Raw genomic sequence first — 57,671 nt, 5'->3', positions numbered from 1 at the left:
CGATTCCTGAAAGATAAATCCAATCTCAAGTAACCGCATCCGTCGTCTTTGTTTGTCCGACGTGTCCTGCAGAAGCCGGTCATCGAACTGAATCAGCCCCCCGGACGGTGTCTGCAACAGGCCAAGCAACTGGAGTAACGTACTTTTCCCACTGCCGCTTGGTCCGACGAGAGCGATCAACTCTCCTTCTTTTGCTTCGAACGAAATGTGTTCCAGCACTTTCATGGCGCCATACGTTTGCTCGACATCTGTCAGCTTAATCATCCCGTCATTCCTCCCATCACATCCGCCGGTTCCAGTTTTTTCAACGCCCGTAACGGAATCAATCCACCGAGTAACGCCGTCACGATGATCAACCCGCCGTACAGCAGACTGGTCGTCCATTCAAAGCGGAACGGCAGATCGTCCGGTAAAAATTGTCCAATCGTCCATGTTGCCAGCAGACTGACTGAAAACGAGACGACTGTCAGCAAAAATACTTGCAGGACAAGTCCTTGTCCAATCGTCCGTGTTCGAATGCCAATCGCTTTTAAGATGCCGAGTTGTTTCATTTTTTGCATCGTCAGGATGTAGAAAAAGGCAGTCAGAATCAACGACCCGATGACGATCAGAGCGAGACGCATCATCTGGAATGAATTTTGTTCCGCCGCGTAACCCGGTACTTGTTCGACGATTTGTTGTTTCGTATACGTCGCAAGCGTTGTTTCAATCGGTTCCCCGCTGATAAATGCCGAGACATAACGTGAGTCCATCTTTTTTTGCCAGTCGTCCCATGTCGAAAGTGTCATCCAGACGACCGGTGCATGACTGTAGCGTCCATCCTTGACCGTTCCGACAATTTCAAACGTCTGTTTCGTCCGGAAGTCCGTAAACGAATCCCCGACTTTCGTCCCGTTCTGTTTCGCATACTGTGTGTCGACCAGGACTTGTCCGTCTTTTAGCTCCGCCAATTGACGCGGTCCGTAACGCGTATCACCCGGCGAAGCGAACACCGTCACATCCTCTTTGGTTCCATTCTGCTTTTCGAGCACCATGTTTTGTACACCTAATGCTTCCGTCGCCGCCGGTTGATCCGTCCGGTCTAAAAACGATCGTGTCAGCTGACCTTCTGCATCTTTGCTTAAGGCAACCTGCTCAATCGGCAAGTTACGGACGACTGCTCCATTGTCATATGCCAGTCCGTCTGCGAGTCCGGAAATCATCAAAATCAACAAGACGATCAATGTCGTCACGACTGCCATCAAGAAGAAGCGTTGTCGCATCCGAATCAATTCACGCCATCCCATCTTCATCTTTCATCCCTCCTGTTTGTACGTTACAGGTTTGATTGTAGCGGGCGAAGATGAACGGAATATGAACGACTCCGTCTTACTTTAAAAAAGTCAGGACCATCGTCGTGCCCGTACCGGGAATCGACTCGATCCGAATCTGTCCTTCCAACTGATCCATCGTCTCCTTGACGATCGCGAGTCCAAGACCGGTCCCGCTTGTCCCGCGCGAGGCATCCCCTTGATAAAAACGTTCGAAGGCATGAGCGATGACTTGCTCCGTCATACCAGGACCCTGATCCTTGATCCGAACGGTGACGGAATCAGCTGCGGTATCGACTTGAATCGTAATCAAATCACCTTCTGCCGAGACATGTAAGGCATTTCGAATCAGGTTTTGAAAAATCTGTTCCAGTGCCAACTCGTCCGCCAGAATCACCGGATCGTCCGAGGCTTCCAGTGCGACGGCGACTCCGCGTTCATCCAACTGATAACTCAGTGTCTCAAGAGTCGTCTGAATCGACTGGACGAGCGGAATCGGCTGGCGTCGAAGCGGCCGTCCTTCGTCAAGACGGGCCAAGGTCAACAATTGACGCGTCAACTCGGCCATCCGCTTCGCTTCCTGTCCGATCGTCCGTAACTTCAGACGCTCTTCCGTTTCAGCAGCCCGTTCGAGCTGCTCCGCGTATCCCCGGATCGTTGTCAGCGGTGACTGGAATTCATGTGAGACATTGGCAACAAATGCTTTTCGTTCCGCGTCCGATTTCGCGACGGCTTGCGCCATCTCGTCGAACCGGCGTGACAGTTCCCCGATTTCGTCCTGTCCGGTTGTCGCGACCGAGATGGAATAATCGCCTGCCGTCATCCGTTCCGTCGCCGTCGTCAAACGTTTAATCGGACGGACGAGATAACGGATCGAAAAAACAAGCAGCAGAAAACTCAGCAGGACAAGTAAAGCCAAGAATGCTCCGACGAACAGATGCAGCTCACGAATCTGCCGGCTTAAGTCCGGACGAATGAAGACAGCGTCGGTTCCGGTGGCCGTTTGCAGAGACGTTCCGTACGTATTGATGACTTCGTTATCGAACAATCCGAGCAGGAACAGATGAAACGGATAGTCCCGCATACCCTGATAGACCTTCCCGTCCTGCACGGCTTGAAGGACTTCGGGTGCGATGGTTTCATCCCGAAAGGTATTCCCGAACCGTTTGACCTGTCCGGATTCCGAAACGACATAAAGCTGAAAACCGGTCGCACTGAGCATCTCGTAAAATGAATCGACCCGCCGGTCCCCGTGCCGCTCGTAATAGGCAACAGATGTCTCGACCGCCTCTTCGACCTTTTGACTGTAGGACGCTTGCCAAACCGTGTAATACAGGACGTTACTGATCAACAGGGCGATCAACGCGGACACGAGCAGGACCAGGCAGACAAGACCGACGATTTTGACATATAACGACTTCATGATTTTACCTCCAACCGGTATCCGAGACCACGGACGGTCTCGATCGTGATCGCCTCCGTCTGGTGTAACCGGGTTCGCAACCGTTTGATATGGACGTCGACCGTACGATCGTCACCCATGAAGTCGCGTCCCCAGACGTGTTCAATCAGTTCTTCGCGGCTGAAGACCCGTCCCGGGAAGCTCGCCAGTTGATGTAACAATTCAAACTCACGGCGGGGAATCGTCAACCGTGTCGTTCCAATCGTCAGCTGTTGGCTCCGTTTATCGATCGTGACGTCACCGAACTGTATCGCCGGTACAGCGGCTTTTTGATAGCGCCGGGCGATTGCGTGCAGCCGGAAAACCAATTCTTCCGGATCAAACGGTTTTGTGATGTAATCGTCGGCTCCTGCTGAAAAACCATCACGCTTATCGGTCAGTTCCCCGAGTGCCGTCAGCATCAGAATCGGAATTTCCTGATTCGCCCGCAACAAGGTACATAACTCAAAACCGGTTCGTCCCGGCACCATCACATCAAGCACGGCCGCCTCAAACAGTTGCCCGTCTATCCAAGCGGCCGCTTCGTTCCCGTCAGCCGTCGCTGTAACCCGGTGCCCGTCCGCTTCGAGTGTCTCGCGAATCAACCGCTGGATATGCAAATCATCTTCGACGACTAAAATCTTCATTTCCTCTCACATCCTTTTTGTTCTGCCTACAGGTCATCAAAAAACCACCCCGCGCTTCTCATCAATCGAAAAGGTCGAGGTGGTGCTCGTACGGGTAACTCTTAACCGCGTTCCGGGTAAAGCGGGAAACGGCCTGTCAAAGCCAACACTTGCTTGTGGGCACTTGTCAGTGTTTCTTGATCTTCCGGATTTTTCAGAACAAGTTCGATCAGTTCCGCGATTTGTTTCATTTCTGCTTCTTTGAAACCGCGTGATGTCATCGCCGCTGTTCCGATCCGGATTCCACTCGTGACGAACGGGCTTGCCGGGTCAAATGGAATCGTGTTTTTGTTGACCGTGATACCGGCTTCGTCCAGTGCATGCTCTGCCAGCTTCCCTGTGATGCCGAGCGGTTGCAGGTCGACGAGCAACAAGTGGTTATCGGTACCGCCAGAGACGATCCGCAGTCCGCGTGCCGTCAATTCTTCACCGAGGACTTTCGCATTGGCTACGACTTGCTCGATGTAATCCTTGAATTCAGGTGCCAATGCTTCCGCAAAGGCAACGGCTTTCGCTGCGATGACGTGCATGAGCGGTCCGCCTTGAATACCCGGGAAAATCGATTTATCGATTGCTTTGGCATGCTCTTCCTTACAAAGAATCATTCCACCGCGCGGTCCGCGAAGCGTCTTGTGCGTCGTCGTCGTGACGAAGTGTGCATGTTCAACCGGGTTCGGATGCAGACCTGCTGCGACGAGTCCCGCGATGTGCGCCATATCGACCATCAGGTAGGCACCGACACTGTCCGCGATTTCACGGAATCGTTTAAAGTCAATCACGCGCGGATAAGCCGATGCTCCCGCAACGATCAGTTTTGGTTTGTGTTCTTCCGCAAGCTTCGCGACGACATCGTAATCGATCATCTCTGTTTCTGGATCGACGCCGTACTCGACGAAGTTGTATTGAACACCGGAGAAATTCACAGGACTGCCGTGTGTCAAGTGACCACCATGGGAAAGGTTCATCCCGAGGACCGTGTCGCCTTGATTGAGAATCGTGAAGTAGACTGCCATGTTGGCTTGGGCACCTGAGTGCGGCTGAACATTAACGTGTTCTGCTCCAAAGATGGCCTTCGCACGGTCACGTGCCAAGTTTTCCGCTAAATCGACGAACTCACAACCGCCGTAATAACGACGACCCGGGTAACCTTCTGCGTATTTGTTCGTCAGCACGCTGCCTTGAGCTTCCATGACCGCTTGTGAGACAAAGTTTTCTGACGCAATCAACTCGATATTATCGCGTTGACGTCCTAGTTCCTTGCGCATAGCCGAAAAGAGTTCCTCATCTTGCTGTTTCAGATACGTTAGTGGTGTTTGTTCCATCTGAATTCCCCCATTCATTTCGATAAACCTATCTTAACACGAATAATCTCTTGCGGGCACCCTCTAAAAATCCATTAAAAAAGCAAGGGGAGTGCAACCCCTTGCGCAAATCATTCGTATTTAGCGCGAGCGCCACCGATCAGTTTCGGTCGCGTCACGGCAGCCGTCACATGTGCCTCACCGATTTCGCGGTGCGGCAGACGGACGGGAATCGCAACATGTTTCAAGTGCATCCCGATGAACGTATCGCCGATATCGATGCCGGCGTCGGCCTGGATCGCTTCGACGACGACTGGTGCCGAAAACCGCTGATACGCGACGCTCGCCATCGAACCGCCGGCTTCTGGAACCGGAACGACCGTCACGGCTTCAAGACCGAGCCGTTCAACGATTTGCCGTTCCAACGTCAAAGCACGGTTGATGTGCTCACAGCCTTGAAACGCCAGATCGACCTGATGCGAACGACGGAACGTATCAAAGACATCGAATAACGCTTCTGCGACTTCGGGTGAACCCGCTTTGCCGATTTGTTTCCCGATGACTTCACTTGTCGAACAGCCGATGACAAGCAACTTTCCTTTCAACGGAAAACGTTCATTCAGTTCCGTCAATGAGGCTTCGAGATCCTGTTTGATTTGTTCCAAATCCATTTACTTCACCTCATAATCTGAGATTTTGCAGACACGGTTTTCGTGACGTCCGCCTTCGAATTCCGTCTCAAGCCAGATTTTCGCGATGTCACGCGCAAGTCCCGGTCCGATGACACGTTCGCCCATCGTCAGGATATTCGAGTTGTTATGCTGACGTGTCGCTTTTGCGCTGAACGTATCATGGACGAGTGCTGCGCGGATACCTTTGACTTTGTTCGCAGCGATGCCGATTCCGATTCCGGTTCCGCAAATTAAAATCCCGCGGTCGAATTCACCGTTCGCGACTGCTTCCGCGACCGGAATCGCAACGTCCGGATAATCGATTGATTCGGATGAATACGTGCCGAAGTCCGTATAATCAATTCCGAGCTCCTGTAAGAGTTCATTCAGTTCTGCTTTTAACTTAAAACCACCATGGTCTGCTCCAATTGCTACTTTCATCGTTACTATTCCCCCGTTTGTTTAGGTTGTTTTTTCGGAAGTTTCCGGTTGTCCGGTGCTTTTCTTCCGTTTCCGTTCTGCGTCAATTTTAACACAAGACGGTTGACGAGGGGTTCGAGTTCATTTCGGACCTGGCGATATACGTTCATCGATCCGCCGTATGGATCGTTGATATCCCGTTCAAGGCCGGTCACATACTCGTACAGCGTAAACGTCCGGTCTTTCAGTTCCGGGTACCGTTCGCCGACTTCCTGTTTATGACTGCGTGTCATCGTCAAGATGATATCCGACCAACGCCCGAGGACGTCGTCAAAGACTTGCGTATAGTGCTCGAGTTCGATTCCGCGCTCCCGTAAGACCTGTAAGGCGTTTTCGGAAGCATCAAACCCTTGCATCGAACGCAGACCGGCAGAGCGGACATCGAATTCTTGATCGGCCACTTTTGAGCGTAATAATGCCATCGCCATCGGGCTGCGGCATGTGTTTCCTGTACAGATAAACAATACACGACGTGTGCTCATCTCAGTATCCTCCTTCTTTACGGGCGAATGATCCGACCACCTGCTGCCTTGTGGAGCCGATTCCGGACTGCTAGCCCAACCCCTTCTTCTGATAGGTCCCGTACAAAAATCTGATCTACTGTCGTCTGATCAAATCGCCGTAAACAATCGTAAAGACGTTGCGCAGCTGTTTCCATCGTTGTTCCGAGGAAACAACGGACATCGGCTTCGATGTCTTCTCCGTCAAAGAGAATGACGCCTGTCTTTTGTCCATTTTGGCGTGCTTCATCGATGAGTTGCTGCAGGAATGAGAGGTCACCCGCGACAACGGATAAAGTGGCTTCCGGTGCATAGTGCGTGTACTTCATCCCTGGTGCCTTCGGTGTCTGATCCTTCATCGATAAGGCAGGATCAAGTGCCGTGTCCCCGATGACCGATTCGATCTGTTCCCGCGTCACGCCACCCGGCCGTAAAATCACCGGTGGATTCGTGGTGCAGTCGATGACCGTCGATTCCACACCGATTCCGGTCTCCCCGCCATCGACGATTGCGGCGATGCGGCCCGAGAGGTCATGTGCGACGTGCGCAGATGACGTCGGTGAGGGTTTTCCGGAACGGTTGGCACTTGGTGCTGCCAGACCCAGTCCGGTCGCTTCAATCAACTGAAGCGCCAGCGGATGGTCCGGCATCCGTAATCCGATCGTATCCAGTCCTGCGGTGACGAGTGAGGATGCACGCCCGTTTGATTCTAAAATGATCGTCAAGGCACCCGGCCAAAACGTATCCATCAATTGCGCCGCGACATCCGGAATATGAGTGACGAACTGCTTTGCCTGTTCGACGGATGCGACATGGACAATCAACGGATTGTCGGAAGGTCGACCCTTCGCGGCGAAAATTCGCCGAACGGCCGTTTCGCTCGTCGCATCTCCCGCAAGACCATAGACGGTCTCCGTCGGAATCGCGACGACCTCACCTTCCTGTAATAGTCGTACCGCTTCATTTAATGTCTCCTGCTGAATCATTTCCGTCTTCACTCTGGACAATCCTTTCGTTCCGCATACACGATACGGTCTTTACCGTTTATATCTTTTAAAATACCCGTTTCTACAGTTGGATAACGTTTTTTTAACATCATTTGCACTTCTTGTCCCTGATTGTGTCCGATTTCGAACGCAATCAAACGAAAATCATCGCGCAGCACCCGACTGCTGTCTTCAATCAGGCGGCGGTAGAACACAAGTCCGTCTTTTCCGCCAAATAAAGCAAGGTGCGGTTCATGATCAAACACGACATCACTGAGCAATTCATCTTCTTCAATATAAGGGGGATTCGAGACCAGCACCCGGACCGAATGGTCAGCAAGCGGTGCCAGTAAATCACCTTCCAAAAAGGTGACCTCTCCTCCAAGCGTCTGTTGATTTTCCTTTGCCACCGCAATGGCTTCCGGTGAAATATCGACCGTCGTGACCGGTTGTCCGAGTTCAAGCGCAAGCGTCAGACAAATCGCGCCGCTGCCGGTTCCGATATCGACGATTTCCCCCGGCTGGAACGTTTCACCCTGCAGGCGTCCCGTCACGAATTCAATCAATTCCTCCGTCTCCGGTCGCGGAATGAGAACAGCCGGTGATACACGGAAATCCCGTCCATAAAACGGTTGGTATCCGATCAAATGCTGGACCGGGATACCATTTAAATGCGCCAATAAATATTCACTGAACAACAGGTCCTGTTCTGGCTCGAGTTCGTCCGACAAACGGATTAATAATCCGGTCCGGTCGACCTGTAAAACGTGCATAAGTAACCATTCGGCACTCGAGGCCTCGCGTCCTGCCGTCACGAGCATCGTTTGTGCTTGATTGAGACGTTTTGCGATCCGCATCAGTTCGCCGCCTCCGATGCCCGAGCCTGATACTCCATCACAAGGGTATCGATGACTTCATCCATCTCGCCCTGGAGAATCCGGTCGAGTTTTTGAATCGTCAGACCGATCCGGTGATCGGTGACACGGTTTTGAGCGAAGTTATACGTCCGGATCCGTTCTGAGCGGTCACCCGTTCCGACCGCCGATTTCCGTTTTTCATCGTACTCGGCCTGTTGCTCGCGTTGAATCTTATCGTAAACACGGGCCCGCAAGACCTTCATCGCTTTTTCTTTATTTTTGATCTGTGACTTCTCATCCTGACAGCTAGCAACGATGCCGGTCGGGACGTGTGTCACGCGAACTGCCGACTGGGTCGTATTGACCGACTGGCCGCCCGGACCGCTCGACGTGAACGTATCGACGCGGACATCCTTGTCATGAATTTCGACTTCGACATCTTCCGCTTCCGGCAAGACGGCGACGGTCGCCGTTGACGTATGAATCCGTCCGCCTGACTCCGTTGACGGAACACGCTGGACCCGGTGGGCGCCGTTTTCGTACTTCAGCTTCGAGTATGCGCCCGTTCCTTTGACGATGAAGATGATTTCCTTGTAGCCGCCGAGCTCCGTATAACTGGCATCGATGATCTCAATCTTCCAGTTCTGTTTTTCGGCAAACTTCGAGTACATCTTAAAGAGATCACCGGCAAACAATGCCGCTTCATCGCCGCCTGCAGCACCGCGTATTTCGACGATGACGTTTTTATCGTCGTTCGGGTCTTTCGGCAGGAGCAACGCTTTCAGCTTCGTCTCGAGTTCCTTGATCTCCGGTTCGAGCACGGCGACTTCTTCTTTGGCCAGATCGCGCATCTCCGGATCGGTCAGCATCTGACGCGCTTCCTGGTACGCCTCCATCTTGTCGCGGTACACGCGGTACACTTCGACAGTCGGAGCCAGTTGGGATTGCTCCTTCGACACCTCACGCAATTGATTCGTATCTTTAATGATGGCGGGATCCGCCAACAGGTCATTTAATTTTTCATAGCGGTCCTCTAACGCACTTAATCGCTCTAACATTCTCGGTCATCCTTCCTGATGATTCTTCTGTCGTCAGTATAGCAAATATTTAAAGACGCGTTACGTTGAAGAAACATTTCTTCCTTTTAGAAGTGTTCCCCGCAGTTCCCCGCCTATTGACGAACTGGATGGAATTTCCTATAATCAGTGTACTAATTGAATTAATACACTTAAGGAGGTAATCGAATGTTTACGGTTGATCCCAAAAGTTCGTTGCCGATTTATGAGCAGCTGGTCGCCCAAATCATCCGTGCGATTGCCCGTGGATTGCTTCGGTCCGGCGAACAGATGCCGTCCGTCCGCGAACTGGCGAGCACGTTACTCGTCAATCCGAATACCGTTTCCCGTGCCTATCAGGAACTCGAAAGTCAAAACTTCATCGTCACGATGCGCGGCAAAGGGTCGTTCATTTCCGATCTGCCGATCGAACGGGTCAAACAGGCGGCGATTCAGCCGCATGTGCAGACACTGTGCGCTGTAGCCGATGAATTATCGATATCCAATGCAGATCTGTATCAACTACTTATTCAAACAAGGGAGGATTCATCATGTTGACCGTGTCTCACCTGACCAAACAGATTGATTCCAAAATGATTTATGAAAATGCCTCGTTCACGTTACCGGCCGGAACGATCACGGCACTGATCGGACGAAACGGTGCCGGGAAGACGACATTAATGAAGACACTCGTCGGAGCACTTGAGCCGTCGCGCGGAAAAGTCGAATGGAACCAGCAGTCGATCCATCACGTTCCGGCAGCACGGCAACATCTGTTTTTAGTCCCGGATTCGCTTGGGGTCTACCGCCAGATGACACTCGGAGAACTGATCGGCTTTTACAATGCCTTTTATCCGAATTTTGAACGGACCTTCATCGAAAACTACTGCCGGTCATTGAACCTCGATCGCGGACGGCGTGTCACTTCGCTCTCAAAAGGTCAAGCCCAACTGTTTTTACTTCAGCTGGCGTTCGCGACGAATGCACCGGTCCTGCTGCTTGATGAACCGACGGATGGACTCGACCGGATCAATAAACGGAATTACTTAAAACAGCTCGTGACCTTGCTTGCCGAACGTCAAACCGCCGTTCTGATTGCGTCACATCAGTTGGAAGAACTTGATTCACTGGCCGACCGGATCATGACGATCGAACAACATCTCGTCAAAGAACCGCAAACACTCGAAGATGCGAAATCGAGCATGCAGAAATGGCAACTCGCCTATGAGACCGTTCCGGAATTCCAGCACCACGACGTCCACGTCCTGTCCCAAACCGGACGGGTCGTCACGCTGATTGTCCGTTCGGAAGCCGGTGCCGCTTATGTCGACAAGACGAATCCGTTACTGAAGGATGCATTACCTGTCCAACTCGAAGATTACTTTTTAGGAACGTTCGGAGGCGATCAACATGTATAAACAACTGATCCGTTATCACATCAAACAGGGCATCTGGCCGCTCGCCTCGCTGTTCCTGCTCGCTGTCTTCAGTTACGGCTTCGGCAGTTACACGGTCATCGATAACTTCGGTACATACGGCGGAGCAGAGTCCGAAATCATCCAATCCGTTCTCGTCAGTCCGAGTTTTGCCGGGTTCGGCGCGATTTTAATCGCTGTTTTCGCCATCCTGCTCCTCGGTAAAGAAAGGGGCAGCGGCCGCAGTTTAATGCTCCATGCACTGCCGGTCAATAAAAAAACGCTCTACTGGATCAAGTGGAGTCTCGGTGTCGCAGTCCTGCTGATTCTTCCAATCATCGGTTTCTTCTTCAGCTGGCTGATTTTACAAGGACTCGGCGGAATCAATCCTTTTGACTATGTCAGCTTGTCCGACCTGGCACTCGACTTCGTTTCCTATTTCCTGTTCGACCTCGTCGTCTTCAGCGTCTTTTTACTCGCGGGAGCGATTGCCGGTGATATCATCGGGCAGTTGCTGCTCGGTCTGTTCTTCTTGTTTTTAAACTACCTGACCTTTTTTGCGGTCGTTGCCATCACGACGCTTGGTTTCGGCCTCGCGGAAGAGCAGGATTCGTCATTCGATTTCCTGACGACGATAGCTTCTCCGTTCACCTTGTTGTTCCAGGAAGAACAGTTAACCAGTGCCCTCATATTCAACTTCGTCTTGCTTGTCGTCGTGGTCAGCTTCGGCAGTCTGCTTTATGTGAAAAGCGAAAACGAACGTCTTGGCCGTTTCACGGTTTTCCCGAAGATTCATCCGTTATTGATCATCGTGTTTTCTGTCTATACGACTGTTTTACTCGCTGCCATCATCGGTATCATCTCGTCTGAAAATCAATTTCTCTACTGGCTCGCCGTCGCGATTCTCGCTTGGCCGGCTTTCAGTTCGTATCGCCGGATGATTGGGTGGAAACGTTGATTCCATGCTACACTATCCCCAATACTTCGGAATAAAGGACGGAATCAATGATGCCAAAATATCTTCAGATTTATCAACAATTGGTCGACCGGATTCAGAACGGGACGTTACCGGCTGAAACAAAACTCCCTTCTGAAACGGAACTGATGCAGGAATTCGGTGCCAGTCGCGGGACGGTCCGAAAAGCGATCGATGCCTTGCAGGACAAAGGCTTCGTCCGCAAACACCAGGGTAAAGGCGTCTTCGTGCTGAGCCAGGACGCGATTGCCTTCCAATTCAACGGCATCGTCAGCTTTTCGGAAGCTCATCGGCAAATGGGGGAACACGACGTCAAGACGGATGTCATCTCCTGTGACCTGATCGAAGCAACCGAAGAACTTGCCCATTTATTCCATATCGCACCCGGTACCTCACTCACACAGGTCAAACGGGTCCGGACGATTGACGGCGAACGGGTCATCTTTGATATCAACCTGTTCGTGACGTCCCTCGTCCCCGGTCTGACAAAAGACATTGCCGGTGCGTCGATCTACCAATACATCGAACAGACACTCGGACGGCAGATCAGTTATGCCAAACGAAAAATCGAGGCGCAACCGGCGACGGCAGAAGATCAACAGTATCTCGATTTAGAAGGCACCTCTCACGTCATCGTCATTACGAATGACACGTATTTTTATGAGGGACAGCATTTCGAACGGACGCAGTCGCGTCATCGGCTGGATAAGTTTCAATTCACGGATATCGCACGTCGTTAAGCAAAAAAATGCATACGCTTTTAAACAGAAGCATGGGAGGACGGATTTAGATCCCGTTCTCCCTTTTTTTCAAAAGGAATCGTTCACTCTTCCATTTGAATGTTATATTATAAAAAAAGAAACCAATTTTTAGGTTTTTCCATATATTTTTTAACTGGGGGTTTTGCCTGTGCCATTTAAGAAAGGACTACATACTTTACTAAAACGCGGGCAGGATGTCTCCGTCATCGACGAACATTTCATGGAAAACCATCCAGATGCGATCTTCACCCTTGACCCGACCGGACGTGTGACACGTCTGAACGATAAAACCTCTTCCCTGCTCGGATATACAGGACAGGATTTAATGAACCATTTCAGTTTTTTTGTTCATCCGGAGGATCAGGAAACGACGCTGCAACATTTCCAAAAAGTCATGTCCGGGAGCAGCGAGACTTACGCGATCCGCGTCCGCCACGTCAACGGACAGTATCTTGAGATGCAGATTGTCAACATCCCGATTTTTTCAAACAACTTGATTGTCGGGGCTTACGGAATCATCCGTGATTTGACGACAAGTCGTATCATGAAACAGCAGATGGATGCGGTTCAGTTCGATCAACAATTGGTCGAGACGCTTCCCGGTATCGCCATTGCCGCTTTTAACGAAGACGGCTGTTTGTTACGTGCGTCCGATTCATTCGCCGAACTGTTTGGTGTTTCGCCGGACCAGATTAAGACGCTTTCCAAACAGGAACTGTTTCAACGGATTGATCCCGCTCATCAGCAGGAGTTTCGGGAATTTCTTGATTTGCTGAAAGCCAACCGTCTTCTGCCTTCGCTCGATATCGAAACCCGTGTCATTCATCCGCAGCACGGATTTCAGGATGTCTTTTGCCGGTGCGCCTTCCGTCAGACCGGTGCGGACGAACAGGCGGAGCTGACGTGCGTCATCTACAATTTGTCCGAGCATAAATCGCTTGATAAACAACTTCATGACGAAAAGGAAAAGCTACTGACGTTCCAACAAGTCTCGACCAGTGCCATCTACCGTTACGATTTTACGGAAAAAACAATCATTTTCCATACACGAGGCTTCGAGAAGATTTTTTCCGGCATCCTTCACCACTATGAAGGCACGGAAGGAATCTGGGAAACGGATTTGATTTTGGAAGAAGACCGTTCGAAAGTCGAAGCGAGTCATCAGCGTATCCTCGCCAACCATGAAATCGAACTCTCGTACCGGATCCAATATGAAGGAACATTGTACTGGGTGTTAGAAAACCGGACGCCGATCTGCAACACACACGGTATCGTCTCCGCCTTTCAAAGTGTCATTCAGGACATCACCCAGTTAAAGCAGCAGGAAGAGAAAATTTTTCAGCTAGCCATGCATGACCGCGTGACGGGTCTGCCGAACCGGACGCTCGTCCTCGAGAAAATCGGCCAATGGATCAAGACATATCCGACGTTCAGTGTCCTGACGGTCAGCTACAATACCCTCCAGGACATCAATCATGATTTCGGTTATGCGATCGGCGATAAATGGCTGTCGAAAACGGCGACCCAGTTGTTGCACCAACTGCCCGGCGCTTCTTACTTCGGTCACCTGTACGGAGACGAATACATCGTCCTGTTCCCGAACGTCGTCTCGGAATGTTCGATCAACAAAATTTGTGAACAATTGATTGAACTGTCCAAACAAAAAATCGTCATCGATTCCTACGAATGGTATCCGGCCATCGGCATTGGCGTCAGCCGGTTCCCGGAAGATGCGGATTCGGCGGAAGACCTTGTCAAAGCAGCAAGCATCGCTCTCGGCCGAGCCCGTGTGAATGAATACAGCGTCTATTCCTCGACGTTCAATATCGAGACTTACCGGCGTCATCAGCTTCAAAAAAGTATCCGGACAGCTATCCGCCGGAATGAACTGTTCCTCGAGTACCAGCCGAAGGTTAACGCCTGGTCCGGAACGATCGTCGGAGCCGAGGCATTGATCCGCTGGCAACATCCGGACTGGGGCCGGATTCCGCCAAACGATTTCATCCCGTTGTCCGAGGAAAGCGAGATGCATATCCTGATCGCCGACTGGGTGCTCGAAGAAACATGCCGGAACATCAACCAATGGATTCTTGCCGACTTACCGATCGTTCCGGTCTCAATCAATGTTTCTCCCAAACGTCTGATTCACGGAAACTTTGCCGAGACCTGCCAGGAGACACTCCAACGCTTCGGTGTTTCCCCAAGCATGCTTGAAATCGAGATTCTCGAGACCGATGTCCTGTTTGATAACAGTAAAATTCAACAGTCGCTTCAGATGCTCAGCCAAATGGGGATCAAGATCGCCCTCGATGACTTCGGAAAAGGATACTCGTCGATTTCTTATCTGCAACAGTATCCAATCGACACGATTAAGATTGACCGGCAGTTCGCGACGACGTTGGTCCAAGATAAAAAAAACGCAATCCGTCGTCCGGAGTGTCCTCTTCATGGCCAAGGAATTCGGAATGGATGTCGTCGCAGAAGGCGTCGAGACGATGGGACAACTTCACTTCCTACGGGGACTCGAATGTACGACTATTCAAGGCTACCTGTTCAGTAAACCCCTGCCAAAAGCAGATTTCGAACAGGCGATGCGTAGGCGGCAAATTGCAGCGACGGAAGCGATGACTTCTCCGATCAGCACCCGGACAATCGATGCTTCGATTACGATTCAACGGTTGAACGGACAGGATATCCACGTTGGTCGGACAAACATTGCAGTCTCCAAAGGCACGATGCATAGTGTCTCCTTCTATTCGTCTCTCCATCTGCCGGTTCATGAAGGAATTGAACTGGTGTTGATTCTAAATCAGCAGTCGATTCCCGTTCGACCGCTTCAGGCGATCGAACTGGACAACGGGCTGATCGAGTATGAATGCCAATACCTGGATGTGAAGCAGTCCCATTTCGTCTTTGAGGCGCTTCAATCTTGCTAAAGACACCGTTGCCGACAATCTTACTGTTAAGCTGCAAAATCATATGATTAAAAAGGACCGGCTTTTGAGTCGGTCTTTTTTAATGGAATTAAACCGCCCTCGAACTTATCTATATAAGTTGTTGACTTAACTTATATAGATAAGTTAAGATGAGTGTGCGCATATAAGAAAACGTTTTCATTTCAAAAGAAGTCTTCAGTTCAATCCAAAAGGAGAATGTGAGATGAAACCCAACTACCGGCAAATTGCAGAACAAATCATCGAACGAATCGGTGGCAAAGACAACGTCGAGCAGGCAGCCCACTGTGTCACCCGCCTTCGTTTAACACTGAAAGATCAAAGTCTCGTCGAGCAGGAAGCATTGCTTGAAGTCCCGCTCGTCAAAGGCGCTTTCCTGAATGCGGGTGTCTATCAAATCGTAATCGGCGCAGGTGACGTCGACCGTGTGTACGCTGAATTCATTCAATTGACCGGCTTACAGGCAACGACGATCGCCGACGTTAAATCGTCCGGCGCCTCCAAGATGAATCCGTTCCAAAAATTGATTAAAGTCTTTTCCGATGTCTTCATGCCAATCATCCCGGCCATCATCGTCGCCGGACTGTTAATGGGAATCAACAATCTGTTCGGCATCGAGTTTGGCGGCAAGACGATGATCGAACGGTATCCGAACCTGCAGGGCTTATGGGATCTCATCAACATGATGGCGAACACAGCCTTCGTCTTCCTGCCGGCCCTGGTCGGCTGGTCCGCTACGAAACGCTTTGGCGGCAGTGAGATCCTCGGGATTGTCATGGGACTGATGCTCGTCCATCCGGATCTTCTCAATGCCTGGAATTATGGGCAGAGTGCTCTGAAAGGGGATATTCCGACATTCAATATCCTCGGCTTATTTGAAATCGAAAAAGTCGGTTATCAAGGACAGATTTTACCGGTCCTCGCTGCCGCTTACGTCTTAAGTACAATCGAACGTTGGTTGAAAAATCGGGTTCCAAATGCGATTCAACTCCTTGTCGTTCCGATTACGACGATTACGTTAACAGGGTTTCTTGCCCTTGCCGTCATCGGTCCGGTCACGCGCCAAATCGGGGACTGGATTACGATCGGCGTCGTTAATACATTTGAAGCTGTTCCATTGCTCGGCGCTTTATTGTTTGGTGCGCTTTACGCCCCACTCGTCATTACGGGGATGCACCATATGTTCATCGCGGTCGATCTACAATTGATCGGTCAAAGCGGGACGACATTCATCTGGCCGATGATTGCCATCTCGAATATCGCCCAAGGATCAGCGACACTTGCGATGTTGTTCCTTGCGAAAAACGTCAATGATAAAAACATGGCATCGACTTCGGCCATCTCGGCTTACTTCGGTATCACCGAACCTGCCATGTTCGGGGTCAATCTCCGGTTCAAGTATCCGTTTTACGCGGCACTTGTCGGATCAGCGATCGCGTCTTCCTTCATTGCGGTCAGCGGTGTACTCGCACCGGCCATCGGTGTCGGTGGTCTTCCGGCGTTCATCTCGATTGTTCCGGGATCGATTCTGTCGTTCATCATCGGAATGGTTATCGCGATCATCGTTCCGATCGTCTGTACGTTCCTGTTCCATTATGTCTCGACCAAACGTGCCCGCAAAGCGGCACTCAAAGAGGCAGCTTAAGTTTTAGAAAGGTGTGACCTGATATGACTCTTACGACAACCGACTGGCGTAAATCCGCCGTCTACCAAATCTATCCGAAAAGTTTTTACAGCCCGGAAGGCAAAGCGACCGGTACTTTACGCGGCGTGACCGCAAAACTCGATTACTTGGCAGAGCTCGGCGTCGATTATCTTTGGCTGACACCGGTCTACGCGTCACCACAGCGCGACAACGGCTATGACGTCAGTGACTATTATGCGATTGATCCGTCTTACGGCACGATGGCAGACTTTGATCAATTGATTGCGGAAGCCGGTAAACGCCAGTTATCCGTCATGATGGATATCGTCGTCAATCACTGCTCAACCGATCACGAGTGGTTCCGGCAAGGACGAAATCCGGACAGCCCCTACCATGACTACTTCATCTGGCGGGACGAACCGACGGATTGGGTATCGAAATTCGGCGGACCGGCCTGGTCGTTTGACGAGGTGGCCGGCAAGTATTACCTGCATCTGTTCGACGAAACACAGGCCGATCTCAACTGGGAAAACCCGGCACTCCGGGAAGCTGTCTATCAGATGATGTGCTTCTGGCGTGATAAAGGTGTCCGCGGTTTCCGGCTCGATGTCATCAACTTGATTTCAAAAGACGACAGTTTCGCCAATGACCCGATCGGCGACGGACGGAAACACTACACGGACGGTCCACGTGTCCATGACTATCTGCAGGAGATGAATCAACGCGTCTTTGCCGGTCACGACTTGATGACGGTCGGTGAGATGTCGTCAACGACACTCGATCATTGCCTCCGTTACTCGAATCTGAACGAGCAGGAACTGAAAATGACGTTCAACTTCCACCACTTGAAAGTTGATTATCCGAACGGAGAGAAATGGACGGCAGCCCCGTTCGATTTCCTCGAGCTGAAACGGATTCTCTCCGACTGGCAGGTCGGGATGCAGGGAAATGCCTGGAATGCGATTTTCTGGTGTAACCATGACCAGCCCCGTGTCGTCAGCCGGTTCGGTGACGATACGGTTTACCGGATCGAAAGTGCGAAGATGCTCGCGACGACGCTGCATGGTTTACAAGGCACACCGTACATCTATCAGGGCGAGGAAATCGGAACACCGAATCCGGACTTCACGGATCTGACCGACTACCGGGATGTCGAGACACTGAACGCGTATACCGAAAAAGCGTCACTCGGTGAAACAGAAGCTGATATTTTGGCAGCCATCCGTCAGAAATCCCGCGATAATGCCCGGACACCGATGCAGTGGGATGCTTCACCACACGCCGGTTTCTCGACGGCGACACCGTGGATTCCGGTTCCTGAAAACCATACCTCGATCAATGTCGAAGCGGCCCTCGCCGACCCGGACTCGGTCTTCTATCATTACAAGCAGCTGATTCACCTGCGCAAACAATATGACGTCTTGACGAACGGAAGTTACCGGCTTCTGACACCTGACGATCTCTCACTTTGGGCGTACGAACGGACGACCGACGACGAACAAGTTCTCGTCCTGTCTAACTTTTACGGCACGGACCGTCCGTTCACGTTACCGGACGAGTGGCTCGATCATCAGGTATTGATTCAGAACTATCCGGATGTTTCAGAGAAATCCGGACAGCTTATCTTACGACCATACGAATCCGTCATGCTGTACCGGACGCTTTGAACATACAAAACCCCGCACTCTCCAACTGAGAATGCGGGGTTTTGTTTACCTCTCTAGGATACGCGTCGGTTAGCTTGCTCCCGTTTCAGCTGTTCCCGGAACAGCCTTGTTTCCGCAATGACGACACCGGACAGACCAATCAAGCCAATCAAGTTCGGAATCGCCATCAATCCGTTGAAGACGTCGGAAATCGCCCAAACCATGTTCAAGTTGGTCGTCATCGCCCCCAGTCCCGCGACGAGAACAAACAGAACCCGGTACGGTAAAATCGACTTTTGACCAAACAGGTAATAAATCGATTTTTCTCCGTAGTAGGACCATCCGAGGACCGTCGAGAAGGCGAACATGACAAGACCAATCGTCACGATATACTTTCCGGCTGGTCCAAGGAACACTTCAAAACTGGCGGTCGTCAATTCGACCCCTTCGAGCTTTTTATCAAGTTGACCACCCATGACGAGCGTCAATCCGGTCATCGAACAGACGACAAGTGTATCAAGGAAAACCTGTGTCATCGAGACGAGTGCCTGCCGTCCCGGAAAATCCGTTTTTGCAGCAGCGGCGGCAATCGGTGCAGAACCGAGACCTGCTTCATTCGAGAAGACTCCGCGGGCGACCCCGTAACGAATCGCGGCACCAATGGCACCACCCGTAATTGCTTCGTTCGAGAACGTACTGCTGAAGATCGTCGCGAGCGCACCCGGAATCAGATCAAAGTTCATGACCATGATGAGGAGTCCGCTTCCGACGTAAAAGAAAATCATGAACGGTACAAAGTAACTGACGACTCTCCCGATTGATTTGACCCCACCGAGAATGACGACCCCCGTCGCCACCATCAGGACAATCCCCGTTACATACAACGGCACGTCGAACGTCGATTTCATTGCGAGTGCAACAGAATTCGTCTGCACACCGTTTCCGATTCCGAAAGCGGCGAGCGATGCAAACGCAGCAAACAACACACCGAGCCATTTTTGTTTTAATCCCCGCTCGAGATAGTACATCGGCCCCCCGGCCATCTGTCCCTTCTCATCGACAACACGGTACTTGACGGCGAGAATCGCCTCGGCATACTTCGTCGCCATTCCGAACAACCCGGACAACCACATCCAGACGATCGCGCCCGGTCCCCCGAGGACGACGGCTGTCGCAACTCCGACGATATTCCCCGTACCGACCGTCGCTGCCAATGCCGTCATTAAAGCTTGGAAATGACTGATGTCTCCTTCCGACGTATCATCCTAGTGCTTCGAGAATGCCAGTTTCAAGGCATACGGAAGTTTGGTGATCTGAATGAATCCAAGTCGTATCGTCAAGTAAATCCCCGTACCGACCAAAAAGATAAGCAGCGGCGGTCCCCATATGAAATCCGATACCATGCCAATCCAATCACTGAACGATGTACCCATTCTGTTTCCCCTCCTTCAATTCGATATGTACTTTTCTATCTTTTCAGAATTTACAGATTATTGTCAATGATTAATTTTTTATGCAGACTATTGTCCATATTACATTATTGTATTTTTTACTGCTTAGTAAAAAGCAATCATCTATCCGGAGTATCCGGGAGACGATTGCTTCTTTAGGTAAATCAGCTTTTTTATTGATTACCGTTCGGCAATTCCTGTGCGTCTTTTGCTTCTGCCGGCAACTCAATCGATTTAATTTCATTGAATTTCGAGAACGTTGACTCGTTTTTCATCGTAAATTCCGATTGTCCATCCACTTCGAACGCCATTTCCATATCCAGTGTTTTCGGGTAATACGTTTTGGCGTCATATGTCATCGAGTATTCCATCTTTTTATAATCGATTTGATCGATGACATCTTTCATCGGAGCAAGTTGTCCGGTTTGTTCAAGAGAATCTTTCATGAACGCTTTTAACTTGTCTCCTTTTAAATCGACGTCGATCTGATATACGTTCCCTTCTCTTTTAACCGTCCAGTTGTCTTTATACTTCTTGAGCAACTGTAGATTTTGTTCAGTTGAAGCATTTGACTTCATGCTTTCCATCATATCGCCAAGCTCCGAGATATCCTGGACGAACCATTGGTTATTTTGCGACATATACAATTTATCATCAATGATATAGTTCTCCACCCGAATGTCTTTTCCATCCTGTGGATTTTTCATATTAACGATTTGATGCATCGTCAGCGGTTTTTGAATAATATCGACCGCCACCTTTTGATTCACCGACATCTCTCCCGCGTCCGATGTCATGTCACCTTCCATATGAAACGATTTGATTTCTTCTTGCGCAGCCGTTGCTTTCTTCAGCAACTCCGTATTCGAAAGCTGTTTCGATCCGTTCTCACCTGTCCCATCTTCTACGGTCTCGTTATTACACCCTGCCAGTCCAATTGTCGCCGTGAGGAGACCGACTGTCACCCACCTTGTCTTCTTCATCGTCATTCCTCCTTGAAATTGATTATCTTTATTTACGACTTATCACTGGAAAATGTTTCAAAACCATTTCTTATCCTATTACCGTTCTGACTGTTTTTTACTCATCGAACTTCCTGGCCGACGTAAAGTCTTCTGTTTGATTCTTAACAAAACTTTACATCCTTCAAACGTTCGTTTTACACTCTACCGCTAAAGTTAGTCCTGTAGATCTGATCCGATACTAAACTATTTATTTATTTTCCTGAAGGAGGAACAATCCATGAAGTTAAAACGAATCATTCCCATTCTTGCCTTGTCGACCCTTTCCTTAAGTACGATGGTCTCGATGAACGACGCCGAAGCAAAAACGAAACATGCAAAATCACCGGAAATCCGTAATGTCATCTTCCTGATTGGGGACGGAATGGGTGTTTCCTATACCTCGGCCCACCGTTACTTAAAGAACGATCCTTCGACGCCACTGGCAGAAAAAACGGCATTTGATCAATATCTCGTCGGACAACAGATGACCTATCCGGAAGACCCGGAGCAAAACATTACGGATTCCGCATCCGCTGCGACGGCAATGTCGTCCGGTGTCAAAACATATAATGCCGCGATTGCCGTCGACAATGATAAATCAGAAGTCAAGACGGTCCTCGAAGCAGCGAAAGAACGCGGAAAATCGACGGGACTTGTCGCGACATCCGAAATCACGCACGCGACACCGGCTTCATTCGGTGCGCACGATGAGAACCGGAAAAACATGAATGCGATTGCGGACGACTACTTCAAGGAGCGGGTCAACGGCAAACATAAGATCGACGTCCTGCTCGGCGGCGGGAAATCAAACTTCGTCCGTCCGGATACCGATTTGACGAAAGCGTTTAAGAAAGACGGCTACAGCTACGTCACGAATCTCGATCAAATGCAGGCGGATAAAAACAAGCAGGTTCTTGGTCTGTTCGCGGACGGCGGACTGCCGAAACGCATCGACCGCGAGAATACCGTACCGTCCCTCGAGCAGATGACGAACTCTGCCATCAAACGCCTCGATTCCAACAAAAAAGGCTTTTTCCTGATGGTCGAAGGCAGTCAGATTGACTGGGCCGGTCATGACAATGACATCGTCGGAGCGATGAGCGAGATGGAAGACTTCGAACGTGCCTTCAAAGCGGCAATCGCCTTTGCCAAAAAAGACAAGCACACGCTTGTCGTGGCGACAGCCGACCATTCAACCGGCGGTTACTCGATTGGAGCGGACGGTATCTATAACTGGTTCGCCGAGCCGATCAAGGCGGCGAAGAAGACACCGGACTTCATGGCAGCAAAAATCATCGAAGGTGCCGATGTCAAAAAAACGTTGACGACCTATATCGATCAAAAGAAACTTGCCTTGACGGAAGACGAAATCGAGTCCATTACACGTGCTGCGGAATCGAAGAAACTGCTTGATGTCGACAATGCGATCGAAGCCATCTTCAACGAACGGTCGCATACCGGCTGGACGACAGGCGGACATACCGGTGAAGATGTTCCCGTCTATGCGTTTGGTCCCGCGAAGGAACGGTTTGCCGGTCAAGTCGATAATACGGATCATGCCAAAATCATCTTCGATTTACTGAAGTCGAAGAAATAAGGAGACTTTCCATGAAACAGATACTTGCTGCCTTGATGCTCGGGACGATTCTTTCGGGTTGCGCCACTACGCCAGACACCATCCAAGAGAAGTCATCAGAAAAGTCGAGCCCGAAACAGGAGACACCGGTATCGATCGAGAAGTCTGCCGCATATGTCCCGAACCCGCAACTGCCAGATGACCGTAAACTGACGAAAGTCGATGCATCGGTTACCGACGCTAAAGGCGAATTGACGTTAACACAGTTTGTCCGCCCAGGCATTACACGCACGATCGGACCGATCACGATGAAAGTCGAAGAAGTGAAAGTGTTCCATGCCCGGCCGAGTTACGGGATGATTGATTTCTTCCACGGCTTCACCCATGACGAATCCTTTGATCTCGTCAAGACGCGTGTGACGATCACGAACGGAGGCGACGAGCCGGTTACGTTTAACCCGGTCGCTCACTTTAAGCTCGATGCGACAACCGAGAAGACACTGCAGGACGATGTCTACCTCGAGTCGCTTGCTGCGACATACGCTCCCGGCGAGACACGACGCGGAAACTTCGGCTTCATAATCGAACAACCGCTCACATCAGTCGAGTTGTTGACGAGTGATGTCCTCAGCGCGAAACGTGATGTGCTTAGAAAAGGTTCATCCCTTACATTGCGCTTATAATGCTAAAAGACCAAAAGACGATCCCTTCCTGTTTTACCGGAAAGGATCGTCTTCTTTTTTAGTAAAGAGCCGGGATTTGTTCTGCCGGCATCGGCCGGCCAAAGTAATACCCTTGCATCCGCGAGCATTCCAACCGGTTCAGGACGTTGACCTGTTCAAGTGTCTCGACCCCTTCCGCGATGACTTCAAGATGAAGCGACTTCGCTAAGTGAATGATGGACGAAATCATCGAGTAACCGGTCGTTGCCGGCTGGATTTTTTCGACGAACTCACGCGGAATCTTTAATGTGTCGATCGGGAAATCCGCCAACCGCGATAAGGACGAGTAACCGGTTCCGAAATCATCAATCGAAATCGTGAAGCCGAGGTCCTTCAGACGATTCATCGTCAAGACGGTCTCTTCGATGTCTTCAACGGCTGAGACTTCCGTGATTTCAAGATCAATCCGGGTCGGATCGACTTTTGTTTCTTCGACCAGCCGAATCAACGTCAGGACGAACGTCGGATGATGAAACTGTTGCATCGAAACATTGAGTCCGACTTTTAAGTTCAGACCGTCATCCTGCCACTGTTTTGCCTGTAAAAATCCTTCGCGCAAGACCCATTCCCCGAGCCGGATAATCATCCCGGCTTCTTCCGCCATCGGAATAAAATCGTTGGGTGTAATCATTCCCAGTTCCGGATGATTCCAGCGGATCAGTCCTTCAACGCCGACCATCTTGTACGTGACCGTATCGACTTGCGGCTGATAATGTAAAATCAACTGATTGGTTTCGATGGCAATCGGCAGCTCCGACTCGAGTCGCAAGCGGTAGGACGCTTTTTCGGCAATATCTTCAAAGAAAATGATTGATTTACCGCCACCCGATTTTGCCTGATACATCGCGAGGTCGGCCTGCTTCAACAACGTTACGACATGTTTTCCCGCTGTCCGCCGGCAACTGACCGCTCCAATACTTGGATTGGAAATCAATTCGATTCCTTCGATCGCATACGTTCGTTTTAAATCATCCAGCAGACGGGCCGTACGGCATCTCGCCTGATCATCCGACGTGACATTCCGCAGGATGACAGTAAACTCGTCTCCTCCTTGCCGGGCAACGAGATCGTCCGGTTCGACGGCTTCTTGGAGGCGTTTTGCCACTTGAATCAGTAACTGATCCCCGACATGGTGACCAAACGAATCATTGACGAGTTTAAAGTCGTCGAGATCAATGAAACAGAGGACGATCGTCTCATCGGCTTGTTCCGTTTCGATTAAATGGTGTAACACTTCTTCAAAGTACGTCCGGTTGATGGCACCGGTCAAATGATCATAATAGGCAAGCCGGCGAATCTTTAATTCATTTTCCCTAATTGTCGTGATATCCTGACCAATCCCGTACATTCCGACGAACCGGTCCCGGACGCGAATCGGAATGTTGGTTACGTTCAGCAACACATCCGGACCGCCGGATTTTTGGAAAACAGTTTCAAATTGCTGTGCTGTCGCCTTGTCTGTCGACGTCTGTTGCCATGTCGTGAACTGACGATACGTTTTACCGACTAACTCTTCCGCATGCTGCTCCGTTAATTTTTCAAAAGACGGATTCGCGCTCTCAATCCGTCCTTTCAGATCAAGGGAATAGACGGCATCCGGATGGTACGTGAACAACGACTTGTAGCGTTCTTCACTGACTTCCAGCTCATCCGCCTTTTCATGAATTTCCTGAATCAGTTCCTGGTGACTTAAAATCATCAGAATCTGGCGGACTAAAATCAGAAGAATCGTGACAGCACAACCAATCATCAACCCGTTTAAGGCTTCGTCCCGACGCGCATAGAAAGCCATCGTCAAAAACAGCAGAATGACCAGTAAATACGGTAAAAATAACTTTCCGACCTGCACTTTTATCCGTTGTTTCGACTGTCTGTCTTCTTTTGAATCTACCGGACTAACGATATGCCCCGAGACACCGACCATCAGTAATCCAAGGATGAATAACGGGTCAATCAATCGGATCGCATTGTCTCCACTGACGGTCGTCATATAGACAAATAACGTGTCCGCTCCAACCTGAAGTAACAGTCCGGCAAATAGAAACTGAAACAAGCGCCGCCGTTCGTACCACTCTTTTTTCTCGAACAGATAATAAATACTGATCATACAAAATAACAAAACGATGTCGCACAACGGATAAGCAAAGGCTAACATCACCTCGGCGTTCGATGCGAACGGTGTATCAAACAACGGCCGGATCAGGAAATACCAACTATAGGTGACCGCTACCGTCATGACGATGGCAATATCAAAAATAAAGCTGAGCAACCGATTTTTCGTAACGTGCCGATGAATCAAATGGACGAATGCCACTAAGAAAAAGACCGACTGGAGGACATAGAAAATATCCGATACTCCAGGAAACGGAACTTCAACCTGCAAAATATTTTCGTAATACAGCCAAATCGCTTCTGCAATCAGATAACTACCGGTCCCAAGAGCCAGATATAGAAAAAATCGATCCTCTTTCTGCGGTTCCTGTTGCGCACGCACCAGCATAAACGTCGCAAAGAAACTTCCTATAATGCCGAATAAATTGCTTCCCCAAGTCGTAATATCCGACTGCTCGGTAAAGGAGACAATCCAAATATAATAAGCGACCGTGAACAAGATAATCGCCGGGAGATAATACCTTTTTTCAGAACGGTGCATCGTTCTCCCCTCCTTCACGAAATAGTCATCTTCTTTTGATTATGGATGATGTCATCGAAGTCCTGCGTGCTCAAGAAAAAAGAGACCTGTTCCGTGAAGAAACAGGTCTCAAGACTCAGTTATCTCATTAAATGGTGCGTAGTAAGTTGGCCATTTCAATCGCAGAAACCGCCGCTTCATATCCTTTGTTACCGGCTTTCGTTCCCGCCCGTTCGACAGCCTGCTCGATTGAGTCCGTCGTCAGAACACCAAAGATAATCGGAACGCCCGTTTCACGTGAGGCACCGGCGACTCCTTTTGCGACTTCGTTGCAGACATAGTCATAGTGCGACGTGGCTCCGCGGATGACGGCTCCTAGCGTGATGACAGCGTCATAGTTCCCGCTTTTCGCAAGCTTTTCCGCGACGAGTGGAATCTCGAACGCTCCCGGTACCCAAGCTGTATCGACAGCATCCGCCGCGACGCCGTGGCGACGAAACGCATCGTTTGCTCCGCCAACGAGTTTCGATGTAATCAATTCATTAAATCGCGCTGCGACGATCGCGACGCGCAGTCCTTCACCTGTTAAAAATCCTTCGAATACCATATTAGTTTCCTCCTTGGATGTCGAGCAGATGCCCGAGTTTCGTTTGTTTCGTCTGCAAATACTGTTTGTTCTCCGGAATCGGTGCGATTTCAAGCGGAACCCGTTCAAGCACGGTGATCCCTTCGTTTTCCAACGCCTGCTGTTTTTCGGGGTTATTTGTCATCAGACGGATTTTCGTGACGCCTAAATCGTGCAACATAGCGGCGGCAACAGAATAATCGCGTAAGTCCGTCGCATAGCCGAGCGCATGATTCGCTTCGACCGTATCGAGCCCCTGTTCCTGCAACTCATAGGCTTTCAGTTTTGCCATCAAACCGATGCCGCGTCCTTCCTGTCGCAGGTAAAGAACGGCTCCGCCTTCCTGACCAATCCGTTCCAGTGCCGCGTCGAGTTGCGGACCGCAATCACACCGTTTTGAACCGAACACATCTCCCGTCAGACACTCGGAATGCAGCCGGACGAGCATCCCGTCTTCCGGCTCTCCCGACAGGACGGTCACATGCTCTTTTTGGTCGGGCGTCGTATAACCGAGCATCCGGAATGCGCCATGCGCCGCCGGAAGCAGGACGTCCGCTTCCCGTCGGACCGGACGTTCAAGATAGGCAACAAGCGCATCAATCGTAATCATCTTCAATCCGTGGACTTCTTTATACGTCAGCAAATCATCCACGCGGGCCATCGTTCCATCCTCGAGAATAATTTCGCAAATGACGGCTGCTTCAGCACTTCCCGCAAGACGTGCCAGATCGACACCGGCTTCCGTATGACCGCGTCGTTCGCGAACGCCGCCCTCTTTTGCAATCAAAGGGAAGATATGACCGGGACGCTTGAACTGTTCAGGTCCGTCCGTCAGCATCCCTTGAATCGTCAAGGCACGTTCCGCGGCACTGATGCCGGTCTTCGCGTCTTCATGATCAATGCTGATCGTAAATGCCGTCCCGTGCGGATCGGTATTGACATCCGTCATCGGGTTCAGCTCGAGCCGGGCTGCGAGTTGCGGACTGACTGGGACACAGACAAGTCCTTTCCCGTGCGTGATCATAAAGTTGATCTGTTCCGGTGTCGCATGTTCCGCGAGGAGGATCAGATCCCCTTCATTTTCCCGATTTTCATCATCACATACGATGATCGGACGTCCGTGTTTTAAGTCTTCCACCGCTTCTTCTACAAGATCAAATCCGTTCATCCTGCTCCGCCTCCTAAAAATGCCGACCAATCCGTCTTCTGTTCCTGTTGCGTAAAGTGATACAGATGTTTTGCCATTAAATCACACTCGATATTGACGAGCGATCCGCTTTGCAACCGGTCGAACGTCGTCACCTGCCGCGAATGTGGAATCAACGAGATTGTCAGACTGTTTGTCTCGATGTGCTGAATCGTCAGGCTCGTTCCGTTGATCGCAATCGAACCTTTCGGAATACAATACTTACGCCAGTCACCGGTCTCAAACCGGTATTCCATCGCTTCACCGTCCGGACGCCGACTTAAGAACCGGGCCGTTCCGTCGATATGTCCACTGACGAAATGACCGCCAAATCGTCCGTCTGCCGGCATCGCCCGTTCGAGTTGAACCGGTGTGCCGACCCGTAAGGTCTGAAGAGACGTCGCCCGAATCGTTTCGTGTACGGCGTCCGCCGTAAAGCCTGTCGCCGTCATCGCCGTGACCGTCAAACAAATCCCGTCAACCGCGATACTGTCACCGATTTTTGTTCCTTCGAGTACATGCCGCGCTTCAATTTCAAGCGCCAGACCATTCGGGCGCGGAACTTTTCGTTTGAGCGTTCCGACTTCTTCAATCAATCCTGTGAACATGGTCCGTCTCCTTTCCGCGCGTAGCGCAGGTGGACATCCTGTCCGATTGGTGCGACAGCCGTTAAGTCAAACCGGTCTTCGATTTCGACAGCACTTGCTAATCCCGGCATTCCCTTTAAAACGGACGGCGCTTGATAAATCTCAAGACGGTCGACAAGGTCGGCCTCTAAAAACGCCGACTGAATCGTCGGTCCGCCTTCGATTAATACACTGCGGATGCCTTGTGCATACAGCGTCTCTAAAATCTGCTCCGGCGTCGCATACGTGCCGACGAGAACCGTGACGTTCGATTGGCTCGAGACACGCGGTTGTTCTGTCAGCCAGTATGTCGCATTCAGGCCGTCGCGGAAAACTTGGGCCGTTTCCGGCAAACGTCCGCGCCGGTCGACGACGACCCGGATTGGTTCCGGTCCGGCTTCCGTCCGTAATGTCAACGCGGGATCATCGACCAATACCGTCTCACTTCCGACGAGAATGGCATCGTGTGTCGCCCGCAGCCCGCGTCCGGCTTCTCGTGCTGCAACTGACGTGATAAAGCGTTGTTGCCCCGTCGTGACGATCCCGTTTAAACTTTGTGCGACTTTAACGGTGACGTTTGGACGGTGACGTTTGAGACTTTGCCAAAACGGTGTATAAAAGCGAACGGCTTCGTCTTCGAGCAGTCCGACTTCGACCGTCAGTCCCGCGTCGCGCAGGCGCTTGATGCCTTGTCCGGCGACGATCGCGTGACGATCTTCGGTCGCGACGAACACCCGCTTGATGCCGGCAGCTAAAATCGCTTCCGTACAGGGGGGTGTCTTTCCATGATGGTTACACGGCTCGAGCGTCACATAGAGATCGGCACCACGCGCTGCCTCTCCTGCCATGTTTAACGCTTCGACTTCCGCATGCGGTCCGCCCGCAAACCGATGGGCGCCGAAGCCCAGCACTTTTCCATGTTTCGTAATGACACAACCGACACTCGGGTTCGGACTTGTTTGTCCGTCTAACATCCGTGCCAGTTGCATCGCCTGATGCATTCGATTATTCATAATTTCGCTCCTTTCAAAAGAAAAAACGCCGCTGCAGATGCAGGGCGTCATGATTGAAGGGTCATGAAAGAAACGTCTTGTTTTCTGTTAAAAAGCATACAGAAATAGACCTTTTTCCGAATAGATTTTTTCAGAAAATGGTTTCAAGCACATTTTTTCGTTCTTCTCCCATCCGGACTTTACCGTCGGCCCTGGAATCACACCAAGTCAGCCATAGTGCGTACACTATGGGTCGCGGGCTCGTCGATTTAACATCGCATCACCGCCGGTTGGGATTTTCACCCTACCCCGAAGAACTGGTTATTCAGTTGTACAGGTCAAGACTAGCACAGGTTATTTTAAAATACAAAAAAGAATTTGTATTCTTTTTCGCGAGGCCGGAAAAAAAGTATGGATTCCCCGACCGGTCATCATGAAAAGATCCGGTGGGGAAATCCATACTTCTATCTGTTCCGGTTACGTCAAATATCCGTTTTTCCGGTCGTGAAACTCCTGTTTGACCGTGCCGAGCAACGAATCATCCGTCAGCAGACGTAATCCGGTCCGCGCCAGAATTTTAGCTCCCGTAATCAAGGCTTCATCGCCCTGTTCCGATTTTGCCGCCTCCCGGAAACTTTCGGTATGTGCCACTAAATCATCGGCTCCGATTTTGATGTACGGATGGATCGTCGGCAGGACTTGACTGATATTTCCGGCATCGGTCGAGCCGAGTCCCGGTCGTTCATCCGTCTTGACATCTTCTCCAAGCGCCGTCGCTTCTTCTCGGAAAATCTCGTCAAACGTCCGGTTGAACAGGAGGTTATCGACCTCATTTTGGAAAGCAATGACCTCAAGCGTTGCTCCGGTCGCCAGAGCCGCTCCTTCAGCAACCGCTTTGACTTTAGCGGTCACTGCATTCAGCCGTTCGCGTGTCGTCGCCCGGATAAAGAAGCGGGCCTTCGCATACTCGGGAATGATGTTCGGCGCATCTCCGCCATCTGTAATGATGCCGTGAATCCGGATATCACTCGGCAACTGTTGCCGTAACGCGTTGATCCCGTTAAACAATTGAATGACGGCGTCAAGCGCATTGATCCCTTCTTCCGGTGAAGCTGCCGCATGAGCCGGTTTGCCGGTGAAGGCAAAATCGAGCGGATCGACGGCAAGCGACGAACCGGTGATCCGGGTCTGTCCGGACGGATGAACCATTAAAGCCGCGTCAATCCCTGTCAGCAGATCATGTTTGACGAAACTACCTTTCGCACTGCCGTTTGGTCCGCCTTCTTCCGCCGGTGTCCCGAGGACGACGACACTGCCGCCGACTTCATCGATGACCTTGCTGAGCGCGATTGCCGCCGCGACACTCGTCGTACCGATGATATTGTGCCCGCACGCATGACCAATCCCCGGTAACGCGTCATATTCAGCGAGAAAAGCGATGGTCGCTCCCGGTTTATCCGAGACTTTCCGGGCGAGGAATGCCGTCTCATGTCCCGCGACACCAAGTTCGACTGTAAAGCCTTCCGCCGTCAGCCGTTCCGCATGATGGCGTGACGCAAAATATTCTTCATTGCCAATCTCGGGTGTCGCATGAATCCGGTGGCTTGTCTCAAGGTAAGACTCGCGTTTTTGCTCAATATCCTGTTCAATCGTTTGTGTCAGGTTTTCCCGTATCGTCTGAATCGTCATTTCGGTCACGCTCCTTTTGGTTTTTGGTTATTCTCCGATATCGCTGAGAGGGACGAACGTTGGAATCGTGCTGCCTTTGTACTCTTTTTTGATGAAGGCGGCGACGTCATCCTGCTGGTACAGCGAGGCGATTTTCTTGAGTGTCTTTTTATCTTTGTCTTCCGTCCGGGTCGCGATGATGTTGATGTATGGTTTTGCCGTCTCATTTTCATGGAGAATCGAGTCCTTGATCGGATTAAAGCCGGCATCGACGGCGATTCCGTTATTGATGATTGAGGCCGAGACATCCGGCAGAACGCGTGGTGTCTGACCGGCCACGACCGGGACAATCTTCAGTTTTTTCGGATTCTCGACGATTTTATCGACGGAGCCGTTGCCGTCAAAGTCGTCCGGCAATTTAATCAAGCCGGCTTCCTGCAACAGCAACAATGCCCGACCCATATTTGTCGCTTCGTTCGGAACGGCAATCTTTCCGCCGACCGGAATGTCTTTGACGTCCTTGACCTTATCCGAATAAATGCCCATCGGCGCGATGACCGTCGTCGCAATCGGTGACAGTTTTAACTTATGTTCTTTTTTGAAGGCGTTAAAGTAAGAGACGGTCTGGAAGGAGTTCGCATCAATCTCTCCTTCCGCCAGGGCAAGGTTCGGTTGGACGTAGTCGGAGAACTTGACGAGTTCAATCGTGATGCCCTCTTTCTTCGCTTTTTTTGCGACGTATTCCCAGACTTGTGTATCAGAACCGCTGACTCCGAGCTTGACCGTCTTTTGATCTTCTTCTCCGGAAGCGGCACATCCCGCAAACAATACCGTCGTCAATGCTGCACCAATCGCTAAACCTTTTTTCATCATCCATCTCTCCCTTTTTTCTCTCTTTTTTTAGTGTCTCCGAATTTTTCGTGCCAACAGATTACCTGTCGTCTGTAACCCTTGAACCAAGATCACGAGAATTCCGACCGTGATGATCATAACCGTCGTATCAAACCGTTGGTAACCGTAAGTAATCGCCAAGTCACCGAGTCCGCCGCCACCGATCGCCCCGGCCATTGCTGATGCGCCGATTAAACCAATCGTCGCAATCGTCAGGTTCAGAACAAGCGAGCTAAGCGCTTCCGGCAACAGAAAACGGAAAATCGTCTGCAACGGTGTCGCCCCCATCGCTTCCGCTGCCTCAAGGACACCGGTATCGACTTCAAGCAACGAACTTTCGATCAGGCGGGCAATGTACGGTGCCGCGTAAAAGACGAGCGGAACGATTGCCGCCTGTGTTCCGATTGACGATCCGACAATTAAACGGGTCAGCGGAATGATTGCCACGAGCAGAATGATGAACGGAACGGACCGGAAGATATTGACGATGCCGCTTAGGACATTGAAGAACGGAATTTGTTCGAGCAACGCTCCTTTGCGTGTCACGACAAGCAGAATCCCGAGCGGTAAACCAATCAATGTCGAAAAGAGTAATGACAGTCCAACCATCGTCAACGTCTGCAGAAAAGCAGTCCAGATGTCCGTGTAATTAACTAGCATCTGCGAGCACCTCCTCGACGATGACATCCGACTGATCGATATATTGTAATGCCCGCTTGATCTCCGTCGCGTCGCCAATCAGTTCAACAAGCAGACTGCCGAACGGGATGTTTTGCAGTTCCGTAATGCTGCCATGCAGGATATTGAGATCGACATCAAACCGTTTTGCGACCTGCGATAAGAGCGGTTGTCCCGTCCCTGCTCCAAGGAAGTTGATTTTGTAGATGTGATGGCCGGCATCCCGTTGGTCAATGACTTTTTGAACCGAGGCCGGAATCTCATCCTGCATGACGGAGCGGACGAAGTTTTTAGCCGTCGCCGTCTGCGGGTTTGAAAAGACATCGAACACGGTTCCTGATTCAATCAGCTGACCGGCTTCAATGACCGCGACCCGGTCACAGATTTCACGGATGACACCCATCTCATGGGTAATCAATAAAATCGTGATGCCGTATTCCTGATTGATTTGTTTCAATAGACGCAATATGTGTTGGGTCGTTTGCGGATCAAGAGCGGAAGTTGCTTCGTCACACAACAGGACCGACGGCTGGGTGGCGAGTGCCCGGGCGATGCCGACCCGTTGTTTTTGTCCGCCCGATAACTGATCCGGATAATGATCGGCTTTATCGGCCAAGTCAACGAATTCAAGCAGTTCCGTGACCCGCCGCTCGACCTCGTCTTTTTTGACACCTTTTAAGACAAGCGGTTTGGCGACGTTCGCAAACACTGTATTCGAATCCAGCAGGTTGAAGTGCTGAAAGATCATCCCGATGTGTTGCTTCGCTTCCCGTAACTGCTTCGCCGACAGTGTCGTCAAATCTTGTCCATCGACCGTCACACTGCCGGATGTCGGCCGTTCGAGCAGGTTGACACAACGTAATAAGGAACTTTTTCCGGCTCCGCTGAAACCGATGACGCCGAAGATTTCGCCTTTTCGGATTTCGAGATTCACTCCGTTCAGCGCAGCGATCGATTGATCATTTGTTTCATAGATTTTTTTTACATTTTTGAATGTAATCACCACTTTTTCCCCCTTCAAAATACAAAAAAGGTCTCTTCTTAAGAAACAAGAAGAGACCTGGATCCGCACAATGGCAGAATCCACTCGACTCATCTCTCAGACAATTGTCTGATGGAATTGGCACAGTGCTCATAATGAGTCTGTTGCCGAGGTTTCGTAGGGCCAGTCCCTCCACCTCTCTGGATAAGTGTTGCGGTATGAAATTCGTATGTGTGTTATTGCTGGTTGAACTTATGTCGTAAAACTAATTTTTACACTACAGAAAGATCTTTTAAAGGTCAACCATATTTTCAAAAATAAACCATATGACCCATATCGATCAGTATCCCGGGACAGGGCGGATTACCGAAAGCTTTTTAACGCCCTATAAAGAGAGTTTGACAATTCATTTCCGTCAATGCTATCATCTTCTCAATGATTAATCCGACAATTCCTATACGATATATCAAGAGTGGACGAGAGACCTGGCTCTAGGACTCCACGGCAACCTGCCGATCGGCAAGGTGCTCCGACCAGCAAAGCAGCTGCTTTGGATGATACACACGAGAAACTCGTTTGCGTCCAAAGCCAAACGGGTTTTTATTTTTGAAATGGAGGACGAGATGATGAGTATGATTTATCCTGTTATACCGGGTGCTGAAGCCTTTTCCCTAGGACGCGGATCCGTCGGCATTTTGCTCTGTCACGGTTTTAATGCAACGCCACAAAGTGTTCGGGCTGTAGGAGAACAGTTCGCCGCACACGGTTTTTCCGTCTATGCGCCCCGCCTGCACGGGCACGGGACGGATCTGCGGGAATTCGAAACAACGACGGCCGAGGACTGGAAGCAGAGCGTCCGTGATGGCTTTGAACAATTGGCCGGACAGTGCGAATTCGTCTTCATCGTTGGTCAATCGATGGGGGCGACACTTGCCCTGTCACTTGCCGCTGAAGGTCTCCCGGTCGCAGGAATCATCACCATCAATGCCGCCTTGTCCGTGCCTGCCTATGAAGCCTTATCGTTCACCGATTGTCCGGTCTATCTGCCGGAAAGTTCACCTGATATCAAACAGTCTGCTTTTGAAATCATCTATGATTTCGTCCCCGCTGTCTGCGCTTCGGAACTGTTACGATTGATTGAGGAGACGCGACCATCCCTCGCAGCGATTCAAATTCCGACGCTTATTTTATATTCTGCCGAGGATCATGTCGTGCCGCCGATTTGTTCAGACTATTTGTACCGGACAATCGGTGCGGCGGATAAACGCAGTTACTGTCTGCTTGACTCCTACCACGTCGCAACGCTTGATCACGATCAAAAGACGATTGTCCGCGAAACGCTACAGTTCGTCGAACAGTTCAGCCAGTTGACCCAGACCGGCTGAATTCAAAAAAGCGAACGATTCTTCGGCCTGACTGCCGGGAATCGTTCGCTTTTTTAAATCTTTTTTAATTTTGTTGCTGCTTTTTCCATTCCTGTAACGGCTGTGGTTTGCCCGGAACTTGATGGCAATGGCGGCAACGTGGTTCATAGGACTCAGATGCCCCGACCAGAATGATCGGATCATTGTAGTTGGCCGGTTTGCCATCAATCAATCGTTGGGTCCGCGATGCCGGATCGCCGCACGACAGACAAATCGCCTGAAGTTTCGTCACGAATTCCGCACGTGCCAATAATTCAGGCATCTTGCCGAATGGCTCTGCCCGAAAATCTTGATCGAGGCCTGCGCAAATGACGCGTTTGCCATCTTGAGCCAGTGCTTCGATGACTGCGACAATCTCATCGTCAAAAAATTGAACTTCGTCAATCGCGACGATTTGCGTCTCTTCTGCCACTGCTGCATAGACATCACGGCTCGTCGCCATCGGAATCGCAATGACCGAGTTGCCGATATGCGAAACGACGTGCTCTTCATGATACCGGTCATCGATTGCCGGCTTGAACACTTGAACCGGTAACTTTCCATACTGTGCCCGTCTGACACGACGGATCAGTTCTTCCGACTTGCCGGAAAACATACTTCCGCAAATCACTTCAATCCAACCATATTGATTGATCACATGCATCATCGTAAACACCGTCCTCTAAATTAGTCACTTTAACGAGTATAGCCCGAATCTAAATTGAGAAAAAGGATTGACTTCTAAAAATCAAAAACCCTTGCCAAATTCGCCACTTTCTTAATCTTCTCATTTCAACTGGTATGTATTTCCTGTACACTGAAAGAGAAGTTTCTTTGAAGGAAGGTGACTCCGATTCATCACATATTACATGAAGTCCTCCAGCAATATGGAGCGTTCGGACTCGCAATTCTTCTGGCCGGTGGAATCGTCGGTCTTCCGGTTCCGGACGAGACGTTACTCGTCATGTCAGGATTTTGGATGCATCACGGTGATTTACCGCTCGTCGGAACGATTCTTGCCGCCTATGCCGGCAGTTGCATCGGTATGACGATCAGCTACGTTCTCGGTTTGAAGCTCGGAATGCCGTTACTGCATCGAATGGCTCCGAAATTACGGATTTCTGAAAAACATATCTTTAAAGCCGAAGCCGGATTTTTACGTTACGGAAAAACCGTCTTAATCATTGGTTATTACATACCGGGCCTTCGACAGTTGTCCGCCTTTTTTGCTGGTGTCTCGAAAATGCCGTTCCGGATCTTCGTTACCTATGCGTATACAGGTGCTCTCATTTGGATCAGTGTTTTTTTAGGAGCCGGGTATTTTTTAGGGCGTCATTTTTCCTTCAGTCTACTGCTCGAACATTTCGCGAACAATCCGGATACACTGCCGTACCTGGTCGGTGCTGCCGGTGCAATCGGTCTGTCCTTCGTTCTGAAGACGTACCTGACGTACCGCGCCAAATTCAGCCTATACAAAAACAGCCTGCTCCAGTGATGGAGACAGGCTGTTTTTTAATACTGAAGTCGCAATTACTTGCGGCCGTATTTTTTGTTGAAGCGATCGACACGACCGTCTGCAGCGTTGAACTTTTGACGACCAGTGTAGAATGGGTGCGAGTCCGAAGACACATCCACACGGATGAGTGGGTACTCGTTTCCATCTTCCCAAGTGATTGTCTCGTTCGAAGAACGTGTAGAACCAGTCAAGAATTTGTACTCAGTAGTTGAGTCCATAAATACAACTTTGTTGTAGTTTGGGTGAATTCCTTGTTTCATGGTTGTTTTCTCTCCTTCCGCCCTGGTTCATTTGCTGAGCCAGAGTAAGTTACCTTCCTATACTAAACGATTTTTTCATGCCCCGCAATACCTATTTTCAAGTCGTTGTGTCGGTTTTCGTCACACGTGGCTTCACAGGCGCACGCCGGACGGGTTTCTTCTTTTCTTTCTCCAGTTCAACGAAAAATTCTTCGTTATTTTTTGTATCCCGGATCTTGCGTAAGAAGCTGTCGACGAACTCATTGGACTCGTTCATCGTCCGGCGGATCGTCCATAAGGCATCCAGTTGCTCCTTCGGTAACAGCAACTCTTCTTTCCGTGTTCCGGATTTCCGGATATCGATGGCCGGGAAAATCCGGCGCTCGGATAATTTCCGGTCCAGATGCAGTTCCATGTTCCCCGTCCCTTTAAACTCTTCATAGATGACATCATCCATCCGTGAACCGGTCTCGACAAGAGCAGTCGCAAGAATCGTCAGGCTGCCGCCGTGTTCGATGTTCCGTGCGGCACCGAAAAAGCGTTTCGGCTTGTGGAAAGCTGCCGGATCAATCCCGCCGGACAATGTTCGTCCGCTTTGCGGCACAGTCAGGTTATAAGCCCGTGTCAAACGCGTAATCGAATCCATTAAAATGACGACATCTTTTTTATGTTCGACGAGACGCATTGCCCGTTCCAACACAAGTTCTGAAATCCGGACGTGGTTGTCCGGTGTTTCGTCAAATGTCGAACTGACAACATCTGCGCCCGGTACGGAACGTTCGATATCCGTCACTTCTTCCGGCCGTTCGTCGATCAATAGAATAATCAGTTCAACATCCGGATGATTGACTTGGATTGAGTTCGCGATTTCTTTTAATAGAGAAGTTTTACCTGCTTTTGGCGGCGCAACGATCAGACCGCGCTGACCAAATCCGACCGGCGCAATCATATCCATCACCCGGACCGACAAATGGCGGGGTTCCGTCTCAAGGCGCATCAGACGATCGGGATAGATTGGTGTCAGTGCCGGGAAGAACGGACGGTTCCGGGCTGTATCCGGCGCTTCTCCATTGACGGCTTCCACACTTAATAAGCCTTGGAACCGTTCATTTTCTTTTGGCGGACGAACTTTCCCTGTCACGACGTCTCCATTACGGAGATTAAAGCGGCGGATTTGTGAAGCGGCGATATAGATGTCTTCAGAGGATTGCGAATAGTTGATAGGACGAAGGAAGCCGAAGCCGCCGTCATTTTGCATTTGTGGGTTTCCGGGGATGACTTCGAGTACCCCCTCGAGGAAATAAAGACCGGTGGATTCTGCCTGCGCTTTAAGAATCTTGAACATCAATTCGCGCTTACGAGCCTCACGGTACTGCGGTACGTTTTTTGTTTTAGCGATCTCATATAAATCTTTTAATGTCAGGTTGCTTAATTGAGCAAGTGTATAGGAACGTTCTGGTTTGTCAGTTTTTTCAGTTGGCATATGCATTCACCTATTCTTCGTATAAATTCAGGAGCAAAGGATTTCGTCTTCATGGTGTAAAGGATCATGTTGTAGATTCTTCGTGAATTAAAGGTATCACATTTCATCAATTTCGTCGTGATTTAAGAAATGGGAATTTCTTCTTTGTAATATTCGAGTATATTATTGCAATTATGTTACAAAAACGTCATGTTTTGTAGCGGAACTGAAAAAACGTTTTCATGTATCCGCATGCTAAGATAATCGTGCAGAGAAAAACTTACACAGTTGTAAGGCAGACTGCTTAAACAAACACTTAATGAGATACATCATATAACTCGGTTTTCAAAACTACTTTAAAATGACATGGAGGATTTCACATATGAAACGTTTTCTAGCATCGGTCGCGACAGCAGCATTAGTGGTTTCAGGTTTTGCATCAGTGGGAACAGGTAAGGTTGAGGCAGCTTCTACAGTAACGAAAGTCAAGATCACAGATAACGGATTACGTGTTCGTACGGCTCCTTCTACAAAAGCAAGCATCGTTGGTAAAGTAAACGCAGGCCAAACATTTACATACAAAGGTAAATCAGGCAGCTGGACTAAAATTTCATACGGCGGCAAAACACGTTATGTGTTCTCGCAGTATACGAAAACATACAAGTCTTCTACTTCAACGGCTAAAAAATCAACAACTTCATCTTCAACACGTACACGCCTTCTAAGCGAAGCAGCAAAACATAAAGGAACTCCTTATGTATGGGGCGGAACGACAACTCGTGGATTTGACTGCTCTGGTTTCACAAGCTACGTTTACAAAAAAGCAGCAGGTAAAACATTACCACGTACGTCTTCTTCACAATATGCTTCTTCTAGAAAAGTAAGTGTTTCAAACGTTCAACCTGGAGATCTTGTTTTCTTCTCACACGGTAGCGGCATTCAGCACGTCGGTATGGCAACAAGCAAAACAAGCATGGTTAACTCAGAAACAGGTGGCGTTAAATATTCTAGCTTCAAATCAGGTTACTGGGGTTCACGCCTTGTCGGCGCGGGTTCATACCTATAATTGAAATTACCAAGCGGTTGAGCATTGGCTCGATCGCTTTTTTTCTACCTTATTATTGAAGGAGGACATGTCATGAACGTATTAATCACCGGCGCATCTGCCGGAATCGGTCGCGAACTAGCTTATCTGCATGCCGAACAAGGACATCATCTGTTACTGGTCGGACGTAACGCCGAACAACTTTTCGAAACGAAACACTTTGTCGAACAACGCGGTGGATCTGCCGTCGTGCTTCCATATGATGTCGGGCAATCGCTTCAAATTAAAGCCCTGTTACGTGCGACAGAGAACACTCCGGTCGATATTTTAATCAACAATGCCGGGTTCGGTCTGTACGGAGAATTCATCGAGACGGATTTAGCACGCGAACTCAATATGATTGACGTCAACATCCGGGCACTGACACATTTGACGAAAGCTTTTGCCCGTCGGATGAAAATGCAGGGCAGCGGACGGATCATTCAGATTGCTTCGACCTCGTCTTTTCACGGCGGTCCTTTGATGAGCGTCTATTATGCGACAAAAGCGTACGTCCTCAGTTTTTCGGAAGCTTTGGCAGACGAGCTCGCCCCCTACAACATTCAAGTGACAGCGGTTTGTCCGGGAGCGACGCATACGGATTTCGCCAGAACTGCCGATCTTGCAACGTCCGGATTGTTTAAGCGTCCCGGCATCATGGACGCACCAACCGTCGCGCAACTCTCGTTCACCGGATACATGAAGGGAAAAACGCTTGTTATCCCCGGTCGCAGCAATGCGGTTTATGTCTTTATGACACGTTTCTTCTCCCGCCGGAAACTCGTTCAGATGACACATCAGTTGCAGGCTCCGACGGATCATTAATAGAGTTTCTTGCGACGAACGATTCTGGCATCCATTAATCACAAGGTTGACTCAAACAGATATCCCTCGTCTTTTCACGCCCTTTCCTCAGGCGAGACACAAGCCCATTTCCCTACCTTATCCGGCAGGAAAATGGGTCTTGTTTGTCTCTGACAGCGCAAGCAAGCTTGCACTTTTTCCTGTAGGAGTGGCGTGAAGCAAGTGATCACTGTTTAAACGGAATGAGGGTGGCAGATTGTATTTCTGCCACCCTCATTTTTGTAGAGACTGACGTTTGAGTCAACTCTATTTTCTCGGACATGGAAGTTCAATGCACCATCAAGCATTTCAAACGAAAATTTTTACTCACTGTATCCAAAAAAAGGGAGGTGGATTTCGAAAATCCACCTCCCCTGTGCAATACACCATCGATTTAAAAAGAATGACGTTCTTCACCCGACTCCTACGGGAAAAAGCGCGGTGTTCCGCGCTGCCAGAGACAAACGAGACCCGACTACTTGTCCAAATGGACAAAGTAGGCGCGGCTTGTGTCTCGCCCGAGGAAAGCGGGTGAAGAAAACGTCGATTCTTTTTTATAACCACGCAATGCCGATTACTTAATCACAAGTTTCGGTTTTTTCTTGAACGAGTGAATGCCTTCAACGAAACGAACCGTTCCCGATTTCGCACGCATGACGACAGAGTGCGTTTGACCGCCTTGTGCCGTGAACTGAACACCTTTCATCAACTCGCTGTCTGTGACACCGGTTGCTGCGAAGATACAGTCATCTCCCGTGACAAGATCATCCATCATGAGGATTTTCGACGGATCTTCAATCCCCATCTTCTTGCATCGTGCGACTTCCGCTTCATCCGCCGGTAAGAGACGGCCTTGAAGTTCTCCGCCGAGACATTTTAAAGCAACGGCTGCAAGAACACCTTCCGGCGCCCCGCCTGAACCGAGCAGAATATCAATCCCGGTGTGCGGGAAAGCTGTATTGATGGCTGCCGCGACATCTCCGTCACCAATCAAACGAATCCGGGCCCCTGTTGCGCGAATACGTTGAATGATTTCTTCATGGCGTTCCCGGTCAAGAATCGAGACGACGACGTCTTCGATTTCTTTGTTTTTCGCTTTTGCGACCGCAGCGATATTTTCTTCGATTGTCGCATCCAAGCTGATATGTCCCGCTGCTTCCGGTCCGACCGCAATTTTATCCATGTACATATCCGGTGCGTGTAACAAATCACCGGCATCTGCGACTGCAAGAACTGCGAGTGCCCCCCATGTTCCTTTGGCGACGATGTTCGTTCCCTCAAGCGGATCAACTGCGACGTCAAGACGCGGTCCGTATCCATTTCCGAGTTTCTCACCGATATACAGCATCGGTGCCTCATCCATTTCCCCTTCGCCGATGACGACTGTTCCTTTCATCGGGATCGTATCAAATACATCACGCATGGCGCTGGTTGCTGCATCATCCGCCTCGTTTTTCAAGCCCTTCCCCATCCAGCGTGCCGAAGCCAGTGCTGCTGCCTCCGTTACGCGTACGAGTTCCATTGATAAACTTCTCTCCATGTGTATAATCCCCTCTCCCTAACTGAAAACCTTAAACCGTTTCGCGCCAAACAAGAGCTCCGAGTCCTTTTAACTTCTCGTCGAACCGTTCGTAGCTTTGATCAAGTACTTCTGCATGGTGTAATGACGTCTCACCGGAAGCAAGCATTCCACTTAACACGAGTGCCGCGGCACCACGTGGATCATGGGCTTCAATTTCAGTCCCGCGCAATGCTTCACCGCCGCGGATGATGATTGAAGCGTCTTCGTGGGTAATCCGTGCATTCAGGCGCCGCATTTCCTGGACATGCCGGAAACGTTGCGGATACAGCTTGTCGACGACGACACTCGCGCCTTTCGGTTTCAACAGGACGGCCGAAATGACCGGTTGCAGATCACTCGGAAATCCTCCGTAATGAAAGACTCGAATATCAATCGGTTTCGCCATATCGATGGACGCTGTGACCGAATCATCCGCCAACTCGATTTTAGCCCCGAACCGTTCCAACTTTTGAATGATGCTTTCAAGATGTAACGGAATGACGTTATCAACCGTCACGCGACCGAGGACTGCTCCCATTGCCAGGAACGTCCCTGCTTCCATCCGGTCCGGAATTAACGTATGGCGGCATCCTTGAAGCGTCTCGACACCTTTGATTCGAATCTCATCGGTCCCTGCACCTTTGACACTCGCACCCATATTCGTCAACATCGTACTCACGTCGATGACTTCCGGATCACACGCTGCATTTTCAATGACCGTCGTTCCTTCCGCCATGACGGCGACCAGCAAGGCACTGATGGTCGCACCGAATGAAGGAAGGTCCAGATAAATCCGGTTTCCCTTCAACTCTTCGACGTTCATGTAGTAAACCCCTTGTTCATTTCGCATCTCGACACCAAGTCGTTCCAGTGCCTTGATGTGTAAATCAATCGGTCGAGGACCGATGGCATAACCACCGGGCAGACCGACGACCCCCTGTTTGAATCGCGCCGCGAGAACACTCATCAGGTAAATGGATCCACGTAATTTCCGTGTATCTGTCCCGGTGAGCGGCATCGGTTCGACATGACTCGGGTCAATCGTCACCATATCGCCTTGACGTGTTACGACGGCTCCAAGCATCTCAATGATTTGGATCATCGTCGCGACATCGCCAATGTCCGGTACCCCCTCAAGAATGACCTGTTGATTGGTCAGCAGTGCGGCCGCGAGACACGGAATCGCACTCTGTTTCGATCCACTGATCATGACGGTTCCTTCAAGACGTTGTTGTCCTACGATATGCAAAATGTCCACATTCCATCAACCTTTCTCTACAATCTGTTATTGCTGCGCTTTTTCCCAGTCAGCCAGGAAACGTTCGATTCCCTGCGTCGTTAACGGGTGTTGCGTCAGTGATTCAATGACATTAAGCGGAATCGTCGCGATATCTGCTCCAGCCAGCGCCGCATTCGTGACGTGAACCGGATTACGGACAGAAGCCGCGATGATTTGTGTCGGAATATCATGAATGACGAAGATTTGGGCAATCGTTTCGACAAGTCCCATACCGTCTTGACCGATATCATCCAGACGACCGAGGAACGGCGATACGTATGTCGCGCCGGCACGTGCCGCAAGCAAGGCCTGGTTCGGATTGAAGATCAACGTGACGTTCGTCGTGATGTTTTCTTTTGAAAGTGCTGCGACAGCCTCGAGTCCTGCCGGTGTCATCGGAACCTTTACCGTAATGTTCGGTGCAATCTGAGCAAGTTCCTTCCCTTCGCGAATCATTCCTTCTGCATCGAGGGCAATGACTTCGGCGCTGACCGAGACGTCTCCGACGATCTCACAGATTTCGCGCAGTCGTGTATGGAAATCGACGCCTTCTTTTGCGACGAGTGACGGGTTTGTCGTAACCCCATCTAAAATCCCCATTTTATGTGCTTTTTTAATATCCTCTACGTTTGCTGTGTCGATAAAAAATCTCATCTCTCTCTTTCCCCTTTCATCCCTTAAAGTATCCCTTGAAATCGCTTACTCCTCCATTATAAATTTTTTCGGTGAGAAGTCCTAACGTTTTCCAAAACAATCTGCTGATTTAGATGAAAAAAAGCACGATAGACGAGTGTCTACCGTGCTTTAGGCATGAAAAATTAAGCTTTGTTGCTTGAACCGAACTCACGCATCTTACCGATGACAGTTTGTTTGATTGCTTCGCGACCTGGTGCGATGAATACGCGTGGGTCATATGCTTCTGGTTTCTCAGCCAAGACTTCACGAACCACTTTCGCGAACGAAATTTGGTTTTCTGTGTTGACGTTGATTTTCGAAGTACCAAGCGAAATTGCTTTTTCGATATCGTGTGTCGGGATTCCTGTTCCACCGTGAAGAACGAGTGGAAGGTTTGTTGCGTTACGGATTTCTTCCATTTCAGTGAAACCAAGGTTTGGTTCACCTTTGTATGGTCCGTGAACAGAACCGAGTGCAGGAGCAAGCGTGTCGATTCCAGTTTCTTTGACGATACGAACGCAGTCGTCAAGTTTCGCGTACATGACATCACCGATGACGTCGTCTTCTTGTCCGCCAACTGTACCAACTTCCGCTTCTACTGAAACACCTTTCGAATGCGCATACTCAACAACAGCTTTTGTTGTTTCGATGTTTGTGTCGATCGGGCTATGTGAATCGTCGATCATTACAGATGTAAATCCAGCGTCGATCGCTTCTTTACATTTTTCAACACTCGAACCGTGGTCGAGGTGGATTGCAACAGGAACTGTTACTTTCATGTCGTGAACGAGACCTTCTACCATTTTAACAACAGTGTAGAATCCGCCCATGTGACGTGCTGCACCTTCAGATACTCCAAGAATAACTGGTGACTGCTCTTCTTGAGCCGCACCGAGTACTGCTTGAGTCCACTCGAGGTTGTTGATGTTGAATTGACCTACTGCGTACTTACCTTCGAGAGCTTTGTTTAACATGTCTGTCATAGATACTAATGGCATAATGACATCCTCCTCTGTTTTGATCGCTACTTACACGTAAACGTGCATTTTCAGACTGATTATAACACACTGATTCACCGGAACGTACAGCATTTCACTCCGAATTTAGGATTGTGACGACGACGTGAAGGATTAACCGCTTACATCGTTCGAAATTTGCACAGTCACTTCTTTTTTTAATTCAAAGATGTCAAACGGCTTGCCGAAGAAGGCAACGACACCGAGTCGTTTCGCTTCTTCCATCGCTTCTTTTTCGTCTAAAGCGGTCATCAGAATCGTCCGGATCCGTCGTCCGACCTCATCCTGATGACGCAGGACTTCAAGACCGGTCCGCCCCGGCATGTTGACATCCATCAACAACAAATCGTATTCCGTCTCCTTGAGCCGTTCAATCGTCTCAAGACCATCGACGGCGACATCGGTCGTATACCCTTGCGCCCGAAATAATTGTGCCAGTAAATTCCGAATCCCCGGTTCATCTTCCGCGATGAGTAATCTTCCTTTCATCTCCCACACTCCTCCTCTAGTTATTTCCATTCTACATGAAAGCAAAACTTGCTATATACTGTGTGTGAGAGAAATTTAGAAAGGATGTTCAAAATGCTGAAAATTTTAGCGACACAATTCAACGGAAAACTACAAACGCTTACAAAACAGGAAGACGAATTATTCGATGTCGTCCGTCTGCTTGCGCAGGCACTCGTCGGTCAAGGAAAAGTCTATCTCGATGCCTACGGCGAGTTTGAAGGACTGTATCCGATGCTGTCCGACGGTCCGGATCAGATGAAGCGTGTCACGAAAATTAAGGATCATAAAACGTTGCATGCCGTCGACCGGGTGTTGATTTTCACACCGGATACGGAACGGTCCGATCTGCTCGCGTCCCTTGCCCGCTATGATGCGTGGCATACGCCGTATTCAATCATCACACTTGGTGATGTGACGGAAACACTCGAACGGTCGATTGCACCGCTCGCTCTGAAATTCGATAAAGGATTGCTTCCGGCTGTGGACGGTTCCCGTCATGGTTTGCCGAGTCTGGCACTGGGTGCCTTCCTGTTGACGCATATTTTGACACAGTTACAAGAGATGACGGAAGAGTGGGAATGACGCTTTTCTTCTATAGTAATAAACCAAACACCCCTGTCTCTAAATTTGGAAACAGGGTTGTTGGTCGTTCACTTTAATTCTTACTCACCAAGTGATGCCTGGATGAAGTCATGGAACAAGGCTTGCGGACGTTCCGGACGCGAAATCAATTCCGGGTGGAACTGACAAGCGACGAACCATTTGTGTTCCGGGATCTCGATGATTTCAACAAGACGACCATCCGGGCTCGTACCTGAGAAGACCATACCGTTCGCTTCGAACTGCTCACGGAATTCGTTGCCGAACTCATAACGGTGACGGTGACGTTCGTAGACAAGCTCGCTTGAGTACGCAGCATGTGCTTTCGTACCGTCTTCAAGCTTACACGGATACAGACCAAGACGAAGTGTTCCGCCGAGGTCTTCGATGTCTTTTTGTTCCGGCAGCAAGTCGATGATCGGGTACGGTGTCGCCGGATCGATTTCCGCCGAGTGGGCACCTTCAAGATTCAAGACGTTACGGGCGAACTCAACTGTCGCCAGTTGCATACCGAGGCAAATTCCGAAGAACGGGACGTTGTTTTCACGGGCAAAACGTGTTGCTTCGATTTTCCCTTCGATTCCACGTTCTCCGAATCCGCCCGGGACAAGGATTCCATTTGCTGAACCGAGTAATTCCTGAACGTTGTCACGCGTGACGTCTTCTGCATTGATCCAGTCGATTTCGATGTCGCTGTTAAAGGCAAAACCGGCGTGTTTCAAAGCTTCTGCAACCGAGATGTACGCATCACGGAGCTCGACATATTTCCCGACGAGAGCGATTTTCGTTTTCTTCTCGAGGTGTGTCACTGTGTGGACAAGTTGCTTCCAAGCAGTCATGTCAGCAGCCGGTGTATCGAATTTGAAGTAGTCACAGACGAGTTGGTCCATGCCTTGACGTTGCAGATTAAGCGGCACTTCGTAAAGTGTCGACGCATCTTTTGCTTCAATGACCGCTTCCGGACGTGTGTCACAGAAGAGGGCAATTTTATCTTTCATTTCTTGCGGTACATCATGTTCTGCACGAAGAACGATGATATCCGGCTGAATTCCGTAGCTGCGGAGTTCTTTAACACTGTGTTGTGTCGGTTTCGTCTTCAGCTCGCCTGCAGCGGCAAGATACGGAACGAGTGTACAGTGAACGTACATGACGTTTTCTTTCCCAATATCGTTTTTCACCTGACGAATGGCTTCGATGAACGGAAGCGATTCGATATCCCCTACTGTTCCACCAATCTCTGTGATGACGACATCTGCGCCCGTTTCTTTTCCGGCACGGAAGACACGGTCTTTGATTTCATTCGTGATGTGCGGAATGACCTGAACCGTTCCACCGTTGTAATCCCCGCGACGTTCTTTTTTCAGAACCGTCGAGTAGATCCGGCCGGATGTCACGTTTGCATTTTGGCTGAGGTTAATGTCGATGAACCGTTCGTAGTGACCAAGGTCAAGGTCCGTTTCAGCACCGTCATCCGTGACGAATACTTCCCCGTGCTGGTACGGGCTCATCGTTCCCGGGTCGATGTTGATGTACGGGTCGAATTTTTGGATCGTGACGTTCAGGCCACGGTTTTTCAAGAGACGAGCGAGTGATGCTGCCGTGATCCCTTTACCGAGCGAAGATACTACCCCACCGGTTACGAAAATATACTTTGTCATGATTAAATTGCTCCCTTCTCGAGTCCAGAAATCTGTCAGAGGTCGTTAAAAAATAAAAAAGCAAAAGTGCCCCCATTCACAGGAGACACTTTTGCTGAAATTAAGCACGTTGCTTAAAGAAGCCCATGACTAACTTACGTCATTCCGAAAACTTCGTCAAGCAGATTTTTTAAAGACAAAAATCACACGTACCTGCGTCAGCCGTCAACGAAAAAACTACCATTTTCATGTTCAAAAATGGCAGGTTGCGGTTGTTAAACTTCTTCGTCATCTTCCTCGAAATCTTCGAGGTCTTCTTCATCCAAATCGTCTTCGAGGTCATCAATGACCGCAACTTTTTTGAATGTATCTTCTTCGCTGTCATCTGCTGCATCATAATCAGCAGTTTTCGCGAATGTATCGAGATCATCTTCGATTGTCTCGAACTCATCTTCTTCTGCATCGTAGTTAAACTCTTCTTCGAACTCATCGAGTTCACCGCGTTGACGCGCTTCGATGACCAAGTCCTCGTCCGATTTATCGAACGGATACCATGCACGAAGCGACCAACGGTTAGCTCCGACGTTAACGAAGTTTCCGTCGATGTTCATGTCCGTATAAAGTTGGGCAAGTTTCTCGAACTTATCCTCTTCATTTTTAAACGTATGATATTTTTCGATTTCTTTTGTGATGTCATCGAAAGTAATAGGCTGTTCGCCCGCTTCTTGCAGCATTTCATTGACGAAGTTAATCAGTGAAAGATCAGTAATTTCTTCTTTACTTAAACGGCTGAGGCTCATTGTGACGGCCACTTCCTTTCATTTGCGTTCAATCCATTACTTCTCATTATACGCAAAAGGGCTTTTAAAAATCCAGTCTCTCGTAAAAAAAGATTCATCGAAAAAGAAAATTGGGTTTTTGAGGGGCCTGAAAAAGGAATAATCCAAGAGAAAAGAAGGAGGAATCACGGATGGATGTGACAATCGAACGGGTAAACGACTTTGATGGATACAACTGGCTTCCGTTGCTCGCTAAAAGTTCGCAGGAAGGATTCCAACTCGTCGAGCGAATGTTACGCAACCGCCGGGAGGAATCGTTTCAAGAAGACGGGGAAGCGATGTTCGTCGCCCTGTCGACAACCAATCAAGTCCTGGCGTGCGGCGGATATATGAAACAATCCGGTCAAGCCCTAACCGGCCGGATCCGTCATGTCTATGTCTTGCCGGAAGCCCGGTCACATGGAATCGGGACGGCATTGCTTGAAAAAATCATGTCTGAAGCCTTTTTGACGTATGACCGACTCGTCTTATACAGCGAACAGGCCGATCCGTTTTATCAAGGTCTCGGATTTCAACTCGTTTCCGGTGAAAAAATCACGCACACTTTGGATAAAACCGCTTTTGCCGACTCAAACCGATGAATTGACATATCGGAAAGTATCGATTAGATTGATGGCATGACACAACAAGTAGATCTTTTTAAAGCGTTGTCGAACGAAGTCCGTCTCGACATCTTACGCTGGCTCAAGGATCCAGAGACTCATTTCAACAAACCGGCTGCTCACTTGTCAACGAATCTCGCTGAAAAAGGAGGCGTCTGTGTCGGTGATATCCAGGAGAAGGCCAACCTGTCCCAATCCACGGTATCCCAGTACTTGGCGATGTTACAAAAAGTCGGATTGCTCGAATCCGAACGTCACGGCAAGTGGACGTATTACCGTCGAAATGAAGAAAAGATTAACGAGTTGGCAGAGTATCTAAAAGGAGAACTCTAAGGGGTTTTCCTTTGTTCATATATCGACAATTCTCGATATGTAGATTTGGAAAAGAAAGAAGGAACGGATTGTGAAATTCATTTATTACCTGTTGGCTTTACTTGCCGGGATTGCGCTCAGTATCGAAGGCGCCATCTACGGGGAGCTTGGTAACAGTATCGGTAAACTCGAAAGCAGCTTTTATAATTTCTTTGCCGGTACAATCATCATCGGCATCATCACCCTTTTCTTTGGAAAAGGTTCGCTTGGCTATACATTCAAAGCTCCGAAATGGACGTTGCTCGGCGGATTACTCGGAAGTATTTATTTGACAATCCTGATCATCAGCATCCCGCTCGTCGGTGTTGGTCTCGCCATGATCAGCGTCATCATCGGTCAGATGATCGCCAGCATGGTCATTGAACATAAAGGATGGCTCGGAAGTCCCCGCGTTGCCATCAACAAAGACAAATTAATCGCATCCGGCCTGATGGTCATCGCGCTATTTTTGATTTTCTAAGAAGGAGGAAACTTGATGAATATCGCATTACTCGGCATGACACTGCTCGGAGGAATTCTCCTCAGTGCCCAGTCTTCAATCAACGGTGCCTTCGGTCAAAAAGCCGGCGCACTGGAAAGTACATTTTTAACTTTTTTCACCGGCATGCTCCTGCTTGCACTCGCCGTCCTCTTTTTCGGACAAGGAGATGTCCTGTTAATTCTTGATGCACCCCGGTGGCAGCTCAGTGCCGTCTGGTTCGGTGTCAGTTATCTGTTCCTGACCATTCTCTCCGTCCCGAAAATCGGGGTGACGGCAGCCAGTATCGCAACCGTCATCGGACAGTTGTCCGCCGGAATGGTGCTTGACCACTTCGGAACATTCGGTGGCGTCGAAGTGGCGTTTGATCTGAAACGTTTTGCCGGTCTGTTGTTTATGCTCGCCGCCTTGTTCTTTATCTATCGCGGGAACAAGCGACGTGTCGAGGCACCCGCCTCCGACTCGATGGCTTCTTGAGACCATACAAAACCGGGAGTGTCTTCAACTCGAAGGCACTCCCGGTTTTTCGTCTGCTTACTTTTTTAAAAAGGCTAATGCATCAACCGCCAGCTGATGATCCGCTTCCTGCGACAAACCGGATACGGTAATCGTTCCGATGACACCGACTCCCGTGACGCGAATCGGGAATGACCCGCCGGCATCGGCATAGTCCGCCGGAGCAACGGCGTACATCGTATGGTAGGAGCGGTTTTTACTTTCGTTATACAGCCGCATGTAAAGCGAACTGTGTCCGTGACGGAGGACGACGTTCGATTTCCGCCGGATCCACTCTTCCTGATCCGGTGCCGTTCCGTCGAGTGCCGCATAAAACAGCCGTTGTCCGTTCCGTTTCAACTCGATGGCAACGCTGAGCTGCTCCTGCATGGCCCGGTCGATGACATACTGTCCGGCACGAAGCGCATCCTGATTCGTAAAGCTGCGCAACGTCAGTGTCTCTTCTTGTGCCAATAATTCCGTCAGTTTCATTGATCCCACTCCTTCCGGAAAATCTTCCGTCCCTTCTCGCTGCTCAAACGAACGGCTTCGATGATTTGCATCGTCTTGAGTGCATCCGTCAAATCGACCGGCACGTCACCCGTCTTCAAACCTTCAGCAAGTGCTTTGTAAAAACCAAGGTAATTCCCCGGAAGTGTCGCCAATCGTTCCGCCGGGTGATCCGTAATTTGCAGATATCCGTAATTCACGGCTTCCTCTTGACCGATTGTGACATCAACTGGTTGTCCGGATGCAAGGCGTGCTTCCTGCGGATCCATTCCGTATTTGAGATAACTTCCGCGTGTTGCATGTAATTCAAACCGCGGCGTTGCCCCTTGGATAAAGGAATTGGACCGGAGGATGACCCGACGTTTCCCGTAGAATAACGTAATGTGGAATCCGTCATCCGTCTCCGCTCCGTCGCGCTGGAATAACACATCGCCGACGACGGCATCCGGTTCACCGAACAAAGCGAGCGCCTGATCGATCAAGTGTGAACCGAGGTCAAATAAAATACCGGAGCCCGGTCCTGCCTTTTCCCTCCAGCGATCCCGTACGACCGGACGATAGCGGTCAAACCGTGATTCGAACAATTGCCAATCTCCGATTTCATTCATCTCGACCAATTGTTCCACCGTCAAGAAATCGCCGTCGTAACGGCGGTTTTGATAGACGGCGACATAGACGCCGTGATGCGTCGCGAGACGTTGCAGTTCGATTGCCTCTTCCATCGTCACGACGGCCGGTTTTTCGAGCAGGACATGTTTTTTGGCTTCAATGGCTTGTTTCGCCATCTCAAAATGTAAAGCTGTCGGTGTCGTGATGATGACAAGTTCCGTCTGGTCATCCTGTAAAGCCTCTTCGAGTGTTTCGATCACATCGGCTTCCGGGAAAACAGCCGTCACTTTATCGGCTTGGCTGGATACGACTTGCCGGATCGTATATTCGGGCAACGCTTGAATCAATGGGGCGTGAAACGTTACGGCTGAAAATCCGAATCCGACTAATGTCGTTTGAATCGTTGTCATGTTTATTCCTCCTCTGCTATTTCGAGCAAGATATCGGCTTCTTGCAGCCACTTTTGCCATTGTTCGGTCGGGCGTTCATCCGTAATCAAAATGTCGATCTGATCAAGATCACAGACTTTGTGCAGAAAACGTTTCTCGAACTTCGTATGGTCTGCCAGTACAATCACTTCCGCGCTACTGCGGATCATCGCCTTTTTCACGATTGCTTCTTCCAGATTTTCCGCGAATATCCCCTGTTCCGTCAGCCCGCATGCTCCAAGGAATACACGGTCGACCTGATAGTTCAAAATATCATCCGCCGTCTTAATCCCGACTAAACTGCGTGCATGCCGGTCCCATTTCCCTCCAGTCACATACAGATCAATTTCCGGACGGGCCTCCAGTTGTTCGACGACAGCCAGTGCATTCGTAATGATTTGAATCGGTTGCGCCGGCAGATGAACCGTCATCCGGGCGACCGTCGAAGCTGCATCGAGGATGATTGTTTGGTCCGGCTGAACGTACCGGACGGCGTGTTTCGCAATCCGGTTCTTTTCCGGCTGTTCGGTCCGCCGGTCGTACTGAACGGTCGTGTTTGTCCCGACACGGATCAAACCGTTTTTGACACGGATGATTTTTCCTTCCCGCTCGAGCTGGATCAAATCACGCCGGGCCGTATCACGCGAAATACGGTACTCTTCCATCAGCTGATCGAGTGAAATTTCAGGTGTCGTCTTGATCCATTCCCGCATTTGTTGAAGTCGATCCTGTTGAGCCATCTTCCTTTTCCTCCCGTTCTTTTTCTTTATTTTAAGTTTTTACATTATATAATGCAATTTTTACTTAAAATAACTTCGCTAAATTCGGGTAAAGAACGGTATAGCCTGGAATTTAAGAGGAGGAATGACGCATGCGTACGATTTTCATCACCGGTGCCTCGTCCGGGATCGGTCTCGCGACGGCGACACGTTTTGCTGAAGAAGGATGGACGGTGTATGCCGGAACCCGTGAACTGACACCGGCACTCGAACAAGCCGCTTTACCGCATCTGCATTTTCTTGAAGTCGATGTCACGGACCTGATGAGTTTAAAACAGGCCGTTTCCGTCATCGAGCAGGAAGTCGGTCACTTGAATGCTTTATTCTGCAATGCCGGACAAGGCTTGTTGCGGGCACTCGGACAAGCGACAAGTTATGAAATCAATCAATTGTTCGATATCAACGTGTTCGGCGTCATGCGGACGATTGAATGTTGTCTGCCGCTTTTGAAAGCTGCTCCGAACGGCAGTCATTTATTAGCCACCTCGAGCATCAGCGGACTTGTCGGTCAGCCGATGAATGAAATCTACTGTGCCAGCAAGTTTGCACTGGAAGGACTGTTCGAAAGTCTTGCTACTTATTACAAACCGTTTTTCTCGATTGATGTCACGTTGATCGAACCGGCTGCCGTCGAGACGAATTTCACCGCAAGCGTCCTCGACCGCCTCGAGCAGACGGGCGGATTGCACGAGGATGATTTCAAACCGATTATCGAAAGTTATTTACGGACGTACCGCGTCCGACACGCCGAGCGCCAGGCACCGGAAACGATCGCCGAGTTGATCTTTGAACTCGTCCATGCCGATGAGAAGCCGTTGCGTGTCCGGACAGCTCCGGAAGACGAAGCCTTCGTCGCCCATAAAACGGCAAACGATCCGTCCGGTCTCGTCGGGACACTCAAAACCCGGCAACTGACACTAAATTTAGACTGATTCCCCTTTTGTTCAAAACATATCAGATTCGTCCTTTTCTTCTTTCTATAATGAAAGAAACACTTTAAATTCATTCAGAAGGACGGTTTTTCATGACTCCCTTATTTTTGTATACGGCCGTCTATTTGATTCCGACGTTCATCATGTTCTATATGGCCGTCGATATCCTGTTACGCAATCCAAAACGTTCGCAACACCGGCTGCTGAGTCTTTTTACTTTCGCCTACGGAATGTTGTTTCTCGGTGAATTTTTCCGAAACGCTGCGCCCGTCTCCATGAGTCCCGCTTTTGTGACGTACTGGTTCGGGAATGCCGGATTACTTGTCTTCAGCACATCGCTCCACTTCATCTTCCGTGTCTCGAATCTGTGGAAAAAGATACCGCGGCTTCTTTATCCGGGCATCTTTTATGCACCAATGGTCATCGTGCTGATTACGTATGTCTTTCAGACAAATGTCATCAACAGTCAGCGATTCGAGCGGATCGGCTCCTTCATCTATCCGGAGTTCAATGCCTCGTACTTAATCACGATGACTGTCGGGAACGTCTTCCATCTTCTCGTGATCGGTTTACTGTTTTATGCGCGGACCCAGTTGCGGGATGCGCGCCGGGGCATCATCAATGTCCTGTTGAGTGTTGCGCTCCTTGTTCTCGTTTGGGATATCGTCTTCGGATACAACTCGTTTTATGGTGTCATGCCGCCCTACGCCTATATGTACGGCGGGCTGTTTTGGGCGGCCGCTTTAACGATCGCCATGCGCCGGTTCGATTATCTCGCCTCTTACCAGAAACGGTTTGCGACGCTGTACAATCTAAATCCTTCGGCGATTCTGTTGCTCGATCGTCACGGCCGAATCGAGAGTGCGAATCCCGCGGCTCATACATTGTTAAAAGAACACAAACTGTCAGGTCAGCCGTTCGCCGACTACCTGCCGGAGAAAAAACAACAGGGTTGGCTTCAGCATTATGAGGTCCACTTTGCTTCCCAGCGTAAATTCAATGAATACGAAACAAAGGTCCTGACGCTCGAACAACAGGAACGGTATGTCGTCATGGATGCCGACTTTGTCTTCATCGAACAGGAGTTACACGGGATGTTGCTGATTCGGGATATCCAGTCCTTTAAGGAAGCCGAGCAGACGATTCGCTTTTTCGCCTATCATGATCCGTTAACGAAAATCCCCAACCGGCGTAACTTTTATGAACGGGCCGGGCAAGCCATTCTCGAGCAGGACAGTGTCACGGTCGCCGTCGTTGACCTCGACGGCTTTAAAAGCATCAACGATACGTACGGTCATCAAATCGGCGATGCCTTTTTGATTCACTTGGCTCAGCTGCTTGAACGGACCGTTAAGCCGCCCGGTTTCGCTGCCCGGGTCGGCGGCGATGAATTCTTTTTACTGTTGCCGAATCAGACACCGGACCAGTTGCACCGGTTCGCCGCTTCGCTCTTAGAGACCTTCCAGGAAAATCCGTTTACGCTCGCGGAAGAGTTGATCGAGATTCGAACAAGTATCGGGCTCAGCTATTCACCCGATCACGGTATCAGTTTGGATACATTGATTCATCATGCCGATCAGGCCATGTATCACATCAAATACAACGGTAAAAACGGATACCGGATTCATGATACACTCGACTCGATTCAACGACCGTCCGAAGGAGGCACACGATGATTTCCATGCTTGCGATTTTTTCACGATTATTTAAAGGGTTACGCCATGCTTTTCAGTTATCCTACTTCCGCGGTCTATTGATCTTGTGTCTGTTGACCCTGCTGTCCGGAACGATTTTTTACAGTACCCAGGAAAATTTAACCGTCGTCGACGCGCTGTATTTCTGCATCACGACGCTGAGCACGGTCGGGCATCCGACGTTCGCTCCCGTCACGACACTCGGCAAAGTCTTCACGATGGCCTATATTACGATTGGATGCGGTTTGTTCCTTACATTGATTGCCACACTCGCTTATGTCTTGATTAAGGAACAGGAAGACTGAAAGGAGATACCTTCATGCGGCAAGCAGCCATTCAAAATAATTTCGATTGGTGTCGTCTGATTTGCGAGCTGAACGGATGTACCGTCACGGAAACAGAGGATCACTGGAAAGCGACCGGCGACGTCCCGCCGCTCTATCCGGAAATGATGGTCCGGGCGCATCAACAGCAACTCGATCTGACCGGTGTCAACAGTATCAAGGATTGTACCGCCAGCTACGATTTTTCACTTGCCGGACTGACACACCTGTTCACAGCAGAATGGATTGTCCGTCCGCCGATTCTTGACCGGCGCGCGCTGCCGCCAGACTGGACTGTCGTGACGACTTCCGAGGAAGCGGCACGTTTCTTCACCTTCATCGAGACGCACGACTTGCCGGATACGTTGTTCAAACGGACGGATGTACGGATGTTCTTTTCGGATGCGCAGCAGACCGGATTTATCGCCTATTCCAACGGTCAAACGACCGGACTGTCGCATCTGACATCCGATTATCTCGATGAACGACTCTGGGATGATATCATCCGGCTCAGTTCGGCTCACTTCCCGGGACAGCCGCTCGTCGGCTATGAGTATGGCGATCAATTGATCACGGCACTTGAAGCCGGCTTCGATGATATTGGACCACTTGCCGTCTGGATCCGCTGAACCGAGAACTTCTTTCCTAAATGAAAGTCAAAAAAAGTATCGTTTTACCGGATCTCGATAGATTCGGCAGAACGATACTTTTTTGTGTTACATCAAACGGCTGATGAAGGCCGTCGCAATCCCGAAATAGACGAGCAGCGACAGGATATCGTTCAGCGTCGTGATGAGCGGGCCGGATGCGATGGCCGGGTCGATATTCAGACGGTGCAGGATCAATGGAATAATCGTTCCGGCTAATGTTCCAAAAATCAATGTAATGATCAGTGAACTGCCGACGACGAGACCAAGAATCGGATCCCCCTGCCAGACGTAGGCGATGATGGCAATCAAAATCCCACACGTCACACCAATGATCAGACCGACCCGTAATTCCCGAATGATCAGCCGCGTGACGACCCGTTTGTCGACTTCACGCGTAATCAGACCACGGACGACGACAGCCAGCGACTGCGTTCCGGTATTTCCCGTCATTCCGGCAATCATCGGCATGAAAAATGCCAACGCGACCACTTTGGATAACGTTTCTTCAAACTGACTGATAATCGATCCGGACACGAGTCCGATAAATAATAACAAAATCAACCACGGCAGACGCCGGGTTGCGGCCACCCACGGTTTCGTATCAAAATCAATCGATTTCCCGGACGCCGATAACTTTTCGATGTCTTCATTTGCTTCTTCCCGTAAGACGTCAAGGGCATCATCGACCGTAATCAATCCGACGAGGACATCCCCTTCGACGACCGGTAACGAGACCAGATCGTAGCGTTCAAACATCTTCGCGACGTCTTCCTGATCGGTCTCGGACGAGACGCTGATGACTTTCCGGTCCATGACGTCCGCAATCCGTTCGTCGTTACTTGCGAGGATTAAATCACGGTAGGAAATGACACCTACGAGTTGACTCAGTTGATTGACTACATAAACGTAATTGATCGTCTCCGAGTATTCGATGTAATCGCGCATCTTTTCAATCGTTTCGCCAACCGTCGACTCATCCGTCACCCAAATGAACCGGTTCGTCATCAGGCGTCCTGCCGTCTCGGCCGGATACGTCAATAAGTTGCGGACGACAAGTGCCTCATCCGGACGCATGCCGGATAATAAACGATCAACTTCATCGTCCGGCAGTTCTTCCAGGATGTCTGCCACATCATCATTTTCCATTAAATCCATGACGTGTCCCGCGTGATCGACATCTAAACGCCGTAAGACCTCGAGCTGCTCATCGATCTCCAGTTCCTCAATGACGTCAGCCAACCGTTCATGATCCAGGTAACGGAGGAGCCGTTCCTGTTCCGTTTTTCCGAGTTCACCATACCAGTTCGCTAAGTCGTATGGATAGACTTCTTCGATTACCTGCTGTGCTTCTTCCCGTCGTTCTTTCACCAATGCTTCCAGTAACAGCAACTTCCACTGCTGTTCCTCCGGCTGACTCA

58 protein-coding genes, 1 pseudogene and 3 riboswitches (2 of these 62 cut by a window edge) are annotated in these 57,671 nt (G+C 49.9%); of the genes and pseudogenes, 23 read left to right on the top strand and 36 right to left on the bottom strand.

The features are described 5' to 3' along the window. From R7V76_RS09620 to prfA, 11 genes are all read right to left on the bottom strand, one after another. Window positions 1–264, bottom strand: partial view of an ABC transporter ATP-binding protein gene (locus R7V76_RS09620; protein WP_318092245.1) — the 5' end (the start) only. It extends 381 nt beyond the left edge of the window; only the first 264 of its 645 coding nucleotides appear in the window; the start codon lies at window positions 262–264; its stop codon lies beyond the left edge, outside the window. Then, on the bottom strand, window positions 261–1,292 hold the full coding sequence (locus tag R7V76_RS09615) for an ABC transporter permease (protein ID WP_318092244.1): 1,032 nt from the start codon (window positions 1,290–1,292) through the stop codon (window positions 261–263). Before R7V76_RS09615 ends, R7V76_RS09620 begins: the two co-directional genes overlap by 4 nt. Before the next feature lie 76 nt (window positions 1,293–1,368). Further along, window positions 1,369–2,733 (bottom strand): sensor histidine kinase, encoded by a 1,365-nt coding sequence (locus tag R7V76_RS09610; protein ID WP_318092243.1) that lies wholly within the window; start codon window positions 2,731–2,733, stop codon window positions 1,369–1,371. Then, a complete protein-coding gene (locus R7V76_RS09605) occupies window positions 2,730–3,398 on the bottom strand; it encodes a response regulator transcription factor (RefSeq protein WP_318092242.1) in 669 nt (222 codons plus the stop codon). The genes R7V76_RS09610 and R7V76_RS09605 overlap by 4 nt, the downstream gene beginning before the upstream one ends. Before the next feature lie 101 nt (window positions 3,399–3,499). Continuing rightward, window positions 3,500–4,759: a serine hydroxymethyltransferase gene (gene glyA, locus R7V76_RS09600; protein ID WP_290828410.1), complete on the bottom strand. Its 1,260-nt coding sequence runs from the start codon at window positions 4,757–4,759 to the stop codon at window positions 3,500–3,502. A gap of 110 nt (window positions 4,760–4,869) precedes the next feature. Beyond that, complete coding sequence (locus R7V76_RS09595; RefSeq protein ID WP_012371558.1) at window positions 4,870–5,409, bottom strand: TIGR01440 family protein; 540 nt, start codon at window positions 5,407–5,409, stop codon at window positions 4,870–4,872. After that, window positions 5,410–5,850, bottom strand: coding sequence for a ribose 5-phosphate isomerase B (rpiB, locus tag R7V76_RS09590; RefSeq protein WP_012371559.1), 441 nt, complete (start codon window positions 5,848–5,850; stop codon window positions 5,410–5,412). Window positions 5,851–5,855: 5 nt separating this feature from the next. Then, window positions 5,856–6,371, bottom strand: coding sequence for a low molecular weight protein arginine phosphatase (locus R7V76_RS09585; protein WP_012371560.1), 516 nt, complete (start codon window positions 6,369–6,371; stop codon window positions 5,856–5,858). Window positions 6,372–6,388: 17 nt separating this feature from the next. Continuing rightward, the gene (locus R7V76_RS09580; protein ID WP_290828414.1) at window positions 6,389–7,387 is read right to left on the bottom strand and encodes an L-threonylcarbamoyladenylate synthase; all 999 of its coding nucleotides are present in this window, start codon (window positions 7,385–7,387) and stop codon (window positions 6,389–6,391) included. Next, on the bottom strand, window positions 7,384–8,232 hold the full coding sequence (prmC, locus tag R7V76_RS09575; RefSeq protein WP_318092241.1) for a peptide chain release factor N(5)-glutamine methyltransferase: 849 nt from the start codon (window positions 8,230–8,232) through the stop codon (window positions 7,384–7,386). The genes R7V76_RS09580 and prmC overlap by 4 nt, the downstream gene beginning before the upstream one ends. Further along, window positions 8,232–9,290 carry a peptide chain release factor 1 gene (gene prfA / locus R7V76_RS09570; protein ID WP_214765406.1) on the bottom strand — a complete coding sequence of 353 codons (1,059 nt, stop codon included), beginning with the start codon at window positions 9,288–9,290 and terminating at the stop codon, window positions 8,232–8,234. The genes prmC and prfA overlap by 1 nt, the downstream gene beginning before the upstream one ends. A gap of 186 nt (window positions 9,291–9,476) precedes the next feature. On the opposite strand from prfA, the gene R7V76_RS09565 reads away from it, so the two are divergent. The 8 genes from R7V76_RS09565 to treC all read left to right on the top strand — a co-directional run bounded on the left by R7V76_RS09565 (window position 9,477) and on the right by treC (window position 18,705). Next, complete coding sequence (locus tag R7V76_RS09565) at window positions 9,477–9,845, top strand: GntR family transcriptional regulator (RefSeq protein ID WP_214765408.1); 369 nt, start codon at window positions 9,477–9,479, stop codon at window positions 9,843–9,845. Then, window positions 9,839–10,705, top strand: coding sequence for an ABC transporter ATP-binding protein (locus tag R7V76_RS09560; protein WP_318092240.1), 867 nt, complete (start codon window positions 9,839–9,841; stop codon window positions 10,703–10,705). Before R7V76_RS09565 ends, R7V76_RS09560 begins: the two co-directional genes overlap by 7 nt. Next, a complete protein-coding gene (locus tag R7V76_RS09555) occupies window positions 10,698–11,660 on the top strand; it encodes a hypothetical protein (RefSeq protein ID WP_318092239.1) in 963 nt (320 codons plus the stop codon). The genes R7V76_RS09560 and R7V76_RS09555 overlap by 8 nt, the downstream gene beginning before the upstream one ends. 47 nt (window positions 11,661–11,707) lie before the next feature. Continuing rightward, window positions 11,708–12,418, top strand: a complete 711-nt coding sequence (gene treR, locus R7V76_RS09550) for a trehalose operon repressor (protein WP_318092238.1) — start codon at window positions 11,708–11,710, stop codon at window positions 12,416–12,418. A 169-nt stretch (window positions 12,419–12,587) separates the two neighbouring features. Beyond that, window positions 12,588–14,999 (top strand): sensor domain-containing protein, encoded by a 2,412-nt coding sequence (locus R7V76_RS09545; protein WP_318092237.1) that lies wholly within the window; start codon window positions 12,588–12,590, stop codon window positions 14,997–14,999. Next, window positions 14,887–15,375, top strand: a complete 489-nt coding sequence (locus tag R7V76_RS09540) for an EAL domain-containing protein (protein WP_318092236.1) — start codon at window positions 14,887–14,889, stop codon at window positions 15,373–15,375. The genes R7V76_RS09545 and R7V76_RS09540 overlap by 113 nt, the downstream gene beginning before the upstream one ends. A gap of 223 nt (window positions 15,376–15,598) precedes the next feature. Further along, window positions 15,599–17,038 carry a PTS system trehalose-specific EIIBC component gene (gene treP / locus R7V76_RS09535; RefSeq protein ID WP_012371570.1) on the top strand — a complete coding sequence of 480 codons (1,440 nt, stop codon included), beginning with the start codon at window positions 15,599–15,601 and terminating at the stop codon, window positions 17,036–17,038. A 23-nt stretch (window positions 17,039–17,061) separates the two neighbouring features. Next, on the top strand, window positions 17,062–18,705 hold the full coding sequence (treC, locus tag R7V76_RS09530; RefSeq protein WP_318092235.1) for an alpha,alpha-phosphotrehalase: 1,644 nt from the start codon (window positions 17,062–17,064) through the stop codon (window positions 18,703–18,705). 53 nt (window positions 18,706–18,758) lie between these two features. Here treC and R7V76_RS09525 read toward each other — a convergent pair. Both R7V76_RS09525 and R7V76_RS09520 read right to left on the bottom strand, forming a co-directional pair. Further along, window positions 18,759–20,117 (bottom strand): annotated as a pseudogene (locus R7V76_RS09525) (alanine/glycine:cation symporter family protein). A gap of 191 nt (window positions 20,118–20,308) precedes the next feature. After that, on the bottom strand, window positions 20,309–21,118 hold the full coding sequence (locus R7V76_RS09520) for a DUF6612 family protein (protein ID WP_318092234.1): 810 nt from the start codon (window positions 21,116–21,118) through the stop codon (window positions 20,309–20,311). Between the two features lie 259 nt (window positions 21,119–21,377). Between R7V76_RS09520 and R7V76_RS09515 the strand changes: the two genes are divergently transcribed. Both R7V76_RS09515 and R7V76_RS09510 read left to right on the top strand, forming a co-directional pair. Continuing rightward, window positions 21,378–22,736 carry an alkaline phosphatase gene (locus tag R7V76_RS09515; RefSeq protein ID WP_318092233.1) on the top strand — a complete coding sequence of 453 codons (1,359 nt, stop codon included), beginning with the start codon at window positions 21,378–21,380 and terminating at the stop codon, window positions 22,734–22,736. An 11-nt stretch (window positions 22,737–22,747) separates the two neighbouring features. Further along, on the top strand, window positions 22,748–23,398 hold the full coding sequence (locus tag R7V76_RS09510; RefSeq protein ID WP_318092232.1) for a DUF4352 domain-containing protein: 651 nt from the start codon (window positions 22,748–22,750) through the stop codon (window positions 23,396–23,398). 58 nt (window positions 23,399–23,456) lie between these two features. Here the strand turns inward: R7V76_RS09510 and R7V76_RS09505 are convergent, their stop codons facing one another. The 9 genes from R7V76_RS09505 to R7V76_RS09465 form a co-directional block, all read right to left on the bottom strand. Continuing rightward, window positions 23,457–26,090 (bottom strand): putative bifunctional diguanylate cyclase/phosphodiesterase, encoded by a 2,634-nt coding sequence (locus R7V76_RS09505; RefSeq protein ID WP_318092231.1) that lies wholly within the window; start codon window positions 26,088–26,090, stop codon window positions 23,457–23,459. A gap of 127 nt (window positions 26,091–26,217) precedes the next feature. Continuing rightward, window positions 26,218–26,676 carry a 6,7-dimethyl-8-ribityllumazine synthase gene (ribH, locus tag R7V76_RS09500; RefSeq protein WP_012371577.1) on the bottom strand — a complete coding sequence of 153 codons (459 nt, stop codon included), beginning with the start codon at window positions 26,674–26,676 and terminating at the stop codon, window positions 26,218–26,220. A gap of 1 nt (window position 26,677) precedes the next feature. Continuing rightward, window positions 26,678–27,862, bottom strand: coding sequence for a 3,4-dihydroxy-2-butanone-4-phosphate synthase (gene ribB, locus R7V76_RS09495; protein ID WP_318092229.1), 1,185 nt, complete (start codon window positions 27,860–27,862; stop codon window positions 26,678–26,680). Next, window positions 27,859–28,488: a riboflavin synthase gene (ribE, locus tag R7V76_RS09490; RefSeq protein WP_290828442.1), complete on the bottom strand. Its 630-nt coding sequence runs from the start codon at window positions 28,486–28,488 to the stop codon at window positions 27,859–27,861. Before ribE ends, ribB begins: the two co-directional genes overlap by 4 nt. After that, the gene (gene ribD / locus R7V76_RS09485; protein WP_318092228.1) at window positions 28,473–29,519 is read right to left on the bottom strand and encodes a bifunctional diaminohydroxyphosphoribosylaminopyrimidine deaminase/5-amino-6-(5-phosphoribosylamino)uracil reductase RibD; all 1,047 of its coding nucleotides are present in this window, start codon (window positions 29,517–29,519) and stop codon (window positions 28,473–28,475) included. The genes ribE and ribD overlap by 16 nt, the downstream gene beginning before the upstream one ends. Window positions 29,520–29,675: 156 nt before the next feature. Further along, window positions 29,676–29,819: riboswitch (FMN riboswitch) on the bottom strand. 156 nt (window positions 29,820–29,975) lie between these two features. Beyond that, window positions 29,976–31,187: a M20 family metallopeptidase gene (locus R7V76_RS09480; protein ID WP_318092227.1), complete on the bottom strand. Its 1,212-nt coding sequence runs from the start codon at window positions 31,185–31,187 to the stop codon at window positions 29,976–29,978. A 27-nt stretch (window positions 31,188–31,214) separates the two neighbouring features. Continuing rightward, a complete protein-coding gene (locus tag R7V76_RS09475; RefSeq protein ID WP_034770134.1) occupies window positions 31,215–32,036 on the bottom strand; it encodes a MetQ/NlpA family ABC transporter substrate-binding protein in 822 nt (273 codons plus the stop codon). Window positions 32,037–32,066: 30 nt separating this feature from the next. Beyond that, window positions 32,067–32,717, bottom strand: a complete 651-nt coding sequence (locus R7V76_RS09470; protein ID WP_214855871.1) for a methionine ABC transporter permease — start codon at window positions 32,715–32,717, stop codon at window positions 32,067–32,069. Beyond that, a complete protein-coding gene (locus R7V76_RS09465) occupies window positions 32,707–33,738 on the bottom strand; it encodes a methionine ABC transporter ATP-binding protein (RefSeq protein WP_290828452.1) in 1,032 nt (343 codons plus the stop codon). Before R7V76_RS09465 ends, R7V76_RS09470 begins: the two co-directional genes overlap by 11 nt. 86 nt (window positions 33,739–33,824) lie before the next feature. Further along, window positions 33,825–33,928, bottom strand: a riboswitch (SAM riboswitch). Between the two features lie 249 nt (window positions 33,929–34,177). Next, window positions 34,178–34,281: riboswitch (SAM riboswitch) on the top strand. A gap of 62 nt (window positions 34,282–34,343) precedes the next feature. Between R7V76_RS09465 and R7V76_RS09460 the strand changes: the two genes are divergently transcribed. Continuing rightward, window positions 34,344–35,102 (top strand): alpha/beta hydrolase, encoded by a 759-nt coding sequence (locus R7V76_RS09460; protein WP_318092226.1) that lies wholly within the window; start codon window positions 34,344–34,346, stop codon window positions 35,100–35,102. Between the two features lie 64 nt (window positions 35,103–35,166). Here R7V76_RS09460 and R7V76_RS09455 read toward each other — a convergent pair whose 3' ends face one another. After that, complete coding sequence (locus tag R7V76_RS09455) at window positions 35,167–35,787, bottom strand: thymidine kinase (protein ID WP_131502427.1); 621 nt, start codon at window positions 35,785–35,787, stop codon at window positions 35,167–35,169. Window positions 35,788–35,964: 177 nt separating this feature from the next. On the opposite strand from R7V76_RS09455, the gene R7V76_RS09450 reads away from it, so the two are divergent. Then, on the top strand, window positions 35,965–36,615 hold the full coding sequence (locus tag R7V76_RS09450) for a DedA family protein (protein WP_290828456.1): 651 nt from the start codon (window positions 35,965–35,967) through the stop codon (window positions 36,613–36,615). Window positions 36,616–36,650: 35 nt separating this feature from the next. On the opposite strand, the gene R7V76_RS09445 is transcribed toward R7V76_RS09450, so the two are convergent. Continuing rightward, entirely contained in the window at window positions 36,651–36,896 is a 246-nt protein-coding gene (locus R7V76_RS09445) for a type B 50S ribosomal protein L31 (protein WP_012371588.1), read from the bottom strand. A gap of 97 nt (window positions 36,897–36,993) precedes the next feature. After that, window positions 36,994–38,358 (bottom strand): transcription termination factor Rho, encoded by a 1,365-nt coding sequence (gene rho, locus R7V76_RS09440; protein ID WP_318092225.1) that lies wholly within the window; start codon window positions 38,356–38,358, stop codon window positions 36,994–36,996. 361 nt (window positions 38,359–38,719) lie between these two features. Between rho and R7V76_RS09435 the strand changes: the two genes are divergently transcribed. Continuing rightward, window positions 38,720–39,403 (top strand): C40 family peptidase, encoded by a 684-nt coding sequence (locus R7V76_RS09435; protein ID WP_318092224.1) that lies wholly within the window; start codon window positions 38,720–38,722, stop codon window positions 39,401–39,403. A gap of 72 nt (window positions 39,404–39,475) precedes the next feature. Beyond that, window positions 39,476–40,246 carry an SDR family NAD(P)-dependent oxidoreductase gene (locus R7V76_RS09430; RefSeq protein ID WP_318092223.1) on the top strand — a complete coding sequence of 257 codons (771 nt, stop codon included), beginning with the start codon at window positions 39,476–39,478 and terminating at the stop codon, window positions 40,244–40,246. Window positions 40,247–40,838: 592 nt separating this feature from the next. Here the strand turns inward: R7V76_RS09430 and glpX are convergent. The 5 genes from glpX to R7V76_RS09405 all read right to left on the bottom strand — a co-directional run bounded on the left by glpX (window position 40,839) and on the right by R7V76_RS09405 (window position 45,284). Then, window positions 40,839–41,804: a class II fructose-bisphosphatase gene (gene glpX / locus R7V76_RS09425; protein WP_041261747.1), complete on the bottom strand. Its 966-nt coding sequence runs from the start codon at window positions 41,802–41,804 to the stop codon at window positions 40,839–40,841. Between the two features lie 31 nt (window positions 41,805–41,835). Further along, a complete protein-coding gene (gene murA, locus R7V76_RS09420) occupies window positions 41,836–43,083 on the bottom strand; it encodes a UDP-N-acetylglucosamine 1-carboxyvinyltransferase (RefSeq protein ID WP_290828463.1) in 1,248 nt (415 codons plus the stop codon). A gap of 27 nt (window positions 43,084–43,110) precedes the next feature. Continuing rightward, window positions 43,111–43,758 (bottom strand): fructose-6-phosphate aldolase, encoded by a 648-nt coding sequence (gene fsa / locus R7V76_RS09415; RefSeq protein WP_012371594.1) that lies wholly within the window; start codon window positions 43,756–43,758, stop codon window positions 43,111–43,113. Window positions 43,759–43,922: 164 nt separating this feature from the next. Then, window positions 43,923–44,777 (bottom strand): class II fructose-1,6-bisphosphate aldolase, encoded by an 855-nt coding sequence (gene fba, locus R7V76_RS09410; RefSeq protein ID WP_012371595.1) that lies wholly within the window; start codon window positions 44,775–44,777, stop codon window positions 43,923–43,925. 132 nt (window positions 44,778–44,909) lie between these two features. Then, entirely contained in the window at window positions 44,910–45,284 is a 375-nt protein-coding gene (locus tag R7V76_RS09405; RefSeq protein ID WP_290828466.1) for a response regulator, read from the bottom strand. Between the two features lie 93 nt (window positions 45,285–45,377). Here R7V76_RS09405 and R7V76_RS09400 point away from each other — a divergent pair, with 93 nt between their 5' ends. Continuing rightward, window positions 45,378–45,887, top strand: a complete 510-nt coding sequence (locus R7V76_RS09400) for a DUF2529 family protein (protein WP_318092222.1) — start codon at window positions 45,378–45,380, stop codon at window positions 45,885–45,887. 80 nt (window positions 45,888–45,967) lie between these two features. Here the strand turns inward: R7V76_RS09400 and R7V76_RS09395 are convergent, their stop codons facing one another. Both R7V76_RS09395 and rpoE read right to left on the bottom strand, forming a co-directional pair. Continuing rightward, window positions 45,968–47,563 (bottom strand): CTP synthase, encoded by a 1,596-nt coding sequence (locus R7V76_RS09395; RefSeq protein ID WP_290828470.1) that lies wholly within the window; start codon window positions 47,561–47,563, stop codon window positions 45,968–45,970. Window positions 47,564–47,817: 254 nt separating this feature from the next. Then, complete coding sequence (rpoE, locus tag R7V76_RS09390; RefSeq protein ID WP_234944546.1) at window positions 47,818–48,354, bottom strand: DNA-directed RNA polymerase subunit delta; 537 nt, start codon at window positions 48,352–48,354, stop codon at window positions 47,818–47,820. Between the two features lie 158 nt (window positions 48,355–48,512). On the opposite strand from rpoE, the gene R7V76_RS09385 reads away from it, so the two are divergent. From R7V76_RS09385 to R7V76_RS09370, 4 genes are all read left to right on the top strand, one after another. Next, window positions 48,513–48,962 carry a GNAT family N-acetyltransferase gene (locus R7V76_RS09385; protein WP_318092221.1) on the top strand — a complete coding sequence of 150 codons (450 nt, stop codon included), beginning with the start codon at window positions 48,513–48,515 and terminating at the stop codon, window positions 48,960–48,962. Between the two features lie 36 nt (window positions 48,963–48,998). Continuing rightward, entirely contained in the window at window positions 48,999–49,316 is a 318-nt protein-coding gene (locus tag R7V76_RS09380; protein WP_012371601.1) for an ArsR/SmtB family transcription factor, read from the top strand. Window positions 49,317–49,386: 70 nt separating this feature from the next. Further along, window positions 49,387–49,815, top strand: coding sequence for a DMT family transporter (locus R7V76_RS09375; protein WP_188004808.1), 429 nt, complete (start codon window positions 49,387–49,389; stop codon window positions 49,813–49,815). 15 nt (window positions 49,816–49,830) lie between these two features. Further along, window positions 49,831–50,310, top strand: a complete 480-nt coding sequence (locus R7V76_RS09370) for a DMT family transporter (protein ID WP_012371603.1) — start codon at window positions 49,831–49,833, stop codon at window positions 50,308–50,310. Window positions 50,311–50,367: 57 nt separating this feature from the next. Here R7V76_RS09370 and R7V76_RS09365 read toward each other — a convergent pair whose 3' ends face one another. Genes R7V76_RS09365 through R7V76_RS09355 form a run of 3 tightly spaced genes read right to left on the bottom strand, consistent with a single transcriptional unit; the run spans window position 50,368 to window position 52,615 of the window. Further along, window positions 50,368–50,820: a heme-degrading domain-containing protein gene (locus tag R7V76_RS09365; RefSeq protein ID WP_318092220.1), complete on the bottom strand. Its 453-nt coding sequence runs from the start codon at window positions 50,818–50,820 to the stop codon at window positions 50,368–50,370. Then, window positions 50,817–51,857 carry a Gfo/Idh/MocA family oxidoreductase gene (locus R7V76_RS09360; RefSeq protein WP_318092219.1) on the bottom strand — a complete coding sequence of 347 codons (1,041 nt, stop codon included), beginning with the start codon at window positions 51,855–51,857 and terminating at the stop codon, window positions 50,817–50,819. The genes R7V76_RS09365 and R7V76_RS09360 overlap by 4 nt, the downstream gene beginning before the upstream one ends. 2 nt (window positions 51,858–51,859) lie before the next feature. Continuing rightward, window positions 51,860–52,615 (bottom strand): DeoR/GlpR family DNA-binding transcription regulator, encoded by a 756-nt coding sequence (locus tag R7V76_RS09355; protein WP_318092218.1) that lies wholly within the window; start codon window positions 52,613–52,615, stop codon window positions 51,860–51,862. A 131-nt stretch (window positions 52,616–52,746) separates the two neighbouring features. Here R7V76_RS09355 and R7V76_RS09350 point away from each other — a divergent pair, with 131 nt between their 5' ends. The 4 genes from R7V76_RS09350 to R7V76_RS09335 all read left to right on the top strand — a co-directional run bounded on the left by R7V76_RS09350 (window position 52,747) and on the right by R7V76_RS09335 (window position 56,232). Beyond that, window positions 52,747–53,586, top strand: a complete 840-nt coding sequence (locus R7V76_RS09350) for an SDR family NAD(P)-dependent oxidoreductase (protein ID WP_318092217.1) — start codon at window positions 52,747–52,749, stop codon at window positions 53,584–53,586. Window positions 53,587–53,678: 92 nt separating this feature from the next. After that, on the top strand, window positions 53,679–55,262 hold the full coding sequence (locus R7V76_RS09345; protein WP_318092216.1) for a sensor domain-containing diguanylate cyclase: 1,584 nt from the start codon (window positions 53,679–53,681) through the stop codon (window positions 55,260–55,262). Beyond that, window positions 55,259–55,585, top strand: coding sequence for a potassium channel family protein (locus R7V76_RS09340; protein ID WP_014971462.1), 327 nt, complete (start codon window positions 55,259–55,261; stop codon window positions 55,583–55,585). The genes R7V76_RS09345 and R7V76_RS09340 overlap by 4 nt, the downstream gene beginning before the upstream one ends. Before the next feature lie 14 nt (window positions 55,586–55,599). After that, a complete protein-coding gene (locus R7V76_RS09335) occupies window positions 55,600–56,232 on the top strand; it encodes a hypothetical protein (protein ID WP_318092215.1) in 633 nt (210 codons plus the stop codon). Between the two features lie 87 nt (window positions 56,233–56,319). Here the strand turns inward: R7V76_RS09335 and mgtE are convergent, their stop codons facing one another. Next, window positions 56,320–57,671, bottom strand: partial view of a magnesium transporter gene (mgtE, locus tag R7V76_RS09330; RefSeq protein ID WP_290828489.1) — the 3' portion only. Its footprint extends 1 nt past the window's final position; 1,352 of the gene's 1,353 nt are visible here — the last part of the coding sequence; its start codon straddles the right edge of the window (only 2 of its three bases are visible, at window positions 57,670–57,671); its stop codon occupies window positions 56,320–56,322.

It is taken from the genome of Exiguobacterium artemiae (assembly GCF_033342815.1).
Classification (GTDB): domain Bacteria; phylum Bacillota; class Bacilli; order Exiguobacteriales; family Exiguobacteriaceae; genus Exiguobacterium_A; species Exiguobacterium_A artemiae_A.
This window is presented reverse-complemented; position numbering and strand designations above follow the sequence as displayed.

Coding starts and splice junctions, on each gene's coding strand:
- R7V76_RS09615 (WP_318092244.1), bottom strand. CDS start 1,292: ATGAAGATGGGATGGCGTGAATTGATTCGGATGCGACAACGCTTCTTC.
- R7V76_RS09610 (WP_318092243.1), bottom strand. CDS start 2,733: ATGAAGTCGTTATATGTCAAAATCGTCGGTCTTGTCTGCCTGGTCCTG.
- R7V76_RS09605 (WP_318092242.1), bottom strand. CDS start 3,398: ATGAAGATTTTAGTCGTCGAAGATGATTTGCATATCCAGCGGTTGATT.
- glyA (WP_290828410.1), bottom strand. CDS start 4,759: ATGGAACAAACACCACTAACGTATCTGAAACAGCAAGATGAGGAACTC.
- R7V76_RS09595 (WP_012371558.1), bottom strand. CDS start 5,409: ATGGATTTGGAACAAATCAAACAGGATCTCGAAGCCTCATTGACGGAA.
- rpiB (WP_012371559.1), bottom strand. CDS start 5,850: ATGAAAGTAGCAATTGGAGCAGACCATGGTGGTTTTAAGTTAAAAGCA.
- R7V76_RS09585 (WP_012371560.1), bottom strand. CDS start 6,371: ATGAGCACACGTCGTGTATTGTTTATCTGTACAGGAAACACATGCCGC.
- prmC (WP_318092241.1), bottom strand. CDS start 8,232: ATGCGGATCGCAAAACGTCTCAATCAAGCACAAACGATGCTCGTGACG.
- prfA (WP_214765406.1), bottom strand. CDS start 9,290: ATGTTAGAGCGATTAAGTGCGTTAGAGGACCGCTATGAAAAATTAAAT.
- R7V76_RS09565 (WP_214765408.1), top strand. CDS start 9,477: ATGTTTACGGTTGATCCCAAAAGTTCGTTGCCGATTTATGAGCAGCTG.
- R7V76_RS09560 (WP_318092240.1), top strand. CDS start 9,839: ATGTTGACCGTGTCTCACCTGACCAAACAGATTGATTCCAAAATGATT.
- R7V76_RS09555 (WP_318092239.1), top strand. CDS start 10,698: ATGTATAAACAACTGATCCGTTATCACATCAAACAGGGCATCTGGCCG.
- treR (WP_318092238.1), top strand. CDS start 11,708: ATGATGCCAAAATATCTTCAGATTTATCAACAATTGGTCGACCGGATT.
- R7V76_RS09540 (WP_318092236.1), top strand. CDS start 14,887: ATGGCCAAGGAATTCGGAATGGATGTCGTCGCAGAAGGCGTCGAGACG.
- treP (WP_012371570.1), top strand. CDS start 15,599: ATGAAACCCAACTACCGGCAAATTGCAGAACAAATCATCGAACGAATC.
- treC (WP_318092235.1), top strand. CDS start 17,062: ATGACTCTTACGACAACCGACTGGCGTAAATCCGCCGTCTACCAAATC.
- R7V76_RS09520 (WP_318092234.1), bottom strand. CDS start 21,118: ATGAAGAAGACAAGGTGGGTGACAGTCGGTCTCCTCACGGCGACAATT.
- R7V76_RS09515 (WP_318092233.1), top strand. CDS start 21,378: ATGAAGTTAAAACGAATCATTCCCATTCTTGCCTTGTCGACCCTTTCC.
- R7V76_RS09510 (WP_318092232.1), top strand. CDS start 22,748: ATGAAACAGATACTTGCTGCCTTGATGCTCGGGACGATTCTTTCGGGT.
- R7V76_RS09505 (WP_318092231.1), bottom strand. CDS start 26,090: ATGCACCGTTCTGAAAAAAGGTATTATCTCCCGGCGATTATCTTGTTC.
- ribH (WP_012371577.1), bottom strand. CDS start 26,676: ATGGTATTCGAAGGATTTTTAACAGGTGAAGGACTGCGCGTCGCGATC.
- ribB (WP_318092229.1), bottom strand. CDS start 27,862: ATGAACGGATTTGATCTTGTAGAAGAAGCGGTGGAAGACTTAAAACAC.
- ribE (WP_290828442.1), bottom strand. CDS start 28,488: ATGTTCACAGGATTGATTGAAGAAGTCGGAACGCTCAAACGAAAAGTT.
- ribD (WP_318092228.1), bottom strand. CDS start 29,519: ATGAATAATCGAATGCATCAGGCGATGCAACTGGCACGGATGTTAGAC.
- R7V76_RS09480 (WP_318092227.1), bottom strand. CDS start 31,187: ATGACGATTCAGACGATACGGGAAAACCTGACACAAACGATTGAACAG.
- R7V76_RS09475 (WP_034770134.1), bottom strand. CDS start 32,036: ATGAAAAAAGGTTTAGCGATTGGTGCAGCATTGACGACGGTATTGTTT.
- R7V76_RS09470 (WP_214855871.1), bottom strand. CDS start 32,717: ATGCTAGTTAATTACACGGACATCTGGACTGCTTTTCTGCAGACGTTG.
- R7V76_RS09460 (WP_318092226.1), top strand. CDS start 34,344: ATGAGTATGATTTATCCTGTTATACCGGGTGCTGAAGCCTTTTCCCTA.
- R7V76_RS09455 (WP_131502427.1), bottom strand. CDS start 35,787: ATGATGCATGTGATCAATCAATATGGTTGGATTGAAGTGATTTGCGGA.
- R7V76_RS09445 (WP_012371588.1), bottom strand. CDS start 36,896: ATGAAACAAGGAATTCACCCAAACTACAACAAAGTTGTATTTATGGAC.
- rho (WP_318092225.1), bottom strand. CDS start 38,358: ATGCCAACTGAAAAAACTGACAAACCAGAACGTTCCTATACACTTGCT.
- R7V76_RS09435 (WP_318092224.1), top strand. CDS start 38,720: ATGAAACGTTTTCTAGCATCGGTCGCGACAGCAGCATTAGTGGTTTCA.
- R7V76_RS09430 (WP_318092223.1), top strand. CDS start 39,476: ATGAACGTATTAATCACCGGCGCATCTGCCGGAATCGGTCGCGAACTA.
- glpX (WP_041261747.1), bottom strand. CDS start 41,804: ATGGAGAGAAGTTTATCAATGGAACTCGTACGCGTAACGGAGGCAGCA.
- fsa (WP_012371594.1), bottom strand. CDS start 43,758: ATGAGATTTTTTATCGACACAGCAAACGTAGAGGATATTAAAAAAGCA.
- fba (WP_012371595.1), bottom strand. CDS start 44,777: ATGCCATTAGTATCTATGACAGACATGTTAAACAAAGCTCTCGAAGGT.
- R7V76_RS09405 (WP_290828466.1), bottom strand. CDS start 45,284: ATGAAAGGAAGATTACTCATCGCGGAAGATGAACCGGGGATTCGGAAT.
- R7V76_RS09400 (WP_318092222.1), top strand. CDS start 45,378: ATGCTGAAAATTTTAGCGACACAATTCAACGGAAAACTACAAACGCTT.
- R7V76_RS09395 (WP_290828470.1), bottom strand. CDS start 47,563: ATGACAAAGTATATTTTCGTAACCGGTGGGGTAGTATCTTCGCTCGGT.
- R7V76_RS09385 (WP_318092221.1), top strand. CDS start 48,513: ATGGATGTGACAATCGAACGGGTAAACGACTTTGATGGATACAACTGG.
- R7V76_RS09380 (WP_012371601.1), top strand. CDS start 48,999: ATGACACAACAAGTAGATCTTTTTAAAGCGTTGTCGAACGAAGTCCGT.
- R7V76_RS09370 (WP_012371603.1), top strand. CDS start 49,831: ATGAATATCGCATTACTCGGCATGACACTGCTCGGAGGAATTCTCCTC.
- R7V76_RS09365 (WP_318092220.1), bottom strand. CDS start 50,820: ATGAAACTGACGGAATTATTGGCACAAGAAGAGACACTGACGTTGCGC.
- R7V76_RS09360 (WP_318092219.1), bottom strand. CDS start 51,857: ATGACAACGATTCAAACGACATTAGTCGGATTCGGATTTTCAGCCGTA.
- R7V76_RS09355 (WP_318092218.1), bottom strand. CDS start 52,615: ATGGCTCAACAGGATCGACTTCAACAAATGCGGGAATGGATCAAGACG.
- R7V76_RS09350 (WP_318092217.1), top strand. CDS start 52,747: ATGCGTACGATTTTCATCACCGGTGCCTCGTCCGGGATCGGTCTCGCG.
- R7V76_RS09345 (WP_318092216.1), top strand. CDS start 53,679: ATGACTCCCTTATTTTTGTATACGGCCGTCTATTTGATTCCGACGTTC.
- R7V76_RS09340 (WP_014971462.1), top strand. CDS start 55,259: ATGATTTCCATGCTTGCGATTTTTTCACGATTATTTAAAGGGTTACGC.
- R7V76_RS09335 (WP_318092215.1), top strand. CDS start 55,600: ATGCGGCAAGCAGCCATTCAAAATAATTTCGATTGGTGTCGTCTGATT.